Source organism: Sphingomonas sp. P4_D12, assembly GCF_056401895.1.
Genome location: NZ_JBFUIL010000009.1, coordinates 113,962 through 171,632, shown reverse-complemented (window position 1 = coordinate 171,632; position 57,671 = coordinate 113,962). Strand labels below are relative to the sequence as shown.

The 57,671-nt window shown below is 64.7% G+C and carries 42 protein-coding genes (2 of these 42 only partly in view); 25 read left to right on the top strand and 17 right to left on the bottom strand.

Annotated elements, in window-relative coordinates; translation table 11 throughout:
- From AC1DSD_RS18050 to AC1DSD_RS18035, 4 genes are all read left to right on the top strand, one after another.
- Positions 1 to 1,805: part of a beta strand repeat-containing protein coding region (locus AC1DSD_RS18050; RefSeq protein ID WP_478032030.1), annotated on the top strand (this coding region is incomplete at its 5' end). The annotated region extends 4 nt beyond the left edge of the window; the window shows 1,805 of its 1,809 annotated nt.
- Positions 1,806 to 1,983: 178 nt separating this feature from the next.
- Positions 1,984 to 3,771: a type I secretion system permease/ATPase gene (locus tag AC1DSD_RS18045; protein ID WP_478032028.1), complete on the top strand. Its 1,788-nt coding sequence runs from the start codon at positions 1,984 to 1,986 to the stop codon at positions 3,769 to 3,771.
- Complete coding sequence (locus AC1DSD_RS18040; RefSeq protein WP_478032026.1) at positions 3,768 to 5,108, top strand: HlyD family type I secretion periplasmic adaptor subunit; 1,341 nt, start codon at positions 3,768 to 3,770, stop codon at positions 5,106 to 5,108. Before AC1DSD_RS18045 ends, AC1DSD_RS18040 begins: the two co-directional genes overlap by 4 nt.
- 112 nt (positions 5,109 to 5,220) lie before the next feature.
- Entirely contained in the window at positions 5,221 to 6,738 is a 1,518-nt protein-coding gene (locus tag AC1DSD_RS18035) for a tryptophan halogenase family protein (protein WP_478032024.1), read from the top strand.
- Between the two features lie 60 nt (positions 6,739 to 6,798).
- On the opposite strand, the gene AC1DSD_RS18030 is transcribed toward AC1DSD_RS18035, so the two are convergent.
- Complete coding sequence (locus AC1DSD_RS18030) at positions 6,799 to 9,849, bottom strand: TonB-dependent receptor (RefSeq protein ID WP_478032022.1); 3,051 nt, start codon at positions 9,847 to 9,849, stop codon at positions 6,799 to 6,801.
- A gap of 354 nt (positions 9,850 to 10,203) precedes the next feature.
- On the opposite strand from AC1DSD_RS18030, the gene bglX reads away from it, so the two are divergent.
- Genes bglX through AC1DSD_RS18015 form a run of 3 tightly spaced genes read left to right on the top strand, consistent with a single transcriptional unit; the run spans position 10,204 to position 15,550 of the window.
- A complete protein-coding gene (bglX, locus tag AC1DSD_RS18025) occupies positions 10,204 to 12,477 on the top strand; it encodes a beta-glucosidase BglX (RefSeq protein WP_478032020.1) in 2,274 nt (757 codons plus the stop codon).
- Between the two features lie 2 nt (positions 12,478 to 12,479).
- Positions 12,480 to 14,879, top strand: a complete 2,400-nt coding sequence (locus AC1DSD_RS18020; protein WP_478032019.1) for a glycoside hydrolase family 31 protein — start codon at positions 12,480 to 12,482, stop codon at positions 14,877 to 14,879.
- Complete coding sequence (locus tag AC1DSD_RS18015) at positions 14,876 to 15,550, top strand: DUF6445 family protein (RefSeq protein WP_478032017.1); 675 nt, start codon at positions 14,876 to 14,878, stop codon at positions 15,548 to 15,550. Before AC1DSD_RS18020 ends, AC1DSD_RS18015 begins: the two co-directional genes overlap by 4 nt.
- A 113-nt stretch (positions 15,551 to 15,663) precedes the next feature.
- Here AC1DSD_RS18015 and AC1DSD_RS18010 read toward each other — a convergent pair whose 3' ends face one another.
- Positions 15,664 to 16,305, bottom strand: coding sequence for a PilZ domain-containing protein (locus tag AC1DSD_RS18010; RefSeq protein WP_478032015.1), 642 nt, complete (start codon positions 16,303 to 16,305; stop codon positions 15,664 to 15,666).
- Between the two features lie 310 nt (positions 16,306 to 16,615).
- Here AC1DSD_RS18010 and AC1DSD_RS18005 point away from each other — a divergent pair, with 310 nt between their 5' ends.
- Entirely contained in the window at positions 16,616 to 18,013 is a 1,398-nt protein-coding gene (locus AC1DSD_RS18005) for a M20/M25/M40 family metallo-hydrolase (protein ID WP_478032013.1), read from the top strand.
- Here AC1DSD_RS18005 and betI read toward each other — a convergent pair.
- Positions 17,980 to 18,636 (bottom strand): transcriptional regulator BetI, encoded by a 657-nt coding sequence (gene betI, locus AC1DSD_RS18000; protein WP_478032011.1) that lies wholly within the window; start codon positions 18,634 to 18,636, stop codon positions 17,980 to 17,982. The genes AC1DSD_RS18005 and betI overlap by 34 nt on opposite strands.
- A gap of 128 nt (positions 18,637 to 18,764) precedes the next feature.
- Between betI and AC1DSD_RS17995 the strand changes: the two genes are divergently transcribed.
- Together AC1DSD_RS17995 and AC1DSD_RS17990 are read left to right on the top strand one after the other, a co-directional pair.
- Positions 18,765 to 19,961, top strand: coding sequence for an aromatic ring-hydroxylating oxygenase subunit alpha (locus AC1DSD_RS17995; RefSeq protein ID WP_478032010.1), 1,197 nt, complete (start codon positions 18,765 to 18,767; stop codon positions 19,959 to 19,961).
- A gap of 149 nt (positions 19,962 to 20,110) precedes the next feature.
- A complete protein-coding gene (locus AC1DSD_RS17990; RefSeq protein WP_478032009.1) occupies positions 20,111 to 21,718 on the top strand; it encodes a phytoene desaturase family protein in 1,608 nt (535 codons plus the stop codon).
- Here AC1DSD_RS17990 and AC1DSD_RS17985 read toward each other — a convergent pair.
- Positions 21,698 to 22,984 carry an APC family permease gene (locus AC1DSD_RS17985; RefSeq protein ID WP_478032008.1) on the bottom strand — a complete coding sequence of 429 codons (1,287 nt, stop codon included), beginning with the start codon at positions 22,982 to 22,984 and terminating at the stop codon, positions 21,698 to 21,700. The two genes, AC1DSD_RS17990 and AC1DSD_RS17985, sit on opposite strands and share 21 nt — an antisense overlap.
- Positions 22,985 to 23,072: 88 nt before the next feature.
- Between AC1DSD_RS17985 and AC1DSD_RS17980 the strand changes: the two genes are divergently transcribed.
- The 3 genes from AC1DSD_RS17980 to AC1DSD_RS17970 all read left to right on the top strand — a co-directional run bounded on the left by AC1DSD_RS17980 (position 23,073) and on the right by AC1DSD_RS17970 (position 28,730).
- Positions 23,073 to 24,689 carry a tetratricopeptide repeat-containing sulfotransferase family protein gene (locus AC1DSD_RS17980; protein WP_478032007.1) on the top strand — a complete coding sequence of 539 codons (1,617 nt, stop codon included), beginning with the start codon at positions 23,073 to 23,075 and terminating at the stop codon, positions 24,687 to 24,689.
- Between the two features lie 105 nt (positions 24,690 to 24,794).
- Positions 24,795 to 27,398 (top strand): TonB-dependent receptor, encoded by a 2,604-nt coding sequence (locus AC1DSD_RS17975; protein ID WP_478032005.1) that lies wholly within the window; start codon positions 24,795 to 24,797, stop codon positions 27,396 to 27,398.
- 111 nt (positions 27,399 to 27,509) lie between these two features.
- Positions 27,510 to 28,730, top strand: a complete 1,221-nt coding sequence (locus tag AC1DSD_RS17970; protein WP_478032037.1) for an NAD(P)/FAD-dependent oxidoreductase — start codon at positions 27,510 to 27,512, stop codon at positions 28,728 to 28,730.
- A 19-nt stretch (positions 28,731 to 28,749) separates the two neighbouring features.
- Here the strand turns inward: AC1DSD_RS17970 and AC1DSD_RS17965 are convergent, their stop codons facing one another.
- Positions 28,750 to 30,312 carry an ABC-F family ATP-binding cassette domain-containing protein gene (locus AC1DSD_RS17965; protein ID WP_478032003.1) on the bottom strand — a complete coding sequence of 521 codons (1,563 nt, stop codon included), beginning with the start codon at positions 30,310 to 30,312 and terminating at the stop codon, positions 28,750 to 28,752.
- 207 nt (positions 30,313 to 30,519) lie between these two features.
- Between AC1DSD_RS17965 and AC1DSD_RS17960 the strand changes: the two genes are divergently transcribed.
- From AC1DSD_RS17960 to AC1DSD_RS17950, 3 genes are all read left to right on the top strand, one after another.
- The gene (locus AC1DSD_RS17960) at positions 30,520 to 30,870 is read left to right on the top strand and encodes a hypothetical protein (protein WP_478032001.1); all 351 of its coding nucleotides are present in this window, start codon (positions 30,520 to 30,522) and stop codon (positions 30,868 to 30,870) included.
- Position 30,871: 1 nt separating this feature from the next.
- Complete coding sequence (locus tag AC1DSD_RS17955; protein ID WP_478032000.1) at positions 30,872 to 31,246, top strand: hypothetical protein; 375 nt, start codon at positions 30,872 to 30,874, stop codon at positions 31,244 to 31,246.
- 216 nt (positions 31,247 to 31,462) lie between these two features.
- On the top strand, positions 31,463 to 32,812 hold the full coding sequence (locus tag AC1DSD_RS17950) for a DEAD/DEAH box helicase (protein ID WP_478031999.1): 1,350 nt from the start codon (positions 31,463 to 31,465) through the stop codon (positions 32,810 to 32,812).
- Positions 32,813 to 33,018: 206 nt separating this feature from the next.
- On the opposite strand, the gene AC1DSD_RS17945 is transcribed toward AC1DSD_RS17950, so the two are convergent.
- The 3 genes from AC1DSD_RS17945 to AC1DSD_RS17935 form a co-directional block, all read right to left on the bottom strand.
- The gene (locus AC1DSD_RS17945; protein ID WP_478031997.1) at positions 33,019 to 33,798 is read right to left on the bottom strand and encodes a right-handed parallel beta-helix repeat-containing protein; all 780 of its coding nucleotides are present in this window, start codon (positions 33,796 to 33,798) and stop codon (positions 33,019 to 33,021) included.
- A gap of 382 nt (positions 33,799 to 34,180) precedes the next feature.
- Positions 34,181 to 35,062, bottom strand: a complete 882-nt coding sequence (locus tag AC1DSD_RS17940; protein ID WP_478031996.1) for a polysaccharide pyruvyl transferase family protein — start codon at positions 35,060 to 35,062, stop codon at positions 34,181 to 34,183.
- Entirely contained in the window at positions 35,059 to 35,838 is a 780-nt protein-coding gene (locus AC1DSD_RS17935) for a hypothetical protein (RefSeq protein ID WP_478031994.1), read from the bottom strand. The genes AC1DSD_RS17940 and AC1DSD_RS17935 overlap by 4 nt, the downstream gene beginning before the upstream one ends.
- Positions 35,839 to 35,882: 44 nt before the next feature.
- Here AC1DSD_RS17935 and AC1DSD_RS17930 point away from each other — a divergent pair, with 44 nt between their 5' ends.
- Positions 35,883 to 36,704 (top strand): Stf0 family sulfotransferase, encoded by an 822-nt coding sequence (locus tag AC1DSD_RS17930; protein ID WP_478031993.1) that lies wholly within the window; start codon positions 35,883 to 35,885, stop codon positions 36,702 to 36,704.
- Here the strand turns inward: AC1DSD_RS17930 and AC1DSD_RS17925 are convergent.
- Both AC1DSD_RS17925 and AC1DSD_RS17920 read right to left on the bottom strand, forming a co-directional pair.
- Positions 36,693 to 37,457 carry a 2OG-Fe(II) oxygenase gene (locus AC1DSD_RS17925; protein WP_478031992.1) on the bottom strand — a complete coding sequence of 255 codons (765 nt, stop codon included), beginning with the start codon at positions 37,455 to 37,457 and terminating at the stop codon, positions 36,693 to 36,695. The genes AC1DSD_RS17930 and AC1DSD_RS17925 overlap by 12 nt on opposite strands.
- A gap of 4 nt (positions 37,458 to 37,461) precedes the next feature.
- The gene (locus AC1DSD_RS17920; protein WP_478031990.1) at positions 37,462 to 39,249 is read right to left on the bottom strand and encodes an ABC transporter ATP-binding protein; all 1,788 of its coding nucleotides are present in this window, start codon (positions 39,247 to 39,249) and stop codon (positions 37,462 to 37,464) included.
- A 113-nt stretch (positions 39,250 to 39,362) separates the two neighbouring features.
- Here AC1DSD_RS17920 and AC1DSD_RS17915 point away from each other — a divergent pair, with 113 nt between their 5' ends.
- From AC1DSD_RS17915 to AC1DSD_RS17905, 3 genes are all read left to right on the top strand, one after another.
- Entirely contained in the window at positions 39,363 to 40,460 is a 1,098-nt protein-coding gene (locus AC1DSD_RS17915; protein WP_478031989.1) for a glycosyltransferase family 2 protein, read from the top strand.
- 412 nt (positions 40,461 to 40,872) lie between these two features.
- Positions 40,873 to 42,912 carry an amidohydrolase family protein gene (locus tag AC1DSD_RS17910; protein WP_478031987.1) on the top strand — a complete coding sequence of 680 codons (2,040 nt, stop codon included), beginning with the start codon at positions 40,873 to 40,875 and terminating at the stop codon, positions 42,910 to 42,912.
- A 54-nt stretch (positions 42,913 to 42,966) separates the two neighbouring features.
- Positions 42,967 to 43,371, top strand: a complete 405-nt coding sequence (locus tag AC1DSD_RS17905) for an MAPEG family protein (RefSeq protein WP_478031986.1) — start codon at positions 42,967 to 42,969, stop codon at positions 43,369 to 43,371.
- Between the two features lie 19 nt (positions 43,372 to 43,390).
- Here AC1DSD_RS17905 and AC1DSD_RS17900 read toward each other — a convergent pair whose 3' ends face one another.
- Both AC1DSD_RS17900 and AC1DSD_RS17895 read right to left on the bottom strand, forming a co-directional pair.
- Positions 43,391 to 44,410 carry a FecR family protein gene (locus tag AC1DSD_RS17900; protein ID WP_478031985.1) on the bottom strand — a complete coding sequence of 340 codons (1,020 nt, stop codon included), beginning with the start codon at positions 44,408 to 44,410 and terminating at the stop codon, positions 43,391 to 43,393.
- Complete coding sequence (locus tag AC1DSD_RS17895; protein ID WP_478031984.1) at positions 44,379 to 44,975, bottom strand: RNA polymerase sigma factor; 597 nt, start codon at positions 44,973 to 44,975, stop codon at positions 44,379 to 44,381. Before AC1DSD_RS17895 ends, AC1DSD_RS17900 begins: the two co-directional genes overlap by 32 nt.
- 228 nt (positions 44,976 to 45,203) lie before the next feature.
- Between AC1DSD_RS17895 and AC1DSD_RS17890 the strand changes: the two genes are divergently transcribed.
- Positions 45,204 to 48,407: a TonB-dependent receptor gene (locus AC1DSD_RS17890; RefSeq protein ID WP_478031982.1), complete on the top strand. Its 3,204-nt coding sequence runs from the start codon at positions 45,204 to 45,206 to the stop codon at positions 48,405 to 48,407.
- A gap of 34 nt (positions 48,408 to 48,441) precedes the next feature.
- Complete coding sequence (locus tag AC1DSD_RS17885; protein ID WP_478031980.1) at positions 48,442 to 50,067, top strand: alkaline phosphatase D family protein; 1,626 nt, start codon at positions 48,442 to 48,444, stop codon at positions 50,065 to 50,067.
- A gap of 156 nt (positions 50,068 to 50,223) precedes the next feature.
- On the opposite strand, the gene AC1DSD_RS17880 is transcribed toward AC1DSD_RS17885, so the two are convergent.
- The 3 genes from AC1DSD_RS17880 to AC1DSD_RS17870 all read right to left on the bottom strand — a co-directional run bounded on the left by AC1DSD_RS17880 (position 50,224) and on the right by AC1DSD_RS17870 (position 53,057).
- Positions 50,224 to 51,807: a Na+/H+ antiporter gene (locus AC1DSD_RS17880; protein WP_478031979.1), complete on the bottom strand. Its 1,584-nt coding sequence runs from the start codon at positions 51,805 to 51,807 to the stop codon at positions 50,224 to 50,226.
- A gap of 195 nt (positions 51,808 to 52,002) precedes the next feature.
- Positions 52,003 to 52,860, bottom strand: a complete 858-nt coding sequence (locus tag AC1DSD_RS17875; RefSeq protein WP_478031978.1) for an ion channel — start codon at positions 52,858 to 52,860, stop codon at positions 52,003 to 52,005.
- 53 nt (positions 52,861 to 52,913) lie between these two features.
- Positions 52,914 to 53,057, bottom strand: a complete 144-nt coding sequence (locus AC1DSD_RS17870; RefSeq protein WP_169804917.1) for a hypothetical protein — start codon at positions 53,055 to 53,057, stop codon at positions 52,914 to 52,916.
- 126 nt (positions 53,058 to 53,183) lie between these two features.
- Here AC1DSD_RS17870 and AC1DSD_RS17865 point away from each other — a divergent pair, with 126 nt between their 5' ends.
- Positions 53,184 to 53,588 carry a DUF2147 domain-containing protein gene (locus tag AC1DSD_RS17865; RefSeq protein ID WP_478031977.1) on the top strand — a complete coding sequence of 135 codons (405 nt, stop codon included), beginning with the start codon at positions 53,184 to 53,186 and terminating at the stop codon, positions 53,586 to 53,588.
- A 92-nt stretch (positions 53,589 to 53,680) separates the two neighbouring features.
- Complete coding sequence (map, locus tag AC1DSD_RS17860) at positions 53,681 to 54,508, top strand: type I methionyl aminopeptidase (RefSeq protein ID WP_478031976.1); 828 nt, start codon at positions 53,681 to 53,683, stop codon at positions 54,506 to 54,508.
- Between the two features lie 52 nt (positions 54,509 to 54,560).
- Here the strand turns inward: map and AC1DSD_RS17855 are convergent, their stop codons facing one another.
- Positions 54,561 to 55,835: a glutamate-5-semialdehyde dehydrogenase gene (locus AC1DSD_RS17855; protein WP_478031974.1), complete on the bottom strand. Its 1,275-nt coding sequence runs from the start codon at positions 55,833 to 55,835 to the stop codon at positions 54,561 to 54,563.
- A 77-nt stretch (positions 55,836 to 55,912) separates the two neighbouring features.
- Between AC1DSD_RS17855 and AC1DSD_RS17850 the strand changes: the two genes are divergently transcribed.
- Positions 55,913 to 56,992, top strand: coding sequence for a DUF3667 domain-containing protein (locus AC1DSD_RS17850; RefSeq protein ID WP_478031973.1), 1,080 nt, complete (start codon positions 55,913 to 55,915; stop codon positions 56,990 to 56,992).
- 54 nt (positions 56,993 to 57,046) lie between these two features.
- Here AC1DSD_RS17850 and AC1DSD_RS17845 read toward each other — a convergent pair whose 3' ends face one another.
- On the bottom strand, positions 57,047 to 57,671 hold the 3' portion of the coding sequence (locus AC1DSD_RS17845; RefSeq protein WP_478031971.1) for a hypothetical protein. It continues 50 nt past the right edge of the window; 625 of the gene's 675 nt are visible here — the last part of the coding sequence; the start codon falls outside the window, past its right edge; the stop codon is at positions 57,047 to 57,049.

The window sequence follows — 57,671 nt, the reverse complement described above, 5'->3', positions numbered from 1 at the left end:
CCCTGACCGGCGGTCTGGCGATCGACGGCACCGGCAATGCCGGCGCCAATGTCATTCACGGCAATAGCGCTGCGAACACGCTCAACGGTGCTGGCGGGGCCGACACGCTCTATGGCGGTGGCGGCGACGACACCTACATCGTCGACAATGCCGGCGTGCAGATCGTCGAGAATGCCAATGAAGGCACCGACACGGTACGGTCGTCGCTGAGCTACACGCTCGGCGCCAATGTCGAGACCCTGGTGCTCACCGGCACCGCCAACATCAACGGCTATGGCAATGCCGGCCAGAACGTGATCACCGGCAATGCCGGCAGCAACCAGCTCGATGGCGGCGGCGGCGGCGACACGCTCCAGGGTGGTGCCGGCAATGACGTCTATTATGTGCGCAACGCCGGCGATGTGATCGTCGAGAATGCCAATGAAGGCACCGCCGATACCGTGCTGGCGACGGTCAGCTACACGCTGACGGCGGCAGCCCAGGTCGAGCGGCTGTCGGCATCGGACGCCAATGCGACCGTCGCGCTTAATCTCACCGGCAATGCGTTCTCGCATCTGATCCAGGGCAATGCCGGGGTGAACACGCTGACCGGCGGCAGCGGCAATGACAATCTCTATGGCTATGCCGGCGACGACCGGCTCGATGGCGGGCAGGGGACCGACACGCTGTACGGCGGCGTGGGCAACGACACTTATGTCGTCGACAGCCTGAGCGATGTGATCGTCGAGAATGCCAATGAAGGCACCGACACGGTCGAGACGGCGATCACTTACTCGCTGGCGGCTCTCGCCAATGTCGAGAACCTGACCCTGGCCGGCAATGCGGCGATCGACGGCACCGGCAATGCGCTCGACAACATAATCCGCGGCAACTCGGCGGCGAACACGCTCAACGGCGGCGGCGGTACCGACATGCTCTACGGTGGCGCGGGCGACGATATTTATGTGATCGGCGATGCCCATGCCAAGGTGGTCGAGCTCGTGGGCGAAGGCAATGACAGTGTCCAGGCGTCGGTCAGCTACTCGCTGGCGGGCATGAGCAACATCGAGACGCTTCAGCTGACGGGCACGGCGAACATCAACGCGACCGGCAATGGCGAGCACAACATCCTGATCGGCAATGCCGGCAGCAACGTGCTCGATGGCGCGGGTGGCGGCGACGCGCTCCAGGGCGGGGCGGGCAACGATGTCTATTATGTGCGCAACGCCGGCGATGCGATCGTCGAGAATGCCAATGAAGGCACCGCCGATACCGTGCTGGCGACGGTCAGCTACACGCTGACGGCGGCAGCCCAGGTCGAGCGGCTGGCGGCATCGGACGCCAATGCGACGACGGCGATCAACCTGACCGGCAATGCCTGGTCGCACCTGATCCAGGGCAATAACGGCGCCAACATCCTGACCGGCGGCAGCGGTGCCGAAACGCTGATGGGCTATGGCGGCAACGACACGCTGTTCGGCGGCGGTGGCGCCGACAAGTTCGTGTTCGCGCACGGCACCGGCCAGGACACGATCGGCGACTTCGTGGCAGGGACCGACAAGATCGACCTCACCGCTATCGGCTTTGCCAGCTACCAGGACGTGATCAACGCCACCCACGATGTCGGCGGCAATGCGGTGATCGACCTCGGCAATGGCGACCAGCTGACCTTGACCGGGGTCACTACCGCGCAACTCCACTCAGGCGACTTCATCGGGGTCGGCAACAGCGCCGCCGCGGTGCAGATGCAGCCGTTCATGGCCGACCTCGGCACCGACGGCACCTGGCATGGTGGGATCGCCGCAATCTCGGTCCTGCATGGCTGAGCGGTAACCCGCTGTAGCGATGGGTTGGCGCAAACCAACTCCATCGCCTCGCGGGACGTTGCTGCGGTGCAACTGCGTGAGGTGGAATTGCATCTTGTGACCGCGGCAGCGTAACGATCGCATTGGATTCATTCGAGTATGCGTCTATCGATCGAGGTCGATCAGTAGAAAGCGTACAATGGCGCGCCCCGGGGGCCATAAGGAATCCGAAATTCGCGCCGCGCTGGCCAAGCTGCGCGGTGGGTTCGGCGCGATCGTCGCGCTCAGTGCGTTCATCAACCTGCTGACGATTACCGGGTCGCTGTACCTGATGCTGGTCTATGACCGCGTGTTGCCGGCGCAGAGCCTGCCGACCTTGTTCAGCGTCTTCGCGATGATCCTGATCGCTTATGCCTTTTACGGCGTGTTCGACGTGATGCGGTCGAAAATGCTGGCGGACGTCGCCGCGTCGCTCGACCGCTCGCTGTCGGGGCGCGTCCAGGCGATCGAGGCACGGATCGCGCTCGAACGGCCCGAGGCCAAGGAACAGGTCAGCCCGGTGCGCGACCTCGACCAATTGCGCGCGTTCATCGCCAGCGCGGGGCCGCCGGCGCTGATCGACCTGCCCTGGATCCTGCTGTTCCTGATCATCCTGACCGCGGTGCATTACTGGCTCGGCGTGGTGACCCTGGTCGGCATGCTGGGCCTGGCCGCGCTGACCATGGTCGCCGAGCGCGTCAGCGGGCGCCATGTCGCGGCGGTCGCGCAAGCGGCGGCGAAGCGGCGGTTGCTCGCCGATCGGCAATGGCGCCATGCCGAGATCATTACCGCGCTCGGCATGCGCGACCGGTTGATGCTGCAATGGCGGCGGATCCATCACGAGTATCTCGACCAGCAGGCGACCTTGACCGACACCACCGCGACCTTGTCGGGGGTCAGCAAGGTGGCGCGGATGGTGCTGCAATCGGTCGTGCTGACCGTTGGTGCGATGCTGGTGATCGACGGCAAGGCGACCGCGGGGATCATCTTCGCCAGCTCGATCCTGTCGGGCCGCGCGCTGGCGCCGGTCGATGCCGCGATCGCCAATTGGAAGCATTTCGTCGGTGCCCGTCAGGCCTGGGCGCGGCTCGACAAATTGTTCGGGCAAGTGCCGCCGCCGGTCGGCGAGCGCACCGAATTGCCGCCGCCCGCCAAGTCGCTGATCGTCGACACTCTCTCGTTGACCCCGCCGGGCAGCCAGCTGACCACCGTCGCCGGGGTCAGTTTCCAGGCGCAGGCGGGGCAGGTTGTCGGGATCATCGGCCCCAGCGCGTCGGGCAAGTCGTCGCTGGTGCGCGGCGTGCTCGGCGTGTGGAAAGCGGCCAAGGGTGCGGTCCGGCTCGACGCCGCGGCGATCCAGCAATGGGATAGCGAGACGCTCGGCCGCTCGATCGGCTATGTCCCGCAATCGGTCGAATTGTTCGCCGGCACGATCGCCGAGAATATCGCGCGGTTCGAGGTCGGTGCGCCGTCCGACGTGGTGATCGCCGCGGCCAAGGCGGCGGGCGTGCACGAACTGATCGTGCAATTGCCGGGCGGCTACGACCTCCAGGTCGGCGAGGACGGTCAGCAATTGTCCGCCGGCCAGCGTCAGCGGATCGCGCTTGCCCGCGCGCTCTATCGCGACCCGTTCCTGGTCGTGCTCGATGAACCCAATTCGAACCTCGACCCCGATGGCGAGGTGGCACTGGCGCGTGCGGTCGCCGGGGTGAAGGCGCGCGGCGGCATCGTCCTGCTGGTCGCGCATCGCCGCGAGATATTGAGCGTGGTCGATCTGTTGCTGGTGATGCGCGGCGGCACCGCGCAAGCCTTCGGTCCGCGCGACGAGGTGTTGGCCAAGCTCGCGCCGCCACCGCAGCAAGCACCCCGGTCCGATCCGGTGGCGCGCGGCGGGAATGGCGGCAAGGGACCCGGCGGACTGGTCGTCAGCAAGAAGGCCGGGCAATGACCGCGCAAGTCCCCCTCCACGCTTTCTGGCCCGATGCCGAGCCCGATCCCGGTGCCGAGCGGCTGCGTCTCCGTACGCGGCGCGCTTATGTGCTGATCGCCGCTTTGGTGCTCGGCTTTTTCGGTCTGTCGGCGATCCTCCAGGTCGGCGGCGCGGTGGTCGGGTCGGGCGAGGTCGCGGTCGAATCGAACGTGAAGACGCTGATCCATCCGACCGGCGGCATCCTCAAGGCGCTGATGGTCCGCGACGGCGATCATGTCGCCAAGGGGCAGCTGCTGATGCGGCTCGACCAGGGCGTGTCGTCGGTCGGCGCCGAGTCCGCCGCGTTGGGCCTTGAGCAATTGCTCGCGCGGCGCGCGCGGCTCGAAGCGGAACGTGACGGCGCCTCCTCGATCCTGTTCCCGCCCGACCTCACCGCCAAGGCCGACGCGCGTGCCAGCGAAGCGATGGCACGCGAGCGGCAATTGTTCGCGCTGCGCCGGCGCGAGCGCGACGGATCGATCGCATTGCTCAATCAGCGCGTGCGCCAATATGATGAGCAGATCGCCAGCTATCAGGCGCAGATCGCGGCGATCGAAAGCCAGATGACCCTGATCGAGCCCGAGCTCGCCGGGCTGCGCAAACTCCACGACCGCCAGCTGGTGACGATCAACCGCCTCAACGAGATGGAGCGCACCGCGGTCCAGATGAAGGGCAGCAAGGCGGCGCTCGAATCGAACATCGCCGAGGCGCGTGCGCATATTTCCGAGGCGAACGAGCAGATCCTCAACGTCGACAAGCAGATCCGCAGCGACGCCGGCACCCAGCTGGCCGAGGTGGTCGGCCAGCTCAACGACCAGCAGGTGCGTGTCGCCACCACCAGCGACACGGTCGACCGCAGCGAAATCCGCGCGCCGCAATCGGGCGTGGTCGACAAGATCGCCTATACCACGATCGGCAGCGCGGTGCCGCCGGCGCAGCCGCTGCTCCAGATCGTGCCCGATCGCGACACTATGATCGTCGAGGCGCGGATTCGCCCGCAGGATGTCGACCAGGTTCGCGTCGGTCAGGCCGCGCGAGTCACCTTTTCGGGCTTCAACCGTCAGACCACGCCGGACATTTCCGGCAAGCTGATCTTCGTCTCGCCCGACCTGACCTCCGACCAGCGCACCGGCCAGAGCTATTATCGGATCAAGGTGCGGCTAGACGCCGGCACGCTGGCGAGGGCGCCGCAGATCGCGCTCAAGGCAGGCATGCCGGCCGAGACCTTCGTCGAGACCGGCGACCGCTCGATCCTGTCGTTCCTGGTCAAGCCGCTGCTCGACCAATTGCGCTATTCGATGCGCAGCGAGGGTTAGGGTGCAGACCCGCCGCTGATGGAACCGTTTACCGGGGCGGGGTGGCTGGTCTAAGGTTCGGGCAAGGCGCCGCGCACTTCGTCGATCGAACGCCGTCCGAGGGGATCATCGCATGACCGCGCCCAACGCGCCGCTCAAGACCATTACCATTGTCGGCGGCGGCACTGCGGGGTGGATGACTGCCGGGCTGCTTTCGCACCTGTTCAAGAGCTACGAGATCCGGCTGATCGAGTCGGACGAGATCGGCATCATCGGGGTGGGCGAAGCGACGATCCCGGCGATCCGCGACTATATGACCATCGCCGAGATCGATCAGGTTGAGATGATCCGCGCGACCCAGGCGACCTTCAAGCTGGGGATCGATTTCGTCGACTGGAAGAACGGCCAGGATCGTTATTTCCACGGCTTCGGGCGGATCGGCCAGGACTTCATGTGGCTGCACACGCACCAATTGTGGTTGCTCGAGCGCGCAGCGGGCAAGGGGCGACATTTCGACGATTACGCGCTCAATAGCACGGCCGGGATGGCGAACAAATTCGCCTTTCCGGATTCGCGCAACCCGGCGTCGCCACTGGCCGGCCTGGACTTCGCCTATCAGTTCGATGCGTCGCTGCTCGCGCGCTATCTGCGCGTGCGCTCGGAAGCGGCGGGGGTCGAGCGGATCGAGGGCAAGGTCGTCGACGTCAAGCTCGATGGCGAGACCGGCTATGTCGACCACCTCGTGATGGAAGACGGGCGAACGGTCGGTGGCGACCTGTTCGTCGATTGCTCGGGGATGCGCGCGCTGTTGATCGGCCAGGCGCTCGGCATCGACTATGAGGACTGGAACCACTGGCTGCTCAACGACCGCGCACTGGCGGTGCCGTGCGAGCGCGTGTCGCCGCTCACGCCTTATACTCGGGTGACCGCGCGCGATCACGGCTGGCAGTGGCGGATCCCGCTCCAGCACCGCACCGGCAACGGTCACGTCTATTCGAGCAACCACATCTCGGACGATGAAGCGGCGTCGGTGCTGCTCGCCAATCTCGATGGCAAGCCGCTCGCCGATCCGCGGCCGGTGCGGTTTCGGCCGGGCAAAAGGCGCAAGGCGTGGGAGAAGAATGTCGTCGCGATCGGCCTGTCGTCGGGGTTTCTCGAGCCGCTCGAATCGACCAGCATCCACCTCATCCAGACCGGGATCATCAAGCTGCTCGGCCTGTTCCCGCACCGCGGGTTCGCCGCCGCCGATGTTGCAGAATATAACCGCCAGCACGATTTCGAATTCACCGACGTCGACTTCATCGTCGCGCACTACAAGGTGACCGAGCGCGAGGGAACGCCTTACTGGCGCTATCTCAAGCACATGGCGGTCCCGGACAGCCTGACCGAGCGGCTTGAGCTGTTCGCGTCGTCGGGCCGCTTCTACAAGCGCGCGGCGGCCGAACTGTTCCGTGTCGAAAGCTGGGTCCAGGTGTTGCTGGGGCAGGGGTTCGCGATGGGACACGATCCCCATGCGGCGATCATGCCGGCCGAGGTCCGCAGGTCGTTCCTGGCGGATATCGAGGAAGTGATTGCCGATGCCGCGGGACGGATGCCCGATCACGCCGCCTTCATCGATCGTTATTGCAAGGCGCCGGCGATCGCCGCCTGAACGAAGAAGGGCGGATCGATAGCTCGACCCGCCCCCTTTTCGTCTGCGAAACCGACGGTGTCAGAACTTGTAGCGGGCGCCGACCTTGAAGTTGCGGCCTTGGCTCGCCACGCCGCCCAGATCGTACCGGCCGCTCGCGCCGGCGTCGCCGACGTTACGGAAGCCGCCGCCCCACATCGAGTAGTTGCGGTTGACCATGTCGAACGCGTTGAGTGCCTGGAAATAGACGGTCAGCTCATGCGACTTCGCCCACGGCATCTTGAACGTCTTGGAGAAATTGAAGTCGATGTTCGCGTAGCCGATGCCGCCCGGCTTGTAGATGCCGAAATTGGTCGTGTAGCAGCCGTCGACGGCGGGAGCGGGAATGCCGCACAGGACGCCGCCATAATATGGCCCCGACGACAGGGTCAGGAAGGTCGTTGCGCGGATATCCAGCGGTAACCGGACAGTACCCGTGCCGACGAACCGCCACCGCTCGAGCCCGCTCGACCTGCCCCAGCCCTGGGCGCCGATCGTTGGCGCATCGAAGTTGAAGGGATCGCCGATATTGGCGCCATTGCGTGAGTCGTTGGACCGGGCGCTGGAAATGGTCAGCGTCGTGCTGAAGCCCCAGCCAGATTCCTCAGTGTAGGGCTTGTCGGCCTGCAGGTACAACGCGGCATAGGTGGCCTTGCCGTCGCTGTTGCCGATGAAGATGCTGCCGTAGCCAGGCAACGGCGCGGTGCTGAGGGCGCCTGACGGGAAGAAGATGCCGCCTGCATAGACGTTGCCGTCGTAGGTGAAGACCGGGTTGCCGCCCGGATTGTAGCTCCCGTCCGGATTCCGGTTGCCGACGACTTCCTGATAGATGTTGTGCGACTTGATGTACGAGAAGGAAATCGAGGTATTGATCTTGCCGAGCCGCTTCCGGATCCCGAAACTGAACTGGTCAGAATAGGGCACCTTGGTGTTGTTGTTCATCAGGTGCACTTCGCCGCCCCGCATCGCGGCCAGCGCACGCAGTGCGGTGACGTCGGTCGGGATCGTCGTGACGCAGCCTAGGGTGCCCAGGGTACAATTGGGCGGCGTGTTGATGGTCACGACCGATTCGTAAACGTCCTTGATAGTCTCCAGCGCGGAATCGATGAACAACGACCGGTTGTAGTAACGGCCGCCGCCGATCGTGAAGACCAGGTCGCGATCGCCCTTCACATCGTAGGAGATGCCCAGACGGGGCTGGAACGCGCCCGTGAACGGCTTACGATTGCTGCCGGTCGAGATGTAGTCCTCAGGGTTGATTCCCGCTGCCTTCCAGCCAGGATAGGCGCGGATCGCGGCCGCAATGTTGGCCGGCGTCACGAACTTTTCGTTGCGCGAATTGGACTCATAGTCCCAACGCAGGCCAGCGCTGACCTGCCAATGGTCGTCGGGTTTCCAGTCGTCCTGGATGAACAGGCCCACCTCGGTGTTCTTCGCGGTGACCGGCTGGACCGCGGCAGTGTTGATCGACGCTGCGAAGGGCGTCGACGAACCGATTCCGGTGAAAGTATTGCCGTTATAGAAGAATGTGCCCTGGCTATTGTTATCCTCAAGGCGCTGCAGTTTGGTGAAATTGACCTTCACACCGGCCTTGACCGTATGCGCGCCACCGAAAAACGTCACATTGTCCTTGAATAGCGTCTGATACTGATGGTCATCCTGCGTAAAATTCGTCCCGCCAAGGGCGATAACTCTCGCACTGCCCACGTTCGGTGTGTTTCCCGGACCACCATCGACGACGACATAGGATGAACCAGGAGTATTGGGTATCGCCCCGTTGGCTGCGGCATCGCGCGCGAAGATGAACTCATTGAGCCAATTTTCACCGCGGTGAGCCCAAGTGAGCTGATACCGGTGCTCGTCGTTTCGGTTCCTCGTCGATGCGTCGGTCGTCGTCACACCTCCGTTGATCTGGAGATTGGACTCGTTACGAATGAACGCGCTGACATTGATGGTATCTTGCGACGTCGCGAAAAATGTCAACTTGCCGAAATACAGCTTCTCATTGAAGTCTGCCGCGAAACTGCCGTTATATTGCGACCGGGCGCTTTGAGCATAGGCTGCCGCTGCAGGAGTGGGAGCGCTTAATCCGGTGGGAAATTGTGTTGATGTCGGATAGACGCCGATATCATTCGAGCCGAAGGTCTTCTTGGTCCCTTCGAAATCGACGAAGAACGTCAGCTTGTCCTTGATGATCGGGCCGCCGAGATTGCCGCCATAATATTTGGTGTCGAAATCGGGCTTCTGCTTGTACGGGCGCGTCGCGTTGTTGCGGCCACCCGGCCGGTCGTCGAAATTCTCGCTGATGAACGCCTTGGGCTGCCATTCGCCAAAGAGCTCGCCGTGGAATTCGTTGCCGCCCGTTTTCGTCACGGACGAGATCACGGCCGATCCCGATTGCTCGAACTCTGCCTTGAAGTTCTGCGTCTGGACGTCGAACTGGTCGACCGCCGATGCCGGGAACGGGTTGCCCGAGGATAGGTTCTGCCCGAGCGTGCCGCCGTGGTTGACCAGGTTCTTGATGCTGATGCCGTCAATGAACGTGTTGGTATTGTCCGAATTGACGCCGCCCGCCTGAACCCGACGCGCCCTGCCGCCGAGCGTGGGCGCTTCGACGGTGACTCCGGGCGCCAGCGCGGCGAAGTTCAGGAAGTTGCGGTCGCCGTTCGGCAGATTCTCGAGCTGGAAGCGCGAGATGTTGGTGCTGATGGTCGGCGTCTTGACGTCGCGGGCGCGCGAACCAGTCACGACGATGTCCTTGGTGTTCTCCGGCGCCGCGATCAGATCAGCGGTGACTGCCTGGCCCAGCGGCACGACGACGATGACGGACTTGTCGCCCGAGGCTACGCGATAGGTGCTCGGCGGGACCCCCACCAACACGTAATTGCCATTGGCGTCGACCTTGACGGTATCCTGATGGCCGGTGTTCGTATCCGTGAGCACCACGGTCGCGCCAGCGGCGGCACCATCGACATGTCCTTGAATGGTCGAGGTCGTCTGCGCGGAAGCCGGCATGGCCAGCGCGAGCGCGCCGCCGGCCAGGATGGTGGTCGCGAGTGCGGTCCGCAGGCTGGCCCTCATCAGGTTCGTCATCTCAATTCCCCTTGCACGCGGGCGCGAGCGCCCTTTGTCCAGTTGTTTGTCGGTTATGATGTCACAATGCTTCGCGCGCGCCGCGCATGGCGGTCGCCGGCGCCGTCCGGGCGCCTTTCGGCTATCGCTGGATGTGATTGGCTTGCAGCCATCGCCTTGATCTGAATCCTCTCCTCCGCCGGCAAGCTCTGCCGGGTGGACGGGGTCGACTCTCACGGCCGCGTAACCGGTTCCACAGTTGCACCGTAACCGGTTTCATGCGCATTCGCCAAGCAGAAATCGACTGCCGCGAATCGCGCGGGGCCGGATTTGCCGGGCCTGTTGCGGGACGGCATCACAAGCGGAGTAAAAGCCATGACCGATCTGTCCCGCCGAGCTCTCCTGAAGGGCGCGTCAGCGGTCGCCATGGTATCGTCGGCGCTGCCAGCGCTCGCCAAAGCGGTGCCGGCGACCGACCCGTTCATCGAGCGGCTGATCACCAAGATGAGCATCCAGGACAAAGCGGGTCAGCTGTCGATCTATTCCGACCCGCTGGCGGCACGGACCGAGGGACCGGTGCTCAACCCAGGCCTCGCCAAGCAAGGGATCGACGAGCTCAAGGCGCGCATCCGGCGTGGCGAGATCGTCGGGCTGTTCAACGGCATCGGCACCACGATCGGCCGCGAGTTGCAGCGCGTGGCGATCGAGGAATCGCCGCACAAAATCCCGTTGATCTTCGCGGGCGACGTCATCCACGGGATGAAGACCAGCTTCCCGGTGCCGCTGGGCGAATCCGCCAGCTTCGATCCCGGCCTGGCCGAGCGTACCGCGCGCGCCGCGGCGGTCGAGGCGTCGGCCAAGGGCATCCAATGGACCTTCGCGCCGATGGTCGATGTCGCGCGCGATCAGCGCTGGGGGCGTGTGGTCGAAGGATCGGGCGAAGACACCTGGCTCGGCGTGCAATTGGCCCGCGCGCGCGTCCGCGGTTTCCAGGGGCCGGATATCCGTCGCGACGATTCGATGCTCGCCTGCCCGAAGCATTTCGCGGCCTATGGCGCGGTGCAGGGCGGGATGGAGTATAACACCGCTGACATCCCCGAGACGACCTTGCGCGAAGTGCATTTGCCGGGATTCAAGGCGGCGTTCGATGCCGGCGCGATCACCACCATGTCGAGCTTCAACGACATTGCCGGGGTGCCGTCGACCGCCAACCATTATCTGCTGACCGACATCCTGCGCGGCGAATGGGGATTCAAGGGCCTCGTCGTCAGCGACTATACCTCGGAAGAGGAACTGATCCTGCACGGTTACGCCGCCGACGGCCCCGATGCGGTGGTCAAGGCACTGACCGCGGGGTGCGATATCTCGATGCAGTCGGGCCTCTATTGGAAGCACTTGCCAGACCTCGTGAAGAGCGGGCGGATTCCGATGTCGGTGGTCGATACCGCGGTGCGGCGGGTGCTCTACGTCAAGAAGGCGATGGGATTGTTCGCCAACCCCTACCGCTCGCTCGACCCGGTGCGCGAGGCGCGCGACGTGCGCCGCCCGGACGCGATCGCACTGGCACGCGAGGCGGGGCGCAAGTCGATGGTGCTGCTCAGGAACGAGGGCAATCTGCTGCCGCTGAAGAAGCAGGGAAAGATCGCGCTGATCGGGCCGGCCGTGAGCCAGAAGGGCGATTATCCGGGGCCTTGGGCCAACTTTCCCGATTACGAGAGCTGCGTGACGGTCGAGCAGGGCTTTCGCGCCGCGCTGGACGGCAAAGCCAAGTTGAGTGTGACGCGTGGGTCGGACTATGAGGCAGTGATCGATGGCGAACTCGACAAGGCGGTGCGCCTGGCGAAGGACGCCGACGTCGTCGTGCTGCTGATCGGCGAAAGCGCCAGCATGTCGGGCGAGGCGCAAGCGCGCGTCGATATCGGTATCCCGGCGCCGCAGCTTGCCTTGGCCGAGGCAGTCGCCGCGACCGGCAAGCCGATTGTCGTGCTGCTCCGCCATGGTCGCGCGCTGGCGCTGACCGGCGCGGTGCGGAACGCGCCGGCGATCGTGGCGACATGGTTCCTCGGCTCGGAAACGGGCAATTCGATCGCCGACCTGGTGTTCGGCGATTACGCCCCCCAGGGGCGCTTGCCGGTCAGTTTCCCGCAAGCCTCGGGCCAGGAGCCGTTCTATTACAATCACCGTCGTACCGGGCGCCCGCAGCTGACCGAGGACAAGGCCTATAAGGCGCGCTATCGCGAAGTGACCGACGAGCCGCTCTATCCGTTCGGCCATGGCCTGACCTATTCGAGCGCGAGCTATTCGGCGACGAGCGTCAGTGCGGCGAGCATTCCCTGGGCGGGATCGGTCACCGTCACCGCGACCGTCACCAATACCGGCACTCGGGCGATGCACGAGGTCGCGCAGCTCTATATCAACGATAAGGTGGCGAGCCTGACCCAGCCGGTCCGCTCGCTCAAGGGCATCAAGCATCTCGATCTCGAGCCGGGGCAGAGCGCGACCGTGAGCTTCACGCTGAGCCGCGCCGATCTCGGTTTCGTCCATCCCGACAAGAAGAGCTATGCCGAGGCCGGCGCGTTCGATGTATGGATCGCGCCCAACGCGATGGCGGGAACTTCCGCCACGTTCGTCCTCAAGGCTGGAGCATAACCTTGCGCCTCAGGCACCTGATCCTCGCCACCGCCGCGCTCACCCTGCCGGGGTTCGCGGCGGCGAAGCCGGTCGACCATTACACCGCCTCCGCCAACGGCATCAAAATCGAGATCAGCGCGCCGCGCGCCGACATCATCCGCGTCCGCGCGGGCGAAGGATCGCTGCCCGAGGATGCGTCCTGGGCGGTCCTGCCGCAATCGCGCGAAACCCGCGTTCCGCTGGAGGTGAGCGACAAGGGAGACGTCACCGAGATCCGCACCTCGCAACTGATCGTCCGCGTCGACGACAAGTCGCTGGCGATCACCATCACCGACCTTGCCGGCAAAACGATCCTGGCCGACGCCCCCGGTACCCCGATCCGCTTCGACAATGGCGGTTTCCGCGTCCGCAAGGCGATGCCCAATGACGAGCATTTCTTCGGCCTGGGCGACAAGACCGGCCCGCTCGATCGCCGTGGCGCTGCCTATACTTTCTGGAACACCGACCAGTTCGGCTACACGCCGGCGACCGATCCGATCTACAAGTCGATCCCCTTCGTTATCGGCCTGAACGAGGCGGGCGGCACGTACGGCCTGTTCATGGACAACACATGGCGCGGCTTCATGGACCTCGGCAAGTCCGAGCGCGCGGCCTTTTCGTTCGGCGCGGAAGGGGGGGGCGTCGACTATTACGTGATGACCGGGGCGACGCCCAAGGACGTGGTCCAGGATTATGCGTACCTGACCGGCCCGGCGCCGCTGACGCCGAAATGGGCGCTCGGCTTCCAGCAGTCGCGCTGGAGTTACATGACCCAGGTCCAGGCGCAGGGCATCGCCGACCGCCTGCGCAACGACAAGATCCCGGCCGACGTGCTGTGGCTCGACATCGACTACCAGGACAGGAACCGGCCGTTCACCGTCGACAAGAAAGCCTATCCGGACCTGCCCGGGCTGGTCAGCAAGCTCGACGCGATGAAGATGAAACTGGTCGTCATCACCGACCTCCATATCGCCAGCCTGCCGAACCAGGGCTACGCGCCCTATGACAGCGGCATGGCGGCGGATGTGTTCATGAAGAACCCCGACGGCACCCCATTCGTCGGTCCGGTCTGGCCGGGCGCCGCAGTGTTCCCCGATTTCACCCAGGCCAAGGCGCGCGACTGGTGGGGGCGCAATTATGCAGAGTTTGTCGGCATGGGCGTCGCCGGCTTCTGGAACGACATGAACGAGCCGGCGGTGTTCAACTCGCCGACCAAGACGATGCCGATCGAAATCGTCAACACGATCGACTCGCCCGGCTTCAGGACGCGCAAGACGACCCAGGCCGAGACGCACAACATCACCGGCATGCTCAATTCGTGCGCGACCTACGAAGGCGTGGAAAAGCTCGCGCCCGATCGCCGGCCGTTCGTGATGACCCGCGCCTCCTATGCGGGCGGTCAGCGCTGTTCGGCGACCTGGACGGGCGACAACACGTCGAGCTGGGCGCATCTGTCGCTGTCGACCACGCAGCTATCGAGCTTGGGCCTGTCGGGCTTCGCGTACTCGGGCGCGGATATTGGCGGATTCGCGGGCAACGCGCCGTCGCCCGAATTGCTCACCCGCTGGATCGAAATCGGCGCGTTCAACCCGATCATGCGCGACCATTACCAGAAAGGGAAACCCGAACAGGAAGTGTGGGTGCACGGCGCGCAGCAGGAGAATATCCGCCGCCGCTATATCGAGGAACGCTATCGGCTGATGCCCTATCTCTACGGTCTGGCCGAGGAGAATAGCCGCACCGGTCTGCCGCTGATGCGTCCGGTGGTGCTCGAATATCCCGCGGTGGTGAAGGGTGGCGACCGCGTCGGCGGCACCGAGGATCAGTTCATGCTCGGCCGCGACTTGCTGATCGCGCCACCGCAAACCTGGGAATCGCCCGCGCCATACGATATCGGCCTGCCCGGCGTCGGCTGGTACGATTATTGGACCGGCGAGCAGGTGCAGGGCGCCTCGGTGAAGGAAACGCCGCGGCTCGACCGCTTACCGGTGTTCGTCCGTCCCGGCGCGATCATTCCGCGCCAGCCGCTCGTCCAGTCGACCGGCGAGACGCCCAAGGGCGCGCTGGAGATCAACGTCTATCCGGGCAATGACTGCACCGGCTCACTCTATCTCGATGACGGGGTCAGCTTCGCCTATCAGCGCGGCGGCTTCATGCGTCAGGCGATCCGGTGCGACGCGGGGTCGCTTAGTTTCGAGCCGCGCACCGGCAGTTACAAACCGTGGTGGAGCGGATTCGACGTGGCGATCCACGGTTGGAAAGGCGGCGTGCCCAAGGTGACGATGGGATCGAAGCGGATTGCCGTCCGGGTCGCCGATGGCGCGCTGCGCTTCTCGCTTCCCGATCTGCCCAGAGGAGCACGGATCGCGATCCAGCCATGACCCCCGAACTGCGTCATGTCGGCGAGGCGCAGAGCCCGGTGGTCGTCATCGACGATTTCACCGGCGCCGTGGACGAGTTGGTCGAATTGGCCGCGGCGATGGCACCGTTCCCGTCAAGTTCGGGCAGCTATTACCCCGGACTGCGCCGGCCGATTGAGACGGGCGACGATGCTTATGGCTATGTCGAGCGGCTGCTCAGGGCCGCCGCGCCGTTCATTGGCGGCGGGTTCGATGTCGACACGTTCGACCTGATCGAGGCGAGCTTCTCGATGGTGACGAGCGCGCCTGCGACCCTCGACCCGGCGCAACGCGCCCCGCATTTCGATTCGACCGACTCCAATTATCTCGCACTGCTTCATTATCTCAGCGACACAACCGGCACCGCCTTCTTTCGCCAGCGCGCGACGGGCATCGAACTGGTCGACGACCGCAATGTCGAGCGCTTCGTTACGACTGCACGTCGCGTGAACGGCGATCTGTCGGGATACACTCACGGTTCCAACCAGCATTACGAGCAGATCGGGCAGATCGAAGGCGTGCGCGATCGGCTGGCGATCTATCGCGGGGCGATGCTCCATTCAGGGATTATTCCGCCCGACATGGCGTTCAGCGCCGATCCGCGCCTGGGGCGGCTGACCGCCAACATCTTCATCAAGGGGCACAGAGGATGATCGTTTCCGCTTAGCGTCATCCCAGCGAAAGCTGGGATCTCAAGCCGGATTGCGCTTTCGCCCGAGACCCCAGCTTTCGCTGGGGTGACGGAACGGGGGACGACGAAACTAGCCTAGCCGCGGTTCGCGGCGATCCAGCGGGCGATCGTGTCGAGCGGAATCGGGGTATTGAACGCGAGCCCGGCATTGCTCGAATCGTGCCAGCGCGCAGTGCCTTCGATCGGCGGCAGGCCAGTCACGGTCAGCACGATCGGCCCGTCGATCTTTTCCCAGACATTGGGATCGGCGGACGTGATGCGCGCGCCACCTTGCGAGATGTCGCGCAGATCGACGGCATAATAATGCGCGCCGCAACGCAGGCGGCCGCGCGCCGCGATGTTGATGCGCGGCGCGCGCGCGTGGAAACCCGGCGCGGGATCCTCGTCGCCGCCCAGCACAATGGGCACATCGATATCCTGGTCGAATTGCATGCCGATGCGATTCTCGCGCCGCCATACGACATGGCCCGAGGCGCGGTGCCCGGACTTGAACTCGGCGGTCAGCAGGTCGCCGATTGCCAAGTCCGACCAGATATTCGCCATCAATCCGCCGGGCGAGATATTGCGGACCAGGCAGAGTTCCTCGCCGTGCCGCGTGTGCAGCTTCGCGACGCGCATGACTGCGATATGGCGCGCGCCGTGGCGGCGTTCCGCATCGAGCGGGGCTGCGCTCGATAGCGCACTGCTCCGGGGCGCATCGTCGCGCGATTCGAACATGCGGCCCTCCACTTCGAAAATGTCACTCCAACGGTGCCAACGCTCGCCATGATAGCGGCGCCGGCTCCAGCTTCATCCTACGCGATACACTTCCCGCTGAACGGCGTCTTCTCCGGGAAAGTCCGATCGGCCGCAGTCCACCGGTGTCCACTGTGACGGAGGTTTGTTAATGAAGTGCTGACGAGCGGCCCCAAGTAACGGCGATCATGATGAAAAACCCCCGCATGAGCGATTTCAGCGCACGATTGTTACGCTTGCCCCTCAACGGCGGATCGTCGAAAGTCGCGTCCGAACAATAAAGGGATCGTTGATGAACAAGCTCGGACTGGCCGCGATGGCGGCGGCATTGGTGGCCACGGCGGGCGCGGCGGCGCCCAAGACGACGACGCATCCCCAGGCCGAAACCGAGGCGCTCGACCTCGCCAAAAAGGCGATCGCATTGCGCTCGGTGACAGGTCCGAACAACCAGACGCCGCAGGTCGCGGCACTCTACAAAGCGGCGCTGGTCGCCGGCGGGTTCGCCGACAAGGATATCGAGATCACTCCGGTCGACGACACCGCCTATCTCATCGCGACCTGGCCGGGCAGCGATCCCAAGCTCAAGCCGCTGGTCATTTCGGGCCATATGGATGTGGTCGAGGCCAAGCCGTCCGACTGGCAGCGCGATCCGTTCACGCCGGTGGTCGAGAATGGCTATCTGTTCGGCCGCGGCGCCACCGACATGAAGCTCGACGGCACGATGGCGATCGCCGCGCTCAACGAATTGCGCCGGGAGGGCTATAAACCCAAACGGACGATCATCATCGAATTTTCGGGCGACGAAGAGACGCGGATGAAGACCTCGGCGATCATCGCCGAGAAACTCAAGAATGCCGACCTCGTGCTCAACATCGATGGCGGCGGCGGCATTCTCGACGAAGCGACCGCCAAGCCCAAATATTGGACCTGGCAAGGCGCGGAAAAGACCTATGCCGATTTCGAGCTGACCGTGACCAATCCCGGCGGCCATTCCTCGGCGCCGCGCCCGGTCAATGCGATCGTCGAACTGTCGAGCGCGCTCGAGAAGATCGGCGCTTATCACTTCAAGCCCGAAATGAGCGACCTGACGCGCGAGGCGCTGAGCAAGGCCGCGCCTTATGAAGAGCCGGAAGTCGGCGCCGCGCTCAAGGCGTTCGTCGCCAATCCCAGCGACGAAAAAGCGCTGGCGGTGCTGCGCAACAACCCGAGCACGGTCGGACGGATCGGCACGACTTGCGTGCCGACCATGGTCAATGGCGGCCATGCCATCAACGCACTGCCGCAAAAGGCGACCGCCAATATCAATTGCCGCATCTTTCCCGGCCACAAGCCCGCCGACATCATGGCTGAGTTGCAACAGGTCGCGGGCGACCCCGCCATCGCCTTCAAGGACGTGACCGAAGGCTCGGTCGCCAATGACGCCTCGCCGATGCGCCCTGACTTCATTGCCGCGGTCAACCGCGCGATGGGCAAGGTCTATCCCGGCGTTCCGGTCTTCCCGGCAATGTCGTCGGGCGCGTCGGACAGCATGTGGTTCCGTTATCACAACGTGCCGAGCTATGGCGCCAGCCCGACCTTCATCAAGGAATCGGAGGATTTCAGCCACGGGCTGAACGAGCGCACGCCGATCAGCAACATCGCCCCGGGGATCACTTATTATCTGTCGCTGTTCGCCGATCTGACGAGATAGCTCGCCAATTGCCGCTCGGCGAGGCTCCGTGCCTCGTCGGCAGTGAAGCTGTCGGGCGACAGGCAGAGTTCGAGCCATAGGCCGTCGACCAATGCGGTGATCGCGATCGCGGTCAGGCGGCGGTCGGCGGCGGCTATCCCGCATTCGGCCAGCAACGCCTCGAGGTCCTCGCGATAGCGCGCGTAGATCGCATCGTGGCGTTCGGCGATCTGCGGCTTGCCGGTCAGGCTCCAGAAAGCGATCCAGGTCGCGAGCAATGCGCGATCGGCAATCGGCGGGGCAAAGCTCGCGGTGACATAGGCAGTGAGGCGCGCGCGCGGATCGTCCCCCGCGGCGGCGACCGCGGCGGCCAACGCGTTGCTGACCTGCTCGCCGACGGCCGAATAGGTCGCGGCGATCAGCGTCTCGATCCCGGCGAAATAATGATTGATCAATCCCGGCGAGACGCCCGCCTCGACCGCGATCGGGCGGACCGAGGCACCGGTCGCGCCGTCACGTGCCAGCACCCGCGCGGTGGCCTCGATCAGGCTCTGGCGGCGCGCATCGGGTTCGGCGCGCCTAATGAGCCCTCTCCCGTTTACGGGAGAGGGTTGGGTGAGGGTCTTCTTTCTTCTTTCAGCCAAAAGACCCTCACCGCTGCGACTAGGCAGCAAGCTGCCAAGTCTCGCTCCTCTCCCACAAGCGGGAGAGGGCTATTGCTCATTGCCAAACCTTATTATACGATCGTACAACAAGCAACCGGAGCCTGCGCATGGCGCATCGATACGCGGACATTGAGGAGCACGATCCCGACGCCGACTGGAGCCTGCCCGGCTGGCTCTATACCGATCCCGAATATTTCGAGGTCGAGATGGCGCGCGTGCTGCGGCCGTCGTGGCAGATCGTCTGTCACCAGAGCGACATCGCCAAACCCGGCGATTTCCACACGATCGACTATCTCGGCGAAAGTGTGATCGCGATCCGTGGCCAGGACGGCCAGGTTCGCGCCTTCTCGAACGTCTGCCGCCATCGTGCGATGCGGCTGGTCGAGGGGCCTGCGGGCTGCGCGAAGAAGCTGGTCTGTCCCTACCATGCCTGGGCCTATGAGACCGATGGGCGGCTGTCGGGCGTACCGATGAAGAGCGATTATCCCGCGTTGCGGCTGGAAGATAATGGCTTGGCGCCGGTCGAGGTCGAGATCTGGCGCGGCTTCGTCTTCGTCCGGCTCGAGGATAATGGCGGTCCCTCGGTCGCGGCGATGATGGCGCCGTACGACCATGAGATCGCGCCTTATCGCTTCGAGGACATGCGCTGCATCAGCCCGATCCGGCTGCGCGAGCGCCAGGTCAATTGGAAGAATGTCGGCGACAATTATTCGGACAATCTCCACATCCCGGTCGCGCATGACGGGCTGACCCGCTTGTTCGGCAAGAGCTATGCGATCGAGGCGCAGCCCTGGGTCGACAAAATGTCGGGCGGGATCGTCGATCGCGTGTCGGACAATGTCTGGGAGCGCTTCTACCAGAAGCATCTGCCGCGCGCGGAGCATTTGCCCGAGGCGAACCAGCGGCTGTGGCTCTATTACAAGCTCTGGCCGAACATGGCGTTCGACATCTACGCCGACCAGATCGACTTCATGCAATGGCTGCCGTTGACGCCGACCACCAGCGTGCTGCGCGAAATGGCGTTCGCGCTGCCCGATGCCTTTACACCTGAAAATAAGCGCCGCGAGATGAAGCTGGTGCGCTACGCCAATTGGCGGATCAACCGCGTGGTCAATGCCGAGGATACCTGGCTGATCGAACGCGTCCAGCAGGGCATGGCGTCGCAAAGCTACACCGCCGGTCCGATCGGCGCGAGCGAGGTGTGCCTGCGCAGCTTCGCCAGGAAGATCCGTCACCTCATCCCGGAGGCTCGCCAGCACCGTGCGCCGGCGCCAGGATGGTCGCGGCGGCCGAGGGCGGTCTAATCCCCTCTCCCGCTTGCGGGAGAGGGAGGGGCCCGCGAAGCGGGAGGGTGAGGGTCTTCTTCCTTCTTCGGGCGACTTGAAAAAAGAAGAAGACCCTCACCCAACCCTCTCCCGCAAGCGGGAGAGGGCTAGAAGAGCAAGGTGAGCGAATGACCAAGAAATACGACGCGATCATCATCGGCGGTGGCCATAACGGCCTGGTCTGCGCCTTCTATCTCGCGCGCGCCGGGCTCAAGGTCCGCGTGCTCGAACGCCGCGATATCGTCGGTGGTGCGGCGGTGACCGAGGAATTCCATCCCGGTTTCCGCAACTCGACCGCGAGCTATACGGTCAGCCTGCTCCGCCCCAAGGTGATCAAGGATATGCGCCTCCACGAGCGCGGCTGGCGGATCATCGAGCGCACGATCAGCAACTTCTTTCCGCACGAGAATGGCTATCTCAAGCTCGGCGGCGGCGAAGACCGCACGCGCGCCGAATTCGCGCGCTACAGCCAGAAGGACGCCGATACCTTCCCCAAATATGAGGAAGCGCTCGAACGCGTCGCCGACGTATTGCGCGATCTCTCGCTCAAGACGCCGCCCAATGCCGGCGGAGGTTTGCGCGCGCTGATTGCCGCCGCCGTGCAGGGCAAGAAGCTCGCCGGCATGCATATCGAGGCGCAGCGCGACGTGATGGACCTGTTCGTCAAGTCGGCGCGCGACTTCCTCGATGGCTGGTACGAGAACGAATATATCAAGGCCGCGTTCGGCTTCGACGCGGTGGTCGGCAATTACGCCAGTCCGGACACGCCGGGCTCGGCCTATGTCCTGCTCCACCACGTGTTCGGCGAGATCAACGGCAAGAAGGGTATGTGGGGCCATTCGGTCGGCGGCATGGGTGCGATCACCCAATATATGGCCGAGGCGTGCGAAGAGGCTGGTGTCGAGATCAGCCTTGAGGCGCCGGTCGCCCGGGTGCTGGTCGATGGCGGCAAGGTCGCGGGCGTCGTGCTGGAAAGCGGAGAGGAAATCGCGGCATCGATCGTCGCGTCGAACGCCGGGCCAGCATTGCTCTTCCGTCAATTGGTCGACCGCGCCGATCTACCCGCCGAATTCGCGCACCGCATGGACCGCTTCAAGGTCGGGTCGGGCACGTTCCGGATGAATGTGGCGCTGAGCGAATTACCCGATTTCACCGTGCTGCCGGGCAAGGAAAAGGCCGAGCACCACACTTGCGGCATCATCATCTCGCCGACGCTCGATTATATGGACCAGGCGTTCACCGACGCGAAGGCGTTCGGCTGGTCGAAAAAACCGATCGTCGAGATGAAGCTGCCGACCTCGGTCGATGACAGCCTGGCGCCGCCGGGGATGCACATCGCCAGCCTGTTCTGCCAGCAATTCGCTCCCACGCTTCCCGATGGGCGGTCATGGGACGACGAGCGCGAGGCGGCGGCCGATTTGATCATCGATACGGTCAACGAGCACGCGCCCAATTTCAAGGCGGCGATCATCGCGCGCCAGATCCACTCGCCACTCGATCTCGAGCGCAAGTTCGGGCTGATCGGCGGCGACATCATGCATGGCAACATGTCGCTCGATCAGCTCTGGGCGGCGCGCCCGGTGCTCGGCCACGGCGATTACCGCAGCCCGATCAAGGGTCTCTACATGTGCGGTGCGGGTACGCATCCGGGCGGCGGTGTGACCGGTGCGCCGGGCCACAATGCCGCGCACGAGATTCTGCGCGACCGTTCGGTGCTAGGCCGGCTGTTCGGCTAGAATTGCTTTGGGGCGCAGGAAGTAGAGCGGGATCGCGCTCAGCATCAGTACGACGCTGAGGCCGGCGGCCTGCCAACCCGCGCCCCAGAAGGCGAACAGCGAGAAGACCAGACCGATCGCCGCGGCGGGGATCGCGATCCGGCGAACGAGGGCGGCCACGCACACCGCGAGGTAGAGCCACAAGGTTGCGCAAGACGCCAGGATCGCCATGAACTGGAACACGCCGCCCAGGGTCGGGCTGGTGGTGCAGAGGATCAGCACGGTCGCGAGTGCCGACGAAACGACCAGCACGCGGATCGGGACATCGCGGCTCGATACGCGCGCGAACCAGGCAGGCAGCAATCCCGCGCGCGCCATGCCGAGCGGGACTTCGCCCTGGATCAACACCCAGCCGTTGAGCGCCCCAATCGCGGCGATGGCGGCGAACAGCGCGACCAGCAGCGAGGCGCCGCTTCCCCAGAATTGGCCGACGAACAAGGCGAACGGCGCCGAGGATTTGGCGACCGCGTCGGCCGAGAGGATCAGCACGATCGCCGAGCAGACCAGGATATAGAGCAATCCGGTGACGACGGTGCCTGCCATGCTGGCGCGCATGATGTTGCGCGCGGGGTCGCGCACGCGCTCGGCGGCGACACCGGCGGATTCGAAACCGACCAGCGGGAACAGAGTCAGTGTCACTGCGGTGGCCATGCTCGCCATCACCGCCTGCCCGGTCGGCAAGACCGGCAGATGGACGTCGCCGCCCGCGCCCAGCGACACCGCGATCACGACGACGGCGATCAGCGGCGCCAGCTTCAGGATGGTCGTGACCACCTGGAATCGCCCGGCGGCGCGCGCGCCGGCAAGATTGAGCAAGGTCAGCAGCCACAGCAAGGCGATCGATGTCAGCGCGCCGAGCCAGGGAGTCGCATTGAGCGGCGGGAAGATCGCCGCCAGATAGCTCGCCGCCGCGGTGGCGATCGCGGCATTCGCCGTCCATACCGACACCCAATAGCTCCAGCCGACCAGCACGCCCGGCAATTCGCCGAGCGCCGCGCCGGTGATCGCCACCGCGCCGCTCGCCTCGGGCATCGCCTGCGCCAGCCGGCCGATCGTATAGGCGATCGCCAGCGCGCCGGCGATGCTGACGATCCAGGCGAGCGAACCGATCCAGCCGAACGGCGCCAGCGCGGCGGGCATCATGAAGATGCCCGATCCTATCATTCCGCCGACGACCAGCGCGGTCGCGGTCCAGAATCCGAAAGGCCTTTTGTCGCTGGTATCCATCGCCCGGCTCCCTCGGCGCGCAGCAAAGCACGTCATCCGACGCGGCGCCACTGGTCCTTTTCCCGCGACCTGGGCTAGGACACTCAACATGGCGAGCGGAGCAGCAGGCGGGACGGGCGGGATGGCGATGGGCGGCCGCTATCATCCGCGCCTCGTCGAGGCGGCGATGGCGCTCAACGACAATGCGCTCCATATCGCCGAGCCGCTGCTCAAACAGCATCTCAAGGACGACCCGTTCGACGTCGCGGCGATGCGCATGCTGGCCGAACTCGCCGGGCGGATCGGGCGTTATCGCGATTCCGAGGCGTTGCTGCGCCGCGCGATCGAGCTGTCGCCGGCCTTCACCGCCGCGCGCGCCAATCTCGCGCTGGTCCTGTATCGCCTCAATCGCCCGGCCGAGGCGATCGACGAACTTCAGCAGGTGGTCGCCGAGGATCCCGACAATCCCGGCCATGCCAATCTCCAGGCGGCGGCGTTCGGCCGGGTCGGCGATTTCGACGGCGCGATCGCGCTCTATGACCGCGTGCTCAAGGACGCGCCTAACCAGCCGCGCATCTGGATGACCTATGGCCATATCCTCAAGACCGTCGGACGCCAGCAGGACGGGATCGCCGCCTATCGCCGCGCGCTCGCGCTGATGCCGGCCTTGGGCGAGGCGTGGTGGAGTCTCGCCAACCTCAAGACGGTCAAGTTCGACGACGCGGATATCGCCGCGATGGAAGGCGCGCTCGCCGACTCCGCGATCTCGGACGAGGACCGCTTCCACCTCGATTTCGCGCTGGGCAAGGCGTTCGAGGACCGTCGCCAGGCCGAGGCCGCGTTCCGCCATTACGACGCCGGCAATGCGCTGCGGCGCACGAAGCTGGTCTACGACCCCGACGAGACGCGGCGCTTCGTCGATCGCTCGATCGCGCTGTTCACCCCCGATTTCCTGGCAGAGCGCGCCGACCAGGGATGCGGCGCGCCCGACCCGATCTTCATCCTCGGCATGCCGCGCGCAGGCTCGACCTTGATCGAACAGATATTGTCGAGCCACAGCTCGGTCGAGGGCACGTCGGAACTGCCCGACATCCCGACCCTGGCGCGGCGCGATCAGAATTATCCCGAAGGTCTCGCCGATTTCGCGCCCGAAAAGCTGCGCGCGCTGGGCGAGGAATATCTCAAGCGCACGCGCATCCAGCGCCGCACCGACCGACCGTTCTTCATCGATAAATTGCCCAATAACTGGGCGCATCTGCCGTTCATCCACCTGATCCTGCCCAACGCGAAGATCATCGATGCGCGGCGCCATCCGCTCGGCTGCTGCTTCTCCAACTACAAACAGCATTTCGCGCGCGGCCAGGCGTTCAGCTACGCGCTGGAGGACATGGGGCGTTATTATCGCGACTATGTGCGGCTGATGGCGCATGTCGACCGCGTGCTGCCGGGGCGCGTCCATCGCGTGATCTACGAGGACATGGTCGAGCATACCGAGCGCGAAGTGCGCAGCCTGCTCGACTATTGCGGGCTGGAGTTCGAGCCCGCCTGTTTGGCCTTTCACGAGACAGAGCGCGCGGTGCGCACGGCCAGTTCGGAACAGGTTCGCCAGCCGATTTTCCGTGAAGGGACAGAGGCCTGGAAGCCGTTCGAGCCGTGGCTGGATCCGCTCAAAACCGCGTTGGGCGACGTGCTCGATGCCTATCCGGCCGCTCCGGCCGCGTTGTAAAAACGCAACGCGTCGGCACGTAAATATCGTGCTGTCCCGTCTGCGCTTGACGAATGCTGCGCCTGCTAACACGCTGCCGTAACAAAAACGCAAAAGGGGCTTTCCATGTCACTCCTTCGCCGCCGTCTTGCCGTCAGCGGGTTGCTCGCTTCGGCAGCACTCGCCGCTACTCCGGCCCTGGCACAGGACGCCCCGCCGGCGCCCGACAGCCAGGCCAATAACCAGCCCGACAATGGCGACATCATCATCACCGCGCTGAAGCGGTCGGACAGCCTGCAGAATGTGCCGATCAGCGTCCAGGCGCTGAGCACCAAGAAGCTCGACGAGCTCAATATCTCGAATTTCCAGGATTATGTCGCGTCGCTGCCGTCGGTGTCGTTCCAGGCACTGGGCGGCACGCCGGGCACCAACGTCGTCTATATGCGCGGCGTCGCCTCGGGCGGCGACGGCAACCATTCGGGCTCGCTGCCCTCGGTCGGCGTCTATCTCGACGAACAGCCGGTGACGACGATCGGCGGCAATCTCGACGTCCATATCTACGACATCGCCCGTATCGAGAGCCTGTCGGGGCCGCAGGGCACGCTCTACGGCGCCTCGTCCGAAGCCGGCACGATCCGCATCATCACCAACAAGCCCGATACGTCGAAGACCTATGGCCGGATCGATGTCGAAGGCAACAAGGTCAGCAAGGGCGGCTGGGGCGGCAAGGCGGAAGGGATGATCAACCTGCCGCTGTCGCCCAACATCGCGTTTCGCGCGGTCGGGTATTACGAGAAGGATGCCGGCTTCATCGACAATGTGCCGGGCACGCGCGACTTCATTTCGCCCGCAGTTGCCGGCGGGCCGCCCGCGGTCGCGACCTATCCCAACAATACCATCCGCCCGGATGGCGGGATCAGCGTCAACAATGCACCCTTCGTCAAGAAGGACTATAACGACACCGAAATCTGGGGCGGCCGTGCCGCACTCAAGGTCGACCTCGACAGCAATTGGACGATCACGCCGAGCTTCCTCTACCAGGACACGCGCAGCCACGGTTCCTACGGCTTCGACCCCAAAGTGGGCGACCTGGAAGTGCAGCATTTCTTCCCGGAATATCGCCGCGACCGATTCTGGCAGGCGGGGCTGACGATCGAGGGCAAGGTCGGCAATTGGGATGTGACCTACGCCGCCGCCTATCTCGATCGCAAAGATCTGCAGTCGAGCGACTATACCGATTATGCCGAGGCCTATGACAATCTCTACTCGTCGGTCGGCGGCCTGGCCTATTATTTCGCCTATTGGGACAAGAACGGCAACAATATCGACCCGCGCCAGCGCGTCGTCGGCACCGATCATTTCAAGAAGATGAGCCAGGAATTCCGCGTCGCGTCGCCGTCGACCGACCGGTTCCGCATCGTCGCCGGCGCCTTCTACCAGCGTCAGAGCAATGACATCCACCAGGATTACCAGATCACCGGGCTTGCCCCCGAACTGTCGGTCAATGGTTGGCCGGGCACCTTGTGGCTGACCCAGCAGCATCGCGTCGACAAGGATTACGCGATGTTCGGCGAGGCCAGCTACGACATCACGCCGACGGTGACCTTCACCGCAGGCGGCCGCGCGTTCATCTACGACAATACGCTGATCGGCTTCTTCGGGTTCGGGCGTAATCCGGGCGGCGGCTATACAGACTCGCCGCCGAACGGTGCGTTCAGTTCGAGGACTGGCTTCATCCAGTGCTTCACGACGGGCGGGCAGCGGTTACGCGATGCCTTGGCCAGCGGCGGGTCGACGACCTTGCTGCCGCCCGCGGTCGCGGGGGCGCCGTGCACCAACCTGGGCGTTTATACCAATGGGGGCGTCATCCCGGTCGAGGCATCGGGTCAAGGCGTGACCTATCGCTTCAACCTCAGCTGGAAGCCACGGCCGGGCCTGTTGATGTATGGCACGGTGTCGCGCGGATTCCGGCCGGGCGGCATCAATCGCCGCGCCGACGTGTCGCCTTATGCCGCCGACTTCCTGACCAATTACGAGGTCGGTGCGAAGACGACCTGGCTGGGCGGCAAGTTGCGCTTCAACGCCGCTTTCTATCGTCAGGATTGGGACAAATTCCAGTTCTCGTTCCTTGGCCAGAACAGCTTCACCGAAATCCATAACGGCCCCAACGCTCGTATCTGGGGCGCGGAATTCGACAGCTCGTTGACGCTCGGCGGGCTCAGCCTGACCGCATCGGGATCGTATACCGATGCCAAGACGACCAAGAATCTGTGCCTGTTCGACGATCCGACCTTTACCTGCGCCGATACCGGCAACGGTAACATGATCTCGGCGCCCAAGGGCACGCGACTGCCGATCACCCCGAAGGTCAAGCTCAACGGCACCGCGCGCTACACCGTGCCGATGGGGGATGCCAAAATCTATGGTCAGGGGGTCGTGTCGTATCAGAGCTCGGCGTCGTCCGACATCCGTACGGCGATTTACGAGACGTTCAGCGGCAACGTCATCAGTCCCGCAGCGCAATTGGGCGAGTTGAAGGCGTTCACCACCGCGAACTTCGCGCTGGGGGCCGAATTCAAGAACTTCGACATCGAGCTGTTCATCGAAAACGCCTTCGACACGCGCGGCCAGCTCTCCCGGTTCCAGGAGTGCGGAAGCTGCGGACAGCGGCCCTATATCGTCCCGAACCGGCCGCAGACCGTCGGTGTCAGGCTGGGGTCGAAATTCTAGGAATGGCGGGCGCGGCCGTCGGGTGACGGTCGCGCCCTCAATAGTTTCGCTAGGGCGACCTTCACTTCGCCATGCTGGCGCGCCCCGGACTTTGTGCGTATCGCGACCGCGATGGAGCACTATGACGTCCTAATCGTCGGCGCGGGCCATGGCGGCGCGCAGGCGGCGATCGCCCTGAGACAGGGCAAGTTCGACGGATCGATCGCGATTCTCGGCGACGAGCCCGAACTGCCTTACGAGCGCCCACCGCTGAGCAAGGAATATCTCGCCGGCGACAAGAGCTTCGACCGTATCCTGATCCGCCAGCCGGCCTTCTGGGCAGAGCGCCAGGTGACGATGCTGCCGGGCCGGCGCGTCGTCGCGGTCGATCCGGAGGCGCATCGCGTCACCACCGCCGACGGCGCCGAGATCGCTTATGGCAAGCTGATCTGGGCGACAGGCGGCCACGCCCGGCGGTTGTCGTGTCAGGGCCATGATCTCACCGGCGTCCACACCGTCCGCACGCGCGCCGACGCCGATCGCATGATCGCCGAGCTGCCCGACGTGACCAACGCCGTGGTGATCGGCGGCGGGTTCATCGGGCTGGAGGCGGCGGCGGTGCTCGCCAAGTTCGGCAAGAAGGTGACTTTGCTCGAAGCGCTCGACCGCGTCATGGCGCGCGTCGCCGGCCCGGACCTGTCCGATTTCTATCAGGACGAGCATCGCGCGCACGGCGTCGACGTCCGCCTGGGCGTCGCGGTCACCGCGATCGAGGGCGACGGCAAAGCGACCGGCGTGCGCCTCGCCGATGGCACTGTCGTGCCCGCCGATCTGGTCGTCGTCGGGATCGGCATCGTTCCCGCGGTCGAGCCGCTGATTGCGGCAGGCGCCGAGGGCGGCAACGGCGTCAGCGTCGATGCGCAATGCCGCACCTCGCTGCCCGATATCTTCGCGGTCGGCGACTGCGCGCTCCACGCCAACCGCTTTGCCGACGGCGCGGCGGTGCGGCTGGAGTCGGTGCAGAACGCGACCGACCAAGCGACGGTCGCGGCCAAGACGATCCTGGGCGAGGATGTCGCCTATGAGGCGACGCCGTGGTTCTGGTCGAACCAATACGACCTCAAGCTCCAGACGATCGGACTCTCGATCGGTTACGATCAGGCGGTCGTTCGCGGCGACCCGGCGACGCGCAGTTTCTCGGTCGTCCACCTGAAACAGGGCAAAGTGATCGCGCTCGACTGCGTCAACGCGACCAAGGATTATGTCCAGGGCCGCAAGCTGGTCGAAACAGGCGCAGTGATCGATCCTGTCCGGCTCGCCGACACGACCGTGCCGCTCAAGGAAATGATCTGAGCCTCGGCCGCGGCTTGCGTCACGCGAGCGCGATTTCTCGTTCGATCCCGATCGCTTCGAGGAACGTGGGGTCGTGGCTGACTACCAGCACCGCGCCGTCATAGCCGCGCAGCGCCGCTTCGAGCATTTCGATCGAGTCGAGGTCGAGATGATTGGTCGGCTCGTCCAGCAACAACAATTGCGGCGGCCGGGCCGCGGACAGGACGCAGGCGAGTCCGGCACGAAGACGTTCGCCGCCCGACAGGGTATCGACGACGCGTAACGCAGCCTGATTGCGGAAAGCAAAGCGGGCGAGCGCGGCATAAGCCTCGTTCTCGCCGAGCTCGGGATTGAGCGCGCGGAGGTTGGCGAGGATCGTCGCGTCGGGATCGAGCAGCCCGACATGCTGGTCGAGCAAGGCGATGCGGTCGGACCGCGTCACCGTTCCGTCGATCGGTGCGATGGCTCCGGCCGCAAGCAGCAACACGCTGGTCTTGCCGCTGCCGTTGGGTCCCGTCAGCGCCAGGCGTTCGGGACCGCGGATGGCCAGGCTGACCGGCCCGACCCGCCGATCGCCGCGCGCGATCACCGCGTCTTCGATCCGCAGCAAATCGCGCGACGACGACAGCCCGCTGGGCGGCAAATCGATGCGCAGCGGCGTGACGATCTCGACCCGCTCGCGTGCGGTCGCTCGTGCCGCCTCCGCCTCGCCGATCAGCCGCCGCGCAATCTCTCCCTCGCGCGCGCCGCTGCCCTCGGCGCGTTCCTTCATCATGCCGGCGACGATACGCGGCATACTGCCCGAGGCGCCGAACGCGCGGCCGGCTTTGTCGCGGCGTGCCTTCTTCTCGCGTTGCGCCTGTGCCCCGCGCTCGGCCTGGTGCAGTCCGGCCTCGGCACGGTCGAGCGCCTGCGCCGCGCGCTCGCGATCGGCATCGCGCAGCGCGACGAAGGTGGACCAGCCGCCCTCGACCGACCGGCAGCCGATCGGCGCCAGTTCGACGATGCGATCCATCGCCTCGAGCAGCGCGCGATCGTGGCTGGCGACCACCACGCCGCCTTTCCACCCGGCGATCAGTCCCGCGATCGCGGCGCGGCCATCGGCATCGAGATTGTTGGTCGGCTCGTCGAGCAGCAGCAGATCGGGCGCAGCGATCACGGCACGCGCGATGGCGATCCGCGTGCGCTGCCCACCGCTCAGGCTGGCGAGCGGGCGATCGAGGTCGAGCCCCGACAAGCCAAGCGCGGCAAGCGCGTTGTCGATCCGCTCGACGAGCGTCCAGTCGGCGACGGCGAAATCGTCGACGTCGCCCTCGCCCGCTTCGATCCGGCGGATCAGGGCGAGCGGACCGGCCACCTCGAGCGCCGCCGCGATGGAGATCGTATCGTCGGGCCAGTCCTGGCGCAGCAGCGCGACGCTGCCGGAGCGCGCGATGCTGCCGGCGACGGGATCAATTTCTCCCGCGATCGCGCGGAGCAGGGTCGATTTGCCGCAGCCGTTGCGCCCGACCAAAGCGGTGCGCTGGCGGCCGAAGGAAAGCGTCAGATCGGAAAAGAGCGGACGGCCGTCAGGCGTCGAAAGCGACAGCGAATCCAAGGTCACGAACGAAGACATAAGGCACCTGGGCAAGAGAAACGGATCGGGCGATCGCGGTCTTGTCCAAGGTGGGTCTCCTTCGCTGGCGGGCGAGCCTGCCCGTCTTGGTGCCGTCACATAGGGATGGTTGAAAGCGCGCGCAAACCCGCGGTCGGTTGACCCTGCGGCGGGTTGGGTATTTCCTTCGGCCCGTTCGATACAGGGAGTCGTCCGATGACCATCCGCAAGCTCGCTTTCGCCTCAATCCTGATCGCCGCCGGAATCGCCGCCGCACCCGCCCAGGCCCGGATCGCCCGCTGCGTGATCGATTCCGAAGGCACCAGCTATCGCGGCCCCTGCCAGTATGTTGTCGCGCGAGGCGGCACTTTCACGCTGAGCCCGGCGCATGCCCGCTCGTTCGGCGAAAGCGTGGTGAGCGTCACCGTCTACGTTACCCAGCGCGGCGTGGCGGATGTTCGCGGGCTGACCCGAGACGGGATCAATTCGCGCTGGGGCCGCGCGGTCCGCTCGCGCCGCGACAGCGCCTGCTGGGTCGGCGAGGACTTCTCGGTCTGCGCTTATTGAGATGGCGGAGCCCGGCACCAATCCACGCCGTATCCCGCCCGGCCTGATCGCGGTCGCGGCGGTGCTGGTGATCGCCGGATCGGTGTTCAACAATTGGCATCGCGAAGCGCTCCTCGCCGCGCTTAGGGAATCGGTACTGACACTGGTGATCGTCGCCGTCTTGCTGGCGATCCTCGCGGCGATCGAAATCCTGCTCCATGGCCGGGCGCGATTATGGGGCAGGATCGGCGGCCTCGCGATCGTGTCGGGGGTTGTCTTGTGGCGGCTTTTCCATGGCGGCAGCACGATCATCGCCTCGATCGCGGGAATTGCCTGGGGAGCGGTGATCGGCTGGATGATCTTCAGGATGCTGCGCAACCCGGATCTTGGCCGCTAACGCTACACCTGCCGATCTTGACTTTTTGCGGTGCAGCATCTATTTGGCCGCTATCGAGGCGTAATGCAGCGTGATCGAACCCGGCCTTATGGCTACGGTTCAGGCTCCGCCTCGGTCGTTTAAGCGACAGGCTTCCCAAGTCACGCGGGGTGTCATTTCTCCCCGCCGCCCGTGTGTCCATCGGACATGCGAGAGGCATTTTTGCATAAGGTTTCCATGACCAATTTCACTAATCTCGGCCTTGCCGAGCCGCTCGTTCGCGCGCTCGAGGCCAAAGGCTATTCCACGCCGACGCCGATCCAGGCGCAGGCCATTCCCTATGTGCTTGAAGGCCGCGACCTGCTCGGCATCGCGCAGACCGGCACCGGCAAGACCGCGGCGTTCGTGCTGCCGTCGATCCAGCGCCTGGTCGAGGCTGACAAGCGCGTCCTGCCGACGCATTGCCGCATGCTCGTCCTCGCCCCGACCCGCGAGCTCGCCAGCCAGATTGCCGAGAGCGCGCGTGCTTACGGCAAGTTTAGCCGCATGACGGTCGCCACCGTGTTCGGCGGCACCAGCATCAACAAGAACCGCCAGGACATGAGCCGCGGCGTCGACATCCTGGTCGCCACGCCTGGCCGCCTGCTCGACCTGATCGAGCAGCGATTCGTCAGCCTCAACCTGATCGAGACTTTGGTCCTCGACGAGGCCGATCAGATGCTCGACCTCGGCTTCATCCATGCGCTGCGCAAGATCGTGAAGATGGTCCCGCGCCAGCGCCAGACCCTGTTCTTCTCGGCGACCATGCCGCAGTCGATCCGCGAGCTGGCCGATCAGTTCATCAAGGACCCGGCGCTCGTCTCGATCAAGCCGGCGGCGACCACTGCCGAGCGCGTCGAGCAATTCGCTACCTTGGTCAACCAGGCCGAGAAGCAGGCGCTGCTGACCATGACCCTGCGCGATCCGGCGATCGAGCGCGTGCTGGTCTTCACCCGCACCAAGCACGGCGCCGACCGCGTCGTCCGGTTGCTAGGTGGCAACGGCATCGCGGCCAACGCCATCCACGGCAACAAGAGCCAGGCCAATCGCGAGCGCGCTTTGGCCGCGTTCAAGACCGGTGAAGTAAAGGTCCTGGTCGCGACCGACATCGCCGCGCGCGGCATCGACGTGTCGGGTGTGAGCCATGTGATCAATTTCGAGCTGCCCAACGTGGCGGAGCAATATGTCCACCGCATCGGCCGCACCGCGCGCGCCGGCAATGACGGCATCGCGATCAGCTTCGTGGCGGACGACGAGCGTCCTTATCTGCGCGACATCGAAAGGCTGACGCGCCAGAAGATCGCGCTCAAGGCGCTGCCGGAGAATTTCCTGGCAGAGGCGGCGAAGATCGTCTCGACCCGCTCGAAACAGTCGGTCACCGCGCAGCAGGAACGCGACGAGCGCCCGCGCGGCCCGCGCGGCGTTCGCCCGCCGCGCAAGACGCACGAAGCGCGGCCGGCCAATCCTTATGCCCCCCGTGGTCGTAGCGGCAATCGCCGCCGCGGACGTGGCGGCCAGGGCGGCGGCCGGACCCAAGCCAGCGCGTGATAGGAATTCCTCGCGAGCTTCGGCTCGATCGAGGGTGAGTAAAGCGTACCGAAAGGGGCGTCGGAGCGATCCGACGCCCCTTTTTTTGGCGCGCCTGTAAGTCCGTCACGGGCTAGGCGCCGCACCCTCCCGGACGCAAAGCAAAAACCGCCCCTGCTTCCCAGCAGGAGCGGTTCTATCGCGCCGGACCCCGGCTGGCCGAGTTATCAGCCCTTCGGGATGATCGTCGGCGCGTCTCCACCCGTCGACAATACATTGTCACCGTAGGAGCTGACGCCGCCGCCGCTCAGGATTTCGATCGACTTCGGCGTACGGATGATCTTATTCCCAGATAGCTCGGCCTTGTTGCCCGCGCCGGTGACGCGAACCCCGGCATTGGCGTTGGCGACAATAACCGAATCATAGACTCGCGCCGCGCCGTTGCCGCCGCTCGAGCTGACCAAGATTCCGACATTATTGTTGAAGATGAACGAATGCTCGACCGTCAAGGCGATCTGGTTCGCACCGTTCACCACAATTCCATTGCCCGTGCCGGCCGCGGTAAACCCGCGAATGCTGGTGTTGCGCACGACGACGTCGCGCGCCGAAAGGATGTTGATTCCGTTGGTCGAATTACCACTCGAGGCGAGTCCTTCGATGTCGAGTCCATCGATCACCACCTTGTCGTTCGCCCCGGCATTGATGATGATGCCGTTGGTACCGGCGACGAGAACGCCGCTTTCTACCTGATCGCAACGCAAGGTGATCGACTTGGTGATCGTCACGCCACCAAAGCCGCCAGGGTCGATGCAGTTTATCTCGCCATTCGCCGCGGTCTTGCTGATCGCACCCGCGAAAGTCTTACAGGGCGCGGTGCGGGAACACGGATTGACGTCATCGCCAACGCCGGAAATCCACGTACGGGTCGCCTGGGCCGCCGCGGGACTCGCCTGGAATGCCAGTCCGGCGATTCCTACCCCCAGAATTTTTATCCACACTCTCTTCATGTTCAGCTCCCCTCCACGAAACATCGCATAACCCATCATTGAGTCGGCGAAAATAACTTCCCTCAAGTTGTAAGATATCGCGTCGCGAAAACCCTACCTCTGTTGGATTCGCGTCGATAACGACACTTATCGGCGGGGACGCTATCACTCATTTCGTCATGGTTAAAGAGCACGCCGAAATGAAGTTTTATAGGAGTTTTGCGACGGTGTTGGTCGCCGCAAGTCGCGGCTTTCCCTAAGCCTGCCTAGGAATGGCTATCAGCCAATTCGGGAGTAGAGAGCGGCGCCCTTCAACAAGTTCAAAGCTAACGGATTATGTTGTTTCGATCAGAGGTGTGACGTTAAGCCGCGCCCAACCGCGCGGCTTACTTGTCATACTTAATCAAGGTCTCGCCACGAACGTCTTGCAACGCCGGATCATGTCACGCGCGAGCGGAATGAAACCGTCCGGATTGGGCGGGGGATTGGCGAAGTCGAAAGCACTGCGGCCGGTGGCGAAATCGTTCAGCGGGCAGCTGTGGAACAGTGCGGTCATGTCCCCGATGCGGCGCGGCGGACGTGCATCGTGGACGAGCAGCACGGGCGTGCCCAACGCCAGACACGGGAGCGCGGCGTGGATGCGCGTGGTGACGACCGCGGCCGCGGCGGCATAACGGTCGAGAAGGGCATTGGCGGCCGCCTCTCTCCCGGCAGCGTCGAGTTGTTCGGCGCCCAGATGCGTGACCTCTTCCATCGGCCCCGTCGCGATCCCGCGCAGATACGCGAGCGCATCGGGCGGCACATCGCACGCGACGATCGTGTCGGTGCGGGTGATGCCCTCGCGACGTGGCAGCGTCAGGGTCAGGCAGCCTGAATGGTAGGCTGGAATGCCGCGCCGTTCGAGTTGCTCCAGCGAGAAGGCGTCGCGCGCCCCGACTGGACCCCAGTGCCGCAGGAATTCCGCGCCCGGCCCGCTGAGCATCCGCTCGAGTCGCGACCGGACCCAACGCCTTAGCCGCGGCCTGCCACCCTGCACGAAATGCATCGAAATCAGCAGCGGTTCGATGGCCGGGTTGGGTGGCCAAAAAGCGGTGTCGTGCATGAACCAGCCGTTGAGGATCATCCTGACCGGTCCGTCATGCCCAGCGAGTGGCGCCGACAGACGCTCGCGCGGAACGAGGACATCGACGCGCGGTAGGAACCGGCGGGCGGCCAACGCCTGGATCGTATCACCGAGATTGGCGATGCCGGGATAGTCGAGCAGGCCGAAACGCGGCGGCGTCACGCGCCTTCCTGCTGCAAACGGTCCATGAAGCTGCCGGCCGCGGCGGGCTCGAATTTTCGCGCGGCGATCATATGATTGTAGAGATGGAGTGTACGCGTGCGTGGCGTCACGTGTCGGTCGAGGGATTGGCTGGGATCGAAAATCCATCCGGCGTCATCCCAGTGGTAGGGATAGAAGACGTCGCGGGGTGCCGCGTGATCGAGCAACCCGAACCGGCGCGCCAGCCCGGTCAGCGCGAGTGGTCCGGCAACCCCCCAGGGAAGGTCGGCGAGCTCGATCGTGCCAGCTCTTCTGGATCGCCAATATGCCTGAATTCGGTCGGACAGCCGCAGCCAGTCCGGCACGTAGGGATGCTCGAACAGATCCAGCACGCGCGCGATCACCGGGCTATCCGCCGGCAGGTACAGAACACCGGCACCCAAGGTCGCACGGTCTTGCCACCCGAACAGGGCCTGCCCGTTTGAAAATGCTACTGGGGTCAGCATGTAGACGTCGAGATCGACCCAGAGCCCCTTGCCTCGTCGCTGAAGCTCGAAGCGAAATCGGTCAGAGAATAAGGCCACACTGCCGCTGCGGTGGCGAATGATCGCGTCGGCAGGCAGGATAGTCGCGGCATCGACGAGGCGGACGCCGGACGGCACATCCCGCAGTGGCTCATAACAATAGAGTTCGACCTGATGCCCCATCGCCAGCATCGAGCGGAGGCAGGCGCGTTCGATCGGCGACAGCCGCTCGCCAATCCAGAGCGATACGCAAATGGGCAAGTGATCGCTCACGTGCGGGTATTTACCCGCCTGGCAATTCCGATCAAGAGACGGCCATGACCGACATGACCCGACAGGTCGACCGCGCTCCCGCCCACCGGGGCTATGTCGTGATGACCTATCCCCGTTCGGGCGGCACCTGGTTCGCGCAATTGCTGGGCTCGACCGGCGCACTGGGCCGGCCCGAGGATTGGTTCAATGGTCAAGGGTATCGCGACCGTGGCGTGACCGACTATCCGCTCGACCGCGCCGGCCAGCGTGCCATGATGCTCAGCCGCGGCATGACCGAGAACGGGGTGTTCGGCGTCAAGCTCTCACCGCAGCGTCTCGACGACCTCTGGCCAGATCGCTGGGCGGAAGACTTTCCCGAACGTCGCTTCATCCATCTCGTCCGTCGCGATCGGCTGGCGCGGGCGCTGTCGGACGTGAAAGCGCAGCAGACCCGGCAATTTCGCGCCAGCTCGACCGCGCGCGGCGAGCCGCGCTACAGCGCCGCGATGATCCGCGACATGATCCTCGCCCAGGCGGTGAACGAGGCTCGCGTTCAGCAATATTTCGCTCTCCATGACATTGCGCCACTCGAGATCGCGTATGAGGATCTGCTCGCCGACGCGCCGGCCGTGCTGACCAAGGTTGCCGCTTTCCTCGGGGTGAGTGGCAGCGTGCAACCGGACGCCGGCAAGGTCGATCTGACCATTCAGCGCGACGCGACCAATGCGGAATGGCGAACGCGTTTCCTGGCGGAGCAGCAGACGCTCGATCAAATGCCGGCACTAGTCACTGGACGATGGGAGCGGCTAATCGACCGGCTTGGCGGTTTGGCGAACCGTCGGGGCGAAAAGGGTTGGAAGAGTAGCTCGCCGCCCCTAGGCGACTAGCCGCCGCATCCCTCGGCCCAAGGCCTGGCGAATCCCGGCGAGTCCGCCGACGCGCTCGTCCTCCCACAAATCGACCGAGCTCGACACGGTCAGCTGCACGAAATTGCGCGGGCGCCGTTGTGCGTCGATCCGCGACACCGAATGCAGCGACGTATTGATGCATGGAAACAATATCATGCGGTTATGGCGCGGACGGATCGTCAAGGTTTCACCGTCGGCAGCGTGCAGGATCAAATCGCCGCCCGTCATCTCATCCTCGTCGCCGTCGCACAGATAGATCAGCATTGTCGCGGCGCGGCGGCGGTGATCGACATGCGCGCCTCGCTCGTAACCGACTTTGCCCTGCAGGATGTCGGTGCGGACGAACAATTGATCGGGAGCGAGTCCTGCGGGCGCGAGAAACCGCTGCTCCTTTTCGCCTCGTGCTTCGATATGCGAGACAAAGCGCGCGTGCGACAGGTCGACCACCGCCTCGCGCGCGATCACGTCGGCAAACGGCGCGAGGCACAGATCGACGAACGCCTGGCTCTGGGTCCAGTCGAAGAGCCGCCGCCACACCGGTTGGGCATCGAGCAGCACATCGAATTCGGGATCGCCCCAGAATCGCGAATAGCCGGTCGGGCCGCTATTGTGCGGGCACGGCGGGAAGGATCCACGCAGCGCGTCATAGTCGTCGGCGTCGAGATAGCCGTCCACCATGACGTGCGGAAACGGCCAATCGCTGACAGTCGCGCGGTTCGGGCTCGCCTCCATACGCTCAGTCTATGCTTTCGCGCACGCTGGCGTCCAGTGCAGCAATCTTGCCGTCCTCAAGCCGCAGGACGCGGTCGCACCGTGCGAGGCTCTCCTTGCGGTGCGCGATCATCAAGATCGTCGGCCGCGGCGTCACGTCGAGCAGATTACCGATCAACATCCGTTCCGCGGCGACGTCGAGGGCATTGGTGGCCTCGTCCAAAATCAGCAGGCGGGGATTGCGGATCATTGCTCGCGCGATCGCCAGCCGTTGACGTTCGCCGCCCGAAATCAATGTGCCGCGTTCGCCCACCACGGCATCGAGTCCGTCGGGCATCCGCCGAACCATTGTGTCGGCGCCCGCCAACCGTAGCGCATCCCACAACGCAGTCTCGCTCGCCGCCGGATTCGCCCAAAGCAAGTTGCGCCGGATAGTATCGTAAAACAGATAGGGATCCTGCGAGATATAGCTGATGCGAGCCCGCCAGGCCGGTAAGACGGCCGGGGTTAGCGGTACTCCGTCGATCAGGATCGCGCCGGCGAGCGGCTCGTACAAGCCGACAAGCAGGTCGACCAGCGTCGTCTTCCCCGCGCCCGACAGACCGGTCAGCCCGACAAATTCTCCGCAGGCGATCGCCAATGAACAATTGTCGAGTCCGCCGCCATCGGCGCCGCCCGATACATGTGCAAAGCCGACCCCGCGAAACGCGATCTCTCCACGAAAGACGGGAGCGGCATTCGTGCTCCTCGCGGCCGCCGCCGCGGCGAGTTCTTCCTCGAGATCGGTCAATGCGCGATAGGCGGGGAGCAGCTTGGCAAGCTGCTGACTATGCTGACGCAGCGTCGCGGCCGGGCCGGTCATTCTTAGCAGAATCAGCAACAGTCCAACCAGCACCGCCGGCGCCAGATGAAGCACCAATAGGCCTACCGCCGCCACAATCATCCCGGCGATCGCCGCAATCGTACCGATCACGACCTGGCGCCGCGCCTGGCCGCGGGCAAAGGCCAGTTGATGGCCGGCGACATTGTCGAGTGCCGTCTCGACCTCGGCGACATAGCTCGCTTGGAGATCCTGGCTGACGGCGAGTTTGAGCCCACCGAAGAACTGGACGATGGTATTCATCGCCGCCAGATTTCCCTCGACATTGGTCTGGCCGAGCGAATGCGCTTGCTGCATCGTCCGAGTCAGCAGCACGCCACCCAGCCCGAGCACGGCAAGACATAGAAGCGATAGTTGCGGCGACAGGACGATCGCGGCGATGCACTGGCCCAACAACGTGATGGCTGCGATCAGCGAAAACTGCATCATCCGCGCCGCTGTGGCGACGTTCTGTACGTCGGCACCCAGGATCTGCGCGACCCGCGCCTGATGCAAGCGTGAGATCACCTCCCACCGTGCATGCGCGGCGCTGTGGACCACCCGCTTGCGCCGCGCATCGACGAAGTCGATGGTTGATCGCGACAACAGGACGTCCCGGGCCGCGACGACGACCACGCGCATGATGAACAGCCCTGCGAACAATCCGAGCATGGCTATCACCTGGCCCGACTGGCTGGGAATACCGATTCGCGTGAAGATGGCATCGACCAGGCGATCGAGCACCGGTTGCCGCGATCCGCGGTCAAGCGTGATCGATACCATCGGCATGATCAGAATCAATCCAGCCGCTTCGATCATCGCCGCGAGCAGCGTCGCTGCTATGCCGAGCGTACCGCGTCGGCCCGACGAGCGCGCGAGATCGCGCGCGAATTCGCCGATCAGCGACAGGATGCCAGTCGCAGCTTCCCCCGATGATGATCGCCCCCCCGGCATGTCAAATATCGGTTATCCGATCGAACAGCCGGGAGCAAATTCGGCGCTATCAGATCCTTCCTAGCAACTGCCCGACGCCACTGTTAGACTGAGGTCAATCCGGGGGGGATTTGTTGACCAGATTGAGCGTCGTCATGCCGGTCAGAAACGCATTGCCGTTTCTCGATGCAGCGATTTCGAGCATTCTCGACCAGAGCTTTGGCGAATTCGAACTGGTGATCGGCGACGACGGGTCGACTGACGGGTCGACCGAACGCCTGCGGGCATGGGCGGCGCGCGACTGTCGCATCCGGTTGCTTCAACGTAGCCAGTCCGGTGGACCGGTCGGGTCATCCAATTGGGTGGCCAATGCCGCCCGTGCGCCGGTCGTCGCGCGGATGGATGCTGACGATGTCGCCCATCGCGACCGGCTCCGGCGCCAGATCGACCTGTTCGACGGGCGGGCCGACGTGGTGCTGGTTGGCACCTTGTTCGAAGCGATCGATGCCAAGGGACGCTTGACCCGGCGGAGCGGAGCGCGCGCGATCGATCCGGGCGACGCGCCGCCGATCGCACACGGCTCGATAATGTACCGAAAGGCGGCATTCGACCAGGTCGGCGGCTATGCCGCGGGCACCGATTATTTCGAAGATATCGACCTGTATTACCGCATCGCCACGGCGGGCAAGCTGATCGTGCTGACCGAGCCGCTATACCGCTACCGGTTCAGCGAAACGAGTGCGCGGCTCAACATTCCCATCGCGCAATTGCAGCACGCATTCGACGTCCAGCGCGCCAAGCAGCGCGCAGACCGCCGCCTGCCCCCAATTCCGCCGTCGGTCGTCGATCTGCGGCCTGAAACCTTGCGCGCGGTCGGCTCGCTGCGGTTATGGTCGGGCGGGCGGCCCGGGATATTGCGACAATTGCTGAGGAGCCGGGCGCTGGGCTGGAACCTGAATGCCGTCAAGGTGTTGGCGTGGGCTGCATGGGGAGCGATCAGTCCGGGCACGTTACGCGCGAGCATGCGATTGGCCGGCGTGCTGCGCACGCGCGCCACGCGCCGCCGCATCGGCAGCGCAACGATGGTCGAATGGCAGCCGCGCGTGGCCATCGGCGCCGATGGTCCTGGTCCAGTCATGAAGCCTGGCCGGTCCGTGGCCGAAGGATCGCTCGCGGGTCGCGCGAACCAACCGCGCAGCGACGGCGACTTGGCGATCACCGGCCGCGCCTGAGCGATCCGGCGCCCTTTTTTGGTGTTGCAGCGATCAGTCGTGCGCTCGCCCGTCGGCTTCGGTGACCAGCGCGTTGATATAGGCAGTGAGCATGGTCTCGCCGCGCTCGGACGCAGCCGCGTATCGAAGCCGTCGTCGACGCTCACCGCCGTCATGCGCGCATAGGAATCGGCCGCCGCGTCCGAAAAGCCGAGCGCGCGATACGCCTCCACCCAGCGATCGCGCGGCGTCACCTGGATCGTCACGGCTTTCCTCAGCGCGGCGGCAAAGGCGGCGGCGACATCATTCGCTGAATAACGCTCCGGCCCTCGACATCTTTCGCTGCCTGACCTTGCACGCCGGCCCCGCAGATATGCGGTTGCCTCGGCGAGCGGACCGCGTCAGTCTCGGCGCGCCTGCACAGGGGGAAAATATGCGCCGGATTCTGCTCGCGTCACTGCTCGCCGCCACCGCGTCGATCGCCGGGGCCGCGTCGACGCCCAAGGAAGAGCTGATGGCCCCGCCGGCGGGCGCGCGGCATTATACGATCAGCTCGACCGCTGGGAAGCATGGTGACGTCTGGTCGTGGACGATGCCCGATGGCCGGGTCGCCTATCGCATGTCGATGTCGCTGCGCGGCTGGGTCACTGAAACCGACGAGCTGGTGACCCTGGCGGCCGACAAGCGGCCATCGGCGATCGCGATCCGCGGCTTTACCGATTCGGGCGACGCCACCGAGAATTTCGATGTTGATACCGCCGGCGTCGCGCGCTGGAAGACCGCCGTCGATTCCGGCTCCGCGCCATTCGCCGCGCGGCGCTACAATAGCTATGGCGGCCCTTGGCTCGCCAGTGAGATGGACGTCAACGCGCTAGTCGCGGCGGGCGCCAAGGGCATCGACTTATTGCCGACCGGCCATGCCAGCATCAAGATCGGCCAGCCGGTGCAGATTGACGGTCCGCAAGGCAAGAAGACCGTCAAACTCGCCTTCATCACCGGCTATGGTTTCTCGCCGTCGCCGGTCTGGCTCGATCAGGACAACCGATTCTTCGGCAATGCCGGGCAGATCTCGCTGCTGCCCGAAGGCTATGAGAGTGATGGGCCCAAGCTCAAGGACATCCAGGACAAGGCGATCGCGGCGATGGTCCGCGACATTGCCCATAGCTTCCTGGCGCCGGCCAACCGTACGCCGACCCTGGTCGACCACGTGCTGATGTTCGATTCGGTCGCGGGCACCTATCTGCCCGACCGCGCGGTGCTGATCTCGAACGGCAAGGTCGCGTCGGTCGGCGCCGCCGGGTCGATCAAGGCGCCCGCGGGCGCGGTCGTGATCGACGGTAAAGGCAAGACGTTGCTGCCGGGCCTGTGGGACTCGCACCAGCATGTCGGCGACGACTGGAACCTGCTGCAGAACCTCGCCACGGGCATGACCAATTACCGCAGCCCCGGTTCGATGATCGACGAGGCGCTGAGCATCTACAAGCGGCGCGCCGCCGGCGATCTGCTCGCGCCCGACGGCAAGATATCGGTGATCATCGACCGCAAGGATCCGCTCGCCGCGCAGGGTGCGCTCACCGTGTCGTCGGCTGCCGAAACCATCGCCGCGGTCGACAAGATCAAGGCAGCTGGTCTGTGGGGAGTCAAATTCTATACCTCGATGAATCCGGCCTGGATCGCTCCGGGCGCTGCCGAGGCGCACAAGCTCGGCCTCCACGTCCATGGCCATGTCCCGGCGGGCATGCGCCCGCTCGACGCGGTGCGCGCGGGCTATGACGAAGTCACGCACATCAACTTCATCATGATGCAGGCGATGCCGCAGGACGTGGTCGACAAGGCTAATACCGCCGCGCGGCTCGAGGGGCCGGCAAAATATGGCAAGGATGTCGATCTCGACTCCCCGGCGATGAAGGCCTTTTACGCCGAGCTGTCGAAGCGCGGGACGATCATCGATCCGACCCTGACCGTGTGGGAGCCGCTGATGACCTCGGACGGGACGGCGATGTCGCCCGAATATGCGCCATTCGCCGAGGTCGCGCCGCCATCGGTGGTGCGCGGCTGGAAGATCCCGGGCTATCCGCTGTTCGGCGGGCTGACGCGCGACGATTTCCGCAAGAGCTTCGACAAGATGGTGGGATTGGTCGGCCGCCTTCACCAGGCCGGCGTGCGCATCGTCGCGGGGACCGATGGCTATGGACTTGAGCTGGTGCGCGAACTCGAACTCTATCAGCAGGCCGGGCTGACCAACGCGGAATCGCTCCAGACCGCGACGATCGTGCCGGCGCGGATGACCGGAATGGACGGCCGTGTCGGATCGATTGCCCCGGGCAAGACCGCGGACATCATCCTGGTCGATGGCGACGTGTCGAAGGACCTGACCAATCTCCGCCATGTCCGGACGGTGTTCCTCGACGGCTATCGCCTCGACGGCGCCGCGCTGCGCCAGGCGAGCGGCCTCAGCGGCATGCCGAAATAGCGATCACGCACGACCGGCGGCACTCGCACCGGCCGGTAATCTTGGGGAATATCAATGATGGAACATCGCTGGACCGCGATCGTCACGATCGTGGCGCTGCTGGTCTATTTCTACATGAGCCTGCAAGTCGGCCGCGTGCGCGGCACATCGGGCATCGCCGCGCCCGCCATGACCGGCGATCCGCTGCTCGAACGCGCGGTCAGGGTGCATATCAACACGCTCGAAGGGCTGCCGCTGTTCCTCGGCGGGCTGTGGCTGTTCGCGATCTATTGGAACGAATATGTCGCCGCCGGGCTGGGCGTGATGTGGATTGCCGGGCGGCTGATCTATGCCGCCGGCTATATGGCCGATCCCGGCAAGCGCAGCACCGGCTTCCTGATCCAGTTCGCGGCTAGCGGGGTTCTGCTGCTCGGGGCGCTGGGGAGGATCGTCTATACTTTGGTGGCGGGTGGGGTCTGACGGACCTTGCGTCGCGGGCTTAGAACTTATCCGGATGCCGGTCTCTGGACAGGATGATCGTATCGCCCTGTCGATCGACCTTGGCATCGAATATGGCGGCGACGGCCCGGCTGAATCCCGCCGGGTCGTTTGCGGCAAAAAGGCCGGTGACCGGCTCGCGCGCCAGGCTGGCATCGCGGATTTGGATACGGGTGTCGCTATAGCGGGCGAAGCTGTCCGCCGCGGTCTGCAGCGTCTCGCCTTCAAACGCGATCTTGCCTTCCAGCCATGCCAACCCGCGCGTCACGGCGTCGGACGGAACCGGTAAAGGCCGCTCGGGCGGCGTTGGCCGAAACAAGTGCGGTTCAGCCAGGTCCAGCTTCATATCGGATGTTACCGCGACCACGCGCTGATCGCCCCATGATGGCGCGGTCAGCCTGACCTCTCCCTGGTGAACCAGCAGATTGACTGGCGCGCCGGTCAGCTTGCGGACGTTGAATGTGGCCTGGCCCGTTATCAGGCGACGCCCGTCGACCTCGACGACGAGCGGCTTCGTCCTGCCCCGCGCGACCGAGAAGAAAGCCTCGCCCTTGAGCAGGGTCACGCGCCTCTCGTCGGCGCCGTCGCGAATTCTGATGCTGGTATCGGTGTTCAGCATGACCGTCGAACCGTCCTTCAACGGCACCAGGCGAAGCTCGCCCCGGCCCGTGCTGATCGTCGTGCCGGCAGCGGGCATGCCGACCCCCAACGCGATCAACGTCGCACCGGCGACAGCCGTGCCGGTCCAGATCAAGGTCCGGCGGCGCGAGATTCCACTCTTGTCCGCGGGCGGGGGCGGGGCGAAATCGGCGGGATCGAAGCGCGCCCCCAATGCCTGGGCGGACTCGCTCTTCAGCGCGATCGCCTGTGCCCGCAACAAGGCGCCGCGCCGCCGCGGATCACCGTGCAGCCACGCTTCGAGCTCAGCCTGCTCGCCTGGAGTCAGCTGTCCACGATCAAGCCGCGCCGTCCAATCGGACGCGGTTTCATCAATGCTTCGACTGGATTCGAATGTCGGCATCTAGCGAGGCAATCTCCACACCCTGGCTTCTAGAGCCTCGAGACAGCGCTCTTCCGCCATGCCCAAACCACTCGATCAGGAAACGAATGCCTCTGGATATATGCTTTTCGACGGTATTCTCTGAAATGTTCATTTGGGAAGCGATTTCGCGTTGGGGCAGGCCGTGGACCCGGCGCAAGATGAAGGCCTCGCGCATTTTATCGGGCATCGCCGCGATCGCATGGGCCAGTTCGCGCAATTCATCGCGATCCACGGCATATTGTTCGGGCGAGGGACTGTCGTCAGGACAATCGAACCGTTCGTCGATCGCGTGGAGGGGCACGATCCGGGCGCGGCGGATGTGGCGCGTGATCAGCGAGCGGGCGATCTGGAACAGATAGGCGCGCGGATAGCTGATCGTATCGACGCGCTCCATCTCGGCGAAGATCGCATAGGATTGCTGGATGACGTCGTCCGGCTCGAGCCCCGCGATGGTCGATCGGGACAGCCATGCGCGCAGTTCCGGCTCATGTGGCAGGATGTTTCGAAGAAACCAGCGTGTTCGTTCCTGGTCGAATCCGCTCATCTGGTATCCGTAGGCAAGGGAAATGGGCACCCCGGGACCGCCCGCGATCCACATGGTGGAACCAGACCGCGCCGTGTCGATTCGAACCTCCGCTAGCCTGAATATGTGACAGTCCGTCGCGCGGGTGGCGCTTCCAAAATTTTCCTCCGTCCGGTGGCGGAAGCGGTCAGCCCAAGGCTCTCAGTCCCCAACAGGGCGACGATCGTCGCATGCAAAAGGGGGAAGAAGATGTTTTCGCGTCATACCATTCTGTGCGGCAGCGCCATCGCCGCCAGTGTCGTGTCGGCGCCCGCTTATGCGCAGGGCCGCAGCTTCGACATCCCCGCGCAGGCTGCGGTGAAGGCGATCCCGGAGCTTGCCCGCCAGGGCCAGATCCAGATCGTGGCCTCCGCGCGAGACCTGGCCGGTGTCAGTACGCCGGCGATCAAGGGCACGATGGATACGCGCGAAGCACTGCGCCGCCTGATCGCGGGAACACCGCTCCGGATCGTCGGCGACGATGGGCAGACCATCACGCTGCGGTCGAACCGTGCGTCCGACAATGGCAAGGGACGTAGCGTCGGGAACGGCGTGATCCGCGGTCGTGTGCTCAACACGGCGACCGGCCAGTATCTGCATAATGCCGAGATACGCGTCGAAGGCACCGATATCGTCACCTATACCGACGATGACGGCGGCTTCCGCATCACCGACGTCCCGAACGGCGAGGTCACGATCGTGGTGCGCTATGCCGGTTTGCAGGACATCAGGACCACCACCAACATCGCCGCCGGCAAGCCGGCGTCGGTCGACATCGCGATGCGGCCGCAGTCGCTCAATGCCGGGAACGAGGGCAGCCAGGATATCACGGTCGTGGGCGTGCGCTCCGGCGAAGCCGCCGCGCTGATGAAGCGCCGTTCCGCACCGAATGCCATGAATGCGGTCGACGCGGACAATTTCGGCGCGCTGACGATGGGCGATGTCGGCGAATTCCTGAAGAACATGCCCGGCATCTCGCTCGACTATGTCGAAGTCGATACCAATGCCGTGCGTATTGGCGGCCTCGATCCCAAATACTCGCTGTTCACGACCGACGGCGCCCGCATGGCGACCGCCACCTCGAACAACAATGCCGGCCGCCAGAATTCGTTCGAGCAGATGTCGATCACCGGCATCTCGCGGATCGAACTCAACAACACGCTGACCGCCGGGATGGACGCCGACGCCCCGGGGGGCTCGATCAACCTGGTCAGCAAATATGCCTTCCAGCGCAAGAAGCGCCTGTTGCAGCTGCAAATCGGGGCGATCGGCACGTCCGATTCCCAATTCGCCGCGCGGTACATGCCGGACGACAAGAAGCATGCGACGATCTTTCCGTCCGCGCAGGTTTCCTTCGCCGACGTCTTCCTCAATGGTCGTCTCGGGGTCGCGCTCAGCGGCAGCTACAACGCCAATTATGTTGAGCAGGATCGCGTCCAGACCGATTGGTCCTACCTGAAGGACGGTACGGTCCTGCCCTATCAGGTGATGTGGCGCCCCGGGCCGAAGTTCACGCACCGCGAAGCGGTGAACGGCGCGATCGACTATAAATTCTCCGACAAGCTCGTCTTCTCGCTGCGCGGAACCTACTCATTCTACGACGTCGAATATTTCAACCAATACACTTTCCTGACGTTCGGCACCTCGGCCAAGAGCTATGCCACCGCGGATTCGACGCCGACCCATATCGTCGTCAATCCGAACGGTGCCAACACCAACGTCAACACGCAATATTCGCATCGCTACGCCGGCACGCCGGCCGGGATCATCGCCCCCAAGCTGGAATATCAGGGCGACAGCTGGGACATCGTGCTGCGCGGCGCTTATTCCAGCTCGGAATACCATTTCCGCGACGGCAGCAAGGGCTTCTTCCAGCGCGACGACACCAAGGATTCAGTGATCGGCTTCACGCTCGATCGCGCCTCATCCGAGTCCCCGGCTTATACGCTGACCCAGACCGCCGGGCCGTCGTGGAGCAATCCCGACAATTGGCTGCCGGTCAGCAATACCGTGCGGTCGGCGGAGTCCAATGCCGCCGGCCGTCAATATGGCGGCAATCTCGACATCAAGAAGAAGTTCGATGTGGGCCCCGTTCGCGCCACCTTGCTGGCCGGCGGCGGCATCCGCACCAACGAATGGTCGACCACCGAAGGGTCCTACAATCTGTTCAATTATGTCGGCCCCAAGGGGTCGACCCTCCCGGCGACGACCAATTACCAATTCCAGATCCGCGGCTTCGACGCCGGCAATTTCAACGATCAGGGCTGGCGCGCCGACAGCAATTACGCGACCTGGGCGCTCTATCAGCAGCATCCGGAATATTTCGTGCCCGACGTCGTGGGCAATTTGCAGCGCGACTACCTCAACAATCATCGCGTCCGCGAAACGATCAGCTCCGGCTATGTCGAGCTGCAAGGCCAGGTCGACAAACTCAAGTTCGACCTCGGCCTGCGTTATGAAGGAACCCGCGAAGGCGCGCTGATCGCGAAAGTCCGCCCGGCGAAAGATGTCCTCGCCGCGGGGTACAAGGCCGGCACCGTCGATTATGTGAATTATCAATATTATAACGGCCAGCAGCTGTGGAAGACCGGCGATTATGGCGACTGGTTCCTGAGCGGCGGGCTCAAATACGATTTCAACCGACATCTGGTCGCGCAATTCGCCTTCAGCCAGGCGATCCTGCGTCCCGACTATGGCAATCTCGGCGGCGCCATCTCGGTCAACGACACGACCCAGATCGTCACCGTGCCCAACCCGCTGCTCAAGCCCGAGCATTCGACGAAATATTATGCCAGCCTGCAATATTATCTCGAGCCGGCGGGCATCATCGCGATTTCGGCCTATCGGCTCGACGTCAAGGACATGCAGGTGACGGGCATCACCATCGATCCCAAGGACGCCGGCTACAGCGACAGCGACTATAGCGGCTATACCTTCGTCAGCACGGTGAATCAGCCGGGCGTGAGCAGCACCAACGGCGTGACGTTCGAATATGACCAGCAGCTGACCTTCCTGCCGGGGGCGCTGAAAGGCTTCGGGCTTCGCGGATCGTTCAACCTGGTCGACCCCGATGGCGTGCGCGTGAACCTGCCCAAATATTCGGCCAATTGGGGCATCCGCTATGGCCGCGGTCCGATCGATTTCCAGCTGACCGGCAATTATCAGTCGTCCTACCGCACCAGCGCGCTGAGCAACACGCCGACGACTGCCACCAACGGTATCCTTTATCACGCCGACCGCACGCTGTGGAACGTCAGCGCGACGTACAAGATCTCCAAGAAATACGCGGTGCAGATCGCCGGCCGAAACATCTTCAACGCGCCGGACATCGTCTATTCCAACATCCGCAGCCGGGTGCAGCTCTACAGCATCTATGGATCGATGTGGAACGTCGCGTTCAAGGCCACCTTCTGAGCCGCCATTTCATCGATCAGTTTTGCGGAGTTTCATGATGTTGACGATCGATAGGCGTAGCCTCGTTCTGGGTGCCGGCTTTGGCCTGGGCGCGCTGCTGGTAGCGCCGGGCCGGAGCCTCGCCCAGCTGCTCGCCGCCAAGGGGTTCACGCATAGCGTGGCGAGCGGAGAGCCCGGCCCCGATTCCATGCTGCTATGGACGCGGTACGTGCCCGCGACGGGCGAGGACATCGTTCGGCTCGATGCCGAAGTCGCGCTCGATCCTGATTTCACCAAGGTGATGTCTGGCCGCAGCGTGCGCACCGGCGTCTATCGGGACTGGACGGCGAAGATCACGGTCGACGGGCTGAAACCGGGAACGGTTTACTGGTATCGCTTCGTCGCCCCCGATGGCAGCCGCTCGCCGGTCGGCCGGACGAAGACCTTGCCGACGGACGATGCCGCTCGCTTCGGACTGGCGGTGTTCTCTTGCTCGAACATGCCGGTCGGCTGGTTCAACGCTTATGGCCATGCGGCCAAGCGGACCGACCTGGATCTCTGGATGCATGTCGGCGACTATTTCTACGAATACGGCAACGCATCCTATAAGGACAAGATTATCGCCGGCCGGGCGGTGGAACCCGATCATGAAATCCTCGCGATCGCCGATTATCGCCTGCGTTATGCCTGCTATCGCGCCGATGGCGATCTGCAGCGGCTGCATCAGATGGCGCCGATGGTTGCCTTCTGGGACGATCACGAATCCGCCAATGACAGCTGGGAAGGCGGGGCGCAAAACCATCAGCCGAAGACCGAAGGCGATTGGAACCCGCGCCGCGCCGCCGCGATGCAGGTCTATCGCGAATGGATGCCGGTGTCCGACGAACCCTGGAAATCCTATCCGATCGGGACGCTGGCAACGCTCTACCGCACCGAATCGCGGTTGCTGGCGCGCACCAAACAGGCCGATATCGCCGCCGCTTATCACGCCCCTGATACCGATGGCGCGCTCAAGGCGTTTCGCGACGGCGTGTGGCAGGATCCTTCCGCGACCATGCTCGGGTCGACCCAGGAAAGCTGGCTGGCGCATGCGCTGAAGGCCGGCGCCCGGTCGACCGCCTGGCAGCTGGTCGGCATGGGCACGATCCTTGGCCGGACGGTGATGCCCGGCGACGCGGTCGGCTGGCTCCGCTCCGACGCCAGCGATCAGGTCGTGAGCCGCTTCAAGAACGATGTTCGCGCGGCGCGGATCGGCCTGCCGATGTGGATGGATCGCTGGGACGGCTATCCCGCCGCGCGGTCGCGATTGCTGAAATCGGCGCAGGAGGCGGACGCGGATCTCGTCATGCTGTCGGGCGACAGTCATAACGCCTGGGCTTATTCGCTGGTCGAGGACGGAAAGCGCGCCGGCGTCGAGTTCGCCGGCCACAGCGTCACCTCGGGCGGCCTGGAGGGTAGTTTCCGCGCCGACTCAAAGAGTGTCGCCCGGGGCTTCGTCGCCGCCAATCCCGAGCTGCAATGGGCCGACACGAGTCAGCGGGGCTATATGATGATCGACATCACGCCGCAGCGCGTAACGGGCGAGTGGCTATTCATGCGGACGATCCAATCTCCGAGCGTCGAGCTCGCAGGGTCGCATCAGATGCATGTCGACCGTGGTCGAAGGGCATTTGCTGGTTGAACGATCTCTTCGGCGCGTTGCCCCAGAGCGTCGCGCGTGATTTCTGAATCACGCGCTCCGTTCTAGTTATTTGTCGTCGCATCGCTTTTTGCGGAAAACCGGTACCCACTTTTCCGCGCGATGCTCTAGCAGTGATTGCTCAACTACCCGGGCCGCCTACTCTCCGCGCTGCAGGATGATCCCCAATTCCTCGACGTCGAGATCGCGTTCGAGTTCTTGCAATACCTCGTCCTCGATCAGCCCAGCGCGGTGGGCGCGGATCAGTTCGGCGCGGCCCGCGGCGATCGCGGTCAGGATCACGTCGAAATGCGGGCGGACATTCTCCATGAACGTATCCGCGTCCGCCGCGTAGCGCTGGATCGCCTCTAGCCGCTTGTGTGATTGCTTGAGCAATTGCGGGTGGATCAGCGTGCCGTCCTGGTCATAGGCATTGGCTTCGACCGCCGCGTTGCGAGCGCCGGCGATCGCCGCCTCGGTCTCCGCCATCGTCATCTTCGCCGGCGGGTCCTTGTCCTCGGGTTCGACCGTCCGGATCAGCCAGCCCAGGCTCGTCCCCTGTACGACGACGGTGGCGAAGATCACCGCGAAGGCAGTGACCAGCATCAGGTCGCGCCCCGGCATCGCCGCGGGCAGGGACAGCGCCACCGCCAGCGTGACGACGCCGCGCATGCCCGTCCAGCTCAGCACTGTCGCCTGGCGCACGCCGAGCGGCCGCGCGCGCTTCAGTCCCATCGCGCGGAGGGCAGAGAGCAGGCCGTCATTGGCGAAGATCCAGGCGAAGCGCGCCGCGACGATGGTCAGGATGACGCCCAGGATCGGGATCGTCATCGTCGCGGTGACCGCCTCGACCCCGCCGACCCGATCGAGCACCCCGCGCAACGACGAGCCGATCAGGATGAAGACGATCGCCTCGAGCACGAACACCATCGTCTGCCAGAAGGCGCTGCCGCGCAGCCGGACGGGAGCGGAAAAGACGATATGCTGATACCAGCCGAGCATCAGCCCGGCGACCACCGTCGCGATCACGCCGGAGACATGAACGCGCTCGCCGGCGATATAGGCGACCCAGCACATCAAGGTATTGGCCATGATGATCAGCGTCTGGTCCTTCAGCCGCTTGACCACGAACAGCCAACCCGCCGCAACCGCCAGCCCGACCACCACCCCGCCGAGCGCGAGCAGGAAGAAACTGGTGACCGCGGCGCCGGCGCTGAACGTGCCGCTCAACGTTGCCGCCACGGCGAAGCGGAACAGCACCAGCCCGGTCGCGTCGTTGAGCAGGCTTTCGCCCTCGACCAGCGCCGACAGCCGGCGCGGGAGCTTGACGTTCTGCAGCACCGCGCGCGCCGAGACCGCGTCGGGCGGCGACACGATCGCGCCGAGCGCGAAACATGCTGCCCAGGGCAGACTGGGGACGAGCCAATGCGTGACGACCCCGACCGCCAGCGTGGTGAAGATGATCGCCCCGATGGCGAGCGACAGGATTCCCGGCAAATGCCGCCGGAACCGTCCGAACGCGGTGAAATAGGCACCGTCCATCAGCAATGGCGGCAGGAACAAGACCAGCGCCAGTTCGGGATCGAGCGCCACGGGCGGCAGTCCGGGGATGAAGGCAAGCCCACCGCCGCCCACCAGCAAGGCAGTCGATGGCGGCAGCTTCAGTCGCCGCGCCGCCCAATGCAGCGCGACGACACCGACCAAGAGGGCCAGGACGAGTTCGAAAGTCTCGACAGGACGCATCGCTTTCCCCATCTCGCCGGGCCGATGCTGACCCGCTTCCTTGCCTGATCCGATCCCGATCGTGCCACCGCGGGAGGCAGGGCGGAAGGCCTCTTCTTTCAAGGCGGCGGGTCAGCCGTACGGAAAACTTGTCGCTTGAGCGCGCGGCACCCCGGCCATTCTCGCGCAGATCGACCCCGGGCTCGCGCCGGTCAGTCAGCCGATCGGCACCGTTTCATGGAGCAACGTCATGTCGAGGCGGACGACGCCATCCTCCTCGGAAATGATATCGACGAATTCGTGATCGGCCCGGATGTGATCGCGGTCATAGCGGACCCCGCCCAGCGATGGCCCGGCGAGCAGCGTGTCGACCCCGCCGATCGTGACGGTCAGCAGGAAGCGGTCCTCGCTTGCCAGCGCGGCCAGGACGGGGCTGTCATCGGCGAGCAGATGGACCAATGTCCAGGACAGGCCGAGCAGCGGATTGGTGTCCCGGACCAGCGGCAGCGTGACGAGACTGCGAAAGAAGCGGCCGTCGCCAAGATGATGCGTCTCGAGGAACGACATCTGCGCCTGGGCGTCGGCCAGCGCGCGCGATCGCGTCGATGCCACCCGCACCATCAGCGCCTTGCTGCCCTGGTGGCGGCCGATCACGGCGACGCGGCTGAATTCGAGGCTTTGCCGCGGCCGCGCGAACCGCGCGAAGATCAGCCCGGTCATCGTCGCCGAGAAGAACAGGCCCGTCAGAATCTCGATCGACGCGATGGCGTGCGCGAAACGGGTCGCGGGTGCCATCACCCCATAGCCGACCGTCCCGAGCGTATCGACCGAGAAGAAGAACCCGTCGACCACCGAATAGGGTTGGGCATTGACGACCGCGCCCGGCATGGCCGCGTAGATCAAGCCAAACACGATGTTGACGACGAGGAACAACAGCGACACCAGGCCGATGAACATCGGCCAGGACATCTCCATGACCCAGTAATAGAGGTCGGCGAACGGCGCGGGGGCGCCGATCTTGATCGCGGGGAAGCCGCCGAGATTGATGACTTGGCGGCGTGGTTTTCTGGCCATGCCGCCTAGGTTGGGCAGGATCGAGCAGCGGTCAAGCGTCTGGCGTTCGCGCGTTAGTCATCGGTGCGCCGTTTGATCTTATTGGGCAGGTCCTTGCCCTTGGTGCGGCGCGATGGGACCTGAATCGGGTGTTTCTTCTTCCACTCCGCCCAGGTCATCGGCCCGTCGGGCGTCTGGATGATGGTGTCGTCGGCCATCGTGATTGCTTACACCAAAGCGAGGGGCGGCGCACGGTCTAGCGGCGCCATCCTTGCGGGCGGCCTCTGGCGGATGTCGCCGCCGAAATTATATCGCAGCGGCAATCAACCAATTTGGAGTACCGGATGCCGCGCGCGATCCTGGCCGTCATTCTGAGCCTGCTGACCTTTTCCTTCGCCAATGCCGGCGAACAGGACGCCGCAATCGGCACATGGCGCAACCTTCGCGACACGATGCATATCGAGATCCGCCATTGCGGCGAGTCGGTGTGCGGCAAGGTCGTCTGGGCGAGCGATGAGGCGATTGCGGATGCCCGGCGCGGCGGCACGCACGACCTGATCGGCACCCAGGTCTTTCGCGACTTTCGACAGGATTCCGCGGGCAATTGGCGCGGCAAGGTATTCGTCCCGGATCTCAACAGGACGTTTTCCGGCACCATCGTGCTGGTCGACCACAATACGCTGAAGGGTGCGGGTTGCCTCGTCGGCCGCATCCTTTGCAAGTCGAAGGTGCTGGTCAGGATCGGTTAGCCGCCGCCTGGCCCTTACCTTGCGTCCGCCAATCCGCGGTCATACTCACGAACGATCGCGCTTCGGCGCCTGTTTGGACAGTAGAGACGTTGATGACCCACTATGTCGCCGCGGCGTCGAAAGGCGCCGACCGCCGCACCGGCGCGATCAAGCTCCATGGAGCCGAGGATTTCGCCGGCATGCGCAAGGCGGGGCAGGTGACAGCGTTGGTGCTCGACGCTCTTGCCGACATAGTGCAACCTGGCGTCAGCACCGAGGCGATCGACGTCTTCGCCCATGACGCGATCGTGGCCGTCGGGGCGGTTCCGGCGAATATCGGCTATCGCGGCTATGCCCATACCAGCTGCATTTCGATCAACCATGTCGTTTGCCACGGCATTCCCGGCGCGCGAACGCTGAAGGACGGCGATATCGTCAATATCGACCTGACCTCGATCGTCGATGGCTGGCACGGCGATTCCAGCCGCATGTACTTGGTCGGCGACGTGTCGGTGAAGGCGCGGCGACTGGTCGACGTCACCTACGAATGCCTGATGCGCGGGATCGAGCAGGCCAGACCGGGCAATCGGCTGGGCGATATCGGACATGCGATCCAGCAGCATGCCGAACGTCATCGCTATGGCGTCGTCCGGGATTTTGTCGGCCATGGCGTCGGCCGCGTCTATCACGACGCGCCCGATGTCCTGCATTATGGCCGGCCCGACACTGGCCCCGAACTGAGGCCTGGCATGATCTTCACCATCGAACCGATGATCAACGCCGGACGCCCCGACGTGAAGATGCTCGACGACGGTTGGACCGCGGTGACGCGCGACCGCTCGCTCTCGGCGCAGTTCGAACATTCGATCGGCATCACCGAAACCGGCTGCGAGATCTTCACCACCAGCCCGATGGGGCGTCACCGCCCGCCTTACGCGTGAGGTGATGGCTCGGCCCGATTAGTCCGACCGGCGATTGGCGATACCGCTCCGCTTATGGCCGGATCTGTCCGGTCCCTCGCCCGATCCATTTGTACGTCGTCAGTCCTTCGAGCGCGACGGGTCCACGCGCATGCAGTCGTCCCGTGGCGATGCCGATCTCGGCGCCCAATCCGAACTCGCCGCCATCGGCGAATTGGGTCGAGGCGTTCCACAGCACGATCGCGCTGTCGACCGCGGCCAGGAAGCGCTCGGCGACGGCTGCGTCCTCGGCGATGATCGCATCGGTATGGTGCGAACCGTGCGCGGCGATGAAGCTCAGCGCCTCGTCGACCCCACCGACCAAACGCGCGGAAGCGATCGCGTCGAGATATTCGGTATCCCAATCCTCGCTGCCCGCCGACACCACGCCGGGCACCAATTGCTTGAGCAACGGATCGCCGCGGACCTCGCACCCCGCCGCCTGCAGTTTCTGGATCAGCCGGCCGGCGTTGGGATAGTCGCGGTCGATCAGCAACGTCTCCATCGCGCCGCACACGCCGGTGCGGCGCATCTTGGCGTTGACGACGATGTCCTCGGCCATTGCCTGATCGGCCGAGGCGTGGACATAGATGTGGTTGATCCCGTCGAGATGCGCGAGCACCGGCACCCGCGCCTCTGCCTGAACGCGCGCGACCAGTCCCTTGCCGCCGCGCGGGACGATCATGTCGATCACGCCTTCGCCCGTCAGCATCGCGCCGACCGCGGCGCGGTCGGTCACCGGCACCAATTGCACGGCCTCGCCGGGAAGGCCGGCGGCCTCCAGCCCGCGGACCAGCGCCGCGTGGATCGCGCGATTGCTTTCGATCGCCTCGGACCCGCCGCGCAGGATCACCGCATTGCCCGATCCGATGCAGAGCGCCGCAGCGTCGGCGGTCACATTGGGCCGGCTTTCATAGATGATGCCGATCACGCCGATCGGCACGCGCACGCGCGCGAGCTTCAGGCCGTTGGGCCGCTCGATCTCGTCGATTATCTCGCCGACGGGGTCCTTGAGTGTCGCCACGGTGGCGACTCCGTCGGCGGTCGCGGCGACGCGCTCGGGCGTCAGCTTCAGCCGGTCGAGCAGCGCCGCCGACAGCCCGGCGGCAGTGCCGTTGGCCATGTCGATCTTGTTCGCGGCCAGGATGTCCGGCTCGGCATCGCGGATCGCCTGCGCCATGGCGTTCAGCGCGCGCGCCTTATCAGCGCTCGACAGCCCGGCGAGTACCAGGGCCGCGGATCGCGCATGCCGGCCCATCGACGCGATCAGCGCGACGGGATCGATTTCGATGTCGACGGTCGTTTCCATGGCGGGCCGATTATCACGCCGAAACCGGTCGCCAAAGCCCTATCGCCTTTCCTGCGGCCAATGCTATCCATCGCGCCATGAGCGGGGAATTTGCGGCAGCAGGCGATATCGCCACCGGGGCGCTGATCGGGCGTGCGGTCGAACCAAGCGCGGGCGAACACGGGGTCGGGGAGGGTGCGCACGGCGTCTGCCTCAATTGCGGCACCGCGCTGATCGGCTCGTTCTGTCATGCCTGTGGCCAGAACGGGCATGTCCACAAGACCCTGACCTCGATCGGGCACGACCTCCTTCACGGCGTGTTCCATTTCGAAGGCAAGGTGTGGCGCACCGTGCCGATGCTGGTCACGCGGCCCGGCGGGCTGACGCGGCGCTATATCGATGGCGAGCGCGCGCGCTTCGTGTCGCCGCTGGCGATGTTCCTGTTCTTCGTCTTCCTGATGTTCGCGACTTTCCATTCGCTGGAAAGCGGCACCAACTTCAACTTCGACAAAACGCCGGCGACCAAGGCCGAGAAACTGGCGAAGCTGGATGGAGAGATTGCCAGCACCCAGGCCAAGCTCGACCGCGCGCAACAGCGCGTCGCCCAGGGCAAGGCCGATGACGACGATCAGGGCGATATCGTCGGATATCAGGCGACGCTCAGCGGACTGCGGGTCGCGCGCACCAGCATCGCGGCGGGTCCCGAGCAGGGCCGCAAGGAGGCGGTGAACAACGTCAGCACCGGGTGGCCCGCGCTCGACAAGGGCATCCGCAAAGCCAACGAGAATCCCGAACTCGCGCTCTACAAGCTGCAGTCCTCGGCGTACAAATATAGCTGGGCGCTGATCCCGATCTCGGTGCCGTTCGTGGCGTTGCTGTTCCTGTGGCGGCGGCGCTTCAAGCTCTACGATCACGCCATCTTCGTGACCTATTCGCTGGCATTCATGATGTTGCTGGCGACGACCATCTCGCTGCTGATGACGATCGGCGCGCCGGCCTGGCTCTACGGCAATCTGATCGCGTTCGGGCCGCCGGTACACATCTTCTTCCAGCTGCGCGGCGCCTATCAGCTCAATTGGTTCTCGGCCCTGTGGCGCACCTTCGCGCTGCTGATCTTCGCCACGATCACGCTGACCTTGTTCGGGATCCTGCTGCTCGGGCTGGGGTTGATGGAATAGGGCCTGGCAGCCGCTGTCACTGTTCGTCCCTTCCGGAGCGACGGCCGGCGCCGGTTACGGCTGGCTTTCGATCAGCGTCATCAGGTCGCGCAGCGCGTCCGCCGGAAAGTCGATCGCCTCGATATGAGCTTCGCGCAGCGGTGGCGTGCCGTGGGTCTCCTCGGGAAAGCGCGCTATGCCCCAGGAATCGGCCTCGAACAGCGCGTGGTACGCTCCGTGCAGCGCGGCGCGATCTCCGTCGACGAACACATACGCCCCGGGCCGCTCGTGGATGTAGAAGGTCGTCATCATGATGACGCCGTGGCGTCCGGCACATTCGGCCAGCACGGGTATTGCGAGCAGCGGATTGGACGGCATCGGGTAATCGGCCTCGCGGCCGGGCGGCAGCGCGACGATCCGGTCGAACCGCTCGGCGATCCGTAGCGCGTCGATCATCGGGCAGTGTCCGCCCCGTTGCCCATCGGGCCGCGTAAGCTGCCCGCGCTGGGTCAGCGTCTCGGTGCCATGTTCCAGCATTTCGCGCCGGAACGAAGCGAAGCCCGGCAAGCCGCGCGCTTCCAGGAAGCGCACCTGCCTGGCCGCGTCGGTCAGGAAATCTTCGGGATACCCCCGTGCGCGCGCCGCGGCGATGACGTACCGATCGACCTCGTCGAGCGACAGGCGCACGTCGTTCGGCAGT

Bases quoted from the DNA above. Each gene is read 5' to 3' on its own strand.
- AC1DSD_RS18045 (WP_478032028.1), top strand. From the start codon at position 1,984: ATGGCGCGCCCCGGGGGCCATAAGGAATCCGAAATTCGCGCCGCGCTG.
- AC1DSD_RS18040 (WP_478032026.1), top strand. From the start codon at position 3,768: ATGACCGCGCAAGTCCCCCTCCACGCTTTCTGGCCCGATGCCGAGCCC.
- AC1DSD_RS18035 (WP_478032024.1), top strand. From the start codon at position 5,221: ATGACCGCGCCCAACGCGCCGCTCAAGACCATTACCATTGTCGGCGGC.
- AC1DSD_RS18030 (WP_478032022.1), bottom strand. From the start codon at position 9,849: ATGACGAACCTGATGAGGGCCAGCCTGCGGACCGCACTCGCGACCACC.
- bglX (WP_478032020.1), top strand. From the start codon at position 10,204: ATGACCGATCTGTCCCGCCGAGCTCTCCTGAAGGGCGCGTCAGCGGTC.
- AC1DSD_RS18015 (WP_478032017.1), top strand. From the start codon at position 14,876: ATGACCCCCGAACTGCGTCATGTCGGCGAGGCGCAGAGCCCGGTGGTC.
- AC1DSD_RS18010 (WP_478032015.1), bottom strand. From the start codon at position 16,305: ATGTTCGAATCGCGCGACGATGCGCCCCGGAGCAGTGCGCTATCGAGC.
- AC1DSD_RS18005 (WP_478032013.1), top strand. From the start codon at position 16,616: ATGAACAAGCTCGGACTGGCCGCGATGGCGGCGGCATTGGTGGCCACG.
- AC1DSD_RS17995 (WP_478032010.1), top strand. From the start codon at position 18,765: ATGGCGCATCGATACGCGGACATTGAGGAGCACGATCCCGACGCCGAC.
- AC1DSD_RS17990 (WP_478032009.1), top strand. From the start codon at position 20,111: ATGACCAAGAAATACGACGCGATCATCATCGGCGGTGGCCATAACGGC.
- AC1DSD_RS17985 (WP_478032008.1), bottom strand. From the start codon at position 22,984: ATGGATACCAGCGACAAAAGGCCTTTCGGATTCTGGACCGCGACCGCG.
- AC1DSD_RS17980 (WP_478032007.1), top strand. From the start codon at position 23,073: ATGGCGAGCGGAGCAGCAGGCGGGACGGGCGGGATGGCGATGGGCGGC.
- AC1DSD_RS17975 (WP_478032005.1), top strand. From the start codon at position 24,795: ATGTCACTCCTTCGCCGCCGTCTTGCCGTCAGCGGGTTGCTCGCTTCG.
- AC1DSD_RS17970 (WP_478032037.1), top strand. From the start codon at position 27,510: ATGGAGCACTATGACGTCCTAATCGTCGGCGCGGGCCATGGCGGCGCG.
- AC1DSD_RS17960 (WP_478032001.1), top strand. From the start codon at position 30,520: ATGACCATCCGCAAGCTCGCTTTCGCCTCAATCCTGATCGCCGCCGGA.
- AC1DSD_RS17955 (WP_478032000.1), top strand. From the start codon at position 30,872: ATGGCGGAGCCCGGCACCAATCCACGCCGTATCCCGCCCGGCCTGATC.
- AC1DSD_RS17950 (WP_478031999.1), top strand. From the start codon at position 31,463: ATGACCAATTTCACTAATCTCGGCCTTGCCGAGCCGCTCGTTCGCGCG.
- AC1DSD_RS17945 (WP_478031997.1), bottom strand. From the start codon at position 33,798: ATGAAGAGAGTGTGGATAAAAATTCTGGGGGTAGGAATCGCCGGACTG.
- AC1DSD_RS17930 (WP_478031993.1), top strand. From the start codon at position 35,883: ATGACCGACATGACCCGACAGGTCGACCGCGCTCCCGCCCACCGGGGC.
- AC1DSD_RS17925 (WP_478031992.1), bottom strand. From the start codon at position 37,457: ATGGAGGCGAGCCCGAACCGCGCGACTGTCAGCGATTGGCCGTTTCCG.
- AC1DSD_RS17920 (WP_478031990.1), bottom strand. From the start codon at position 39,249: ATGCCGGGGGGGCGATCATCATCGGGGGAAGCTGCGACTGGCATCCTG.
- AC1DSD_RS17910 (WP_478031987.1), top strand. From the start codon at position 40,873: ATGCGCCGGATTCTGCTCGCGTCACTGCTCGCCGCCACCGCGTCGATC.
- AC1DSD_RS17905 (WP_478031986.1), top strand. From the start codon at position 42,967: ATGATGGAACATCGCTGGACCGCGATCGTCACGATCGTGGCGCTGCTG.
- AC1DSD_RS17900 (WP_478031985.1), bottom strand. From the start codon at position 44,410: ATGCCGACATTCGAATCCAGTCGAAGCATTGATGAAACCGCGTCCGAT.
- AC1DSD_RS17895 (WP_478031984.1), bottom strand. From the start codon at position 44,975: ATGAGCGGATTCGACCAGGAACGAACACGCTGGTTTCTTCGAAACATC.
- AC1DSD_RS17890 (WP_478031982.1), top strand. From the start codon at position 45,204: ATGTTTTCGCGTCATACCATTCTGTGCGGCAGCGCCATCGCCGCCAGT.
- AC1DSD_RS17885 (WP_478031980.1), top strand. From the start codon at position 48,442: ATGATGTTGACGATCGATAGGCGTAGCCTCGTTCTGGGTGCCGGCTTT.
- AC1DSD_RS17880 (WP_478031979.1), bottom strand. From the start codon at position 51,807: ATGCGTCCTGTCGAGACTTTCGAACTCGTCCTGGCCCTCTTGGTCGGT.
- AC1DSD_RS17875 (WP_478031978.1), bottom strand. From the start codon at position 52,860: ATGGCCAGAAAACCACGCCGCCAAGTCATCAATCTCGGCGGCTTCCCC.
- AC1DSD_RS17870 (WP_169804917.1), bottom strand. From the start codon at position 53,057: ATGGCCGACGACACCATCATCCAGACGCCCGACGGGCCGATGACCTGG.
- AC1DSD_RS17865 (WP_478031977.1), top strand. From the start codon at position 53,184: ATGCCGCGCGCGATCCTGGCCGTCATTCTGAGCCTGCTGACCTTTTCC.
- map (WP_478031976.1), top strand. From the start codon at position 53,681: ATGACCCACTATGTCGCCGCGGCGTCGAAAGGCGCCGACCGCCGCACC.
- AC1DSD_RS17855 (WP_478031974.1), bottom strand. From the start codon at position 55,835: ATGGAAACGACCGTCGACATCGAAATCGATCCCGTCGCGCTGATCGCG.
- AC1DSD_RS17850 (WP_478031973.1), top strand. From the start codon at position 55,913: ATGAGCGGGGAATTTGCGGCAGCAGGCGATATCGCCACCGGGGCGCTG.